This window comes from Kitasatospora sp. DSM 101779 (assembly GCF_025655475.1).
Taxonomy (GTDB): Bacteria; Actinomycetota; Actinomycetes; order Streptomycetales; family Streptomycetaceae; genus Kitasatospora.
This window is the reverse complement of the sequence record NZ_JAHTIK010000001.1, coordinates 2174309-2225422: the sequence shown is the minus strand read 5'-3', so window position 1 is coordinate 2225422 and position 51114 is coordinate 2174309. Positions and strand designations below refer to the sequence as shown.

Genomic DNA, 51114 nt, shown 5'->3' with positions numbered 1-51114 from the left:
GGCGCCTCGTCGCGCTGCCGCGCCGCCCCCCGCCCGGCCGCCAGGGCCCGCCGCAGGGCGCGGTCGGCGTGCACGGCCGCGTGCCCGAGTCCGTCCGGCCCGGTGGGGGCGCCGAAGCCGAGGGTCCAGCCGAGCCGGACGGCGGCGGCCGGATCGGGGGCGGCGGGCCCCGGGACGAGGGCCCTCAGCTCGTTGCCCGAGACGTCCAGGTAGGGCGTGCCGAGGGCGGTGCCGAGGGCGGCGACCTGGACGGGGTCGTCGCCGGGTCCCGGCCGGGTGCGCCGCCCCGCGACGACGATCCAGCGGCCGTCCGCGGCGCCGTCCGGCTGCAGCAGGGCGGCGACGTCGGCGGGTGCGGCACCGAGCAGCAGCCGGACGAGGGCGGCGGAGCCGCGGGTGTCGGCGCCGAGGGCGTGCCGGGGGCTGGTGAGCAGCGCGAGCAGGACGGCGGCCACGCCGGTGACCGAACGGTGGACGCTGCTCGGCGGAGTGTCGGCGGCGATGCCGAGGGCGAGGCCGCCCGGCAGGGTGTGGACGGTGAGGTGGCGTCCTTCGAGGTGCTCGGCGGCTGCCGTCGGCGGCGCGATCCGGCCGGGCCGCCCGGCGAGGCGGGCGGCGGTGCGGGCGGCGAGGTCCCGCAGCTGCCGGGGTGCCGGGGCGGCGGGGCGCTCCCCGGCGGCGAAGAGCTCCTGCCCGGAGGCGTCCAGCAGCACCGTCCAGGAGCCGGTGCGCACGGCCAGCTGGTGCAGCACGGCCTGCAGGGCGTCCGGCCGGGCCGCGGCCGAGGCGAGGGCGGACTGCGCCTCGGAGACCAGCCGCAGGTCGCGGCTGCGGGCCTCGGCCATGAACGCGTACGCGGCCCGGTTGACCGCGACGAACGGGGTCGCCGGCGGCACCCGGACCAGCGGCAGCGCATGCCGCTCGCAGGCCTCGACGAGCACGGCGGGCACCTCGTCGTGGACGGGCGCGATGCCGAAGCCGAGCGCCGCGATCCCGGCCGCGGCGACGCTGCGCACGTACGCGTCCACCGCCTCCGCGGTCGGCGGGAAGCGGACGCCCGCCGTCAGCAGCAGTTCGCCGCCCGACAGGTACGGCGCCGGCTCGGGCAGCTCGGTGGTGCCGATGGTGCCGATCAGCCGGTCGTCGCGGGGCCCGGCGATCTGCTCCAGGCCGAGGCCGGGTGCGCCGAGCAGCACCCGCAGCGGCAGGGCGGGCGTACCCGGCTCAGGGGCGCGCGGGGCCGCCGGTACGGGCGGTGCGGACATGCCCAGCCTCCCTCTGATGGACAGTTCCTCCACTCGAAGCATAGAGAATGGACGGATTCGACACTTCAACCGCCCCGGTGCTCCCCCTACCGTTTCAGCACGGGCCGAGGACGCCGCCCAGCGGCGGGCCCGTACCCGTCCCCCCTCCGGCGCCGCGGCCGGCCCCCGTCCGGCCGCGGCAGCCGTCCCCCACGAGCACCCCGGCCCCGCACCCGCAGCGCGGCGGCCGGATCGGAGGACCACATGGCCATCGACTACGTCGTGATGACCTGCTACCTGGCGGGCATCGTCGCCGTCGGCTGGTGGGGCAGGAGGCGCGCCCGCTCCAAGAGCGACTTCCTGGTCGCCGGACGCCGCCTCGGCCCGCTGATGTACACCGGGACGATGGCCGCCGTCGTGCTCGGCGGCGCCTCCACCATCGGCGGGGTGCGCCTCGGCTACACCTACGGCCTGTCCGGCGCCTGGATGGTCTTCGCGATCGGCCTCGGCCTGCTCGCCCTGAGCATCCTCTTCTCCGCCCGGATCGCCCGGCTGAAGGTCTACACCGTCGCCGAGATGCTGTCGCTGCGCTACGGCGACGCGGCCAGCGTCATCTCCGGCGTGGTGATGTGGGTGTACACCCTGATGCTGGCGGTCACCTCCACCATCGCCTACGCCACCGTCTTCGACGTGCTCTTCGACGTGCCGCGCTGGGCGGCCGTGGTGATCGGCGGCACCATCGTCGTCGGCTACTCCGCGCTCGGCGGCATGTGGTCGATCACCCTCACCGACATGGTGCAGTTCGTGGTGAAGTCGATCGGCGTGCTGGTCCTGCTGCTGCCGATCGCCGTCGTCAAGGCCGGCGGCTGGAGCGCCATGGCCGACAAGCTGCCCGACGGCTACCTCTCCTTCGGGTCCATCGGCGGCGAGTCGATCCTCACCTTCGTGCTGATCTACACCTTCGGCATGCTGATCGGCCAGGACATCTGGCAGCGCGTGTTCACCGCCCGCACCGACAAGGTCGCCTCGTACGGCGGCACCGTGGCCGGCGTCTACTGCCTGGTCTACGGCCTCGCCGGCGCCGTGATCGGCATGGCCACCAAGGCCCTGCACCCGCAGCTCGCCGGCGCCGACAGCGCCTTCGCGACCATCGTCAAGACCACCCTGCCGACCGGCGTGAAGGGCCTGGTGCTGGCCGCCGCGCTCTCCGCGATGATGTCCACCGCCAGCGGCGCACTGATCGCCTCCGCGACCGTCGCCAACAACGACATCTGGCAGTGGCTGCGCACCCGCGGCGGCAAGGTCCGCCCGCAGGGCGACGAGCACGACGAGGTCGGCTCCAACCGGCTGGCGATCATCGTCCTGGGCGCCGTCTCCATCGGCCTGGCCTGCCTGCTCGACGACGTCCTCGCGGCCCTCACCGTCGCCTACAACCTGCTGGTCGGCGGCCTGCTCGTGCCGATCCTCGGCGGCCTGGTCTGGCGCCGCGGCAACCTGCCGGGCGCACTCGCCGCGATGACCGCCGGCGGCGTCACGGTGATCACCCTCATGGTGGTCAAGGGCACCCTCGCCAACGAGCCCATCTACTACGGCCTCGGCGCCAGCCTGGTCGCCTACCTGGCCGTCAGCCTGGCCACCCGGCCCACCGACGCCCGCCTGCTGGAGCGCTGGCGCGACCGCCTCGACGGCCGCACCCCGGCCGAGCCCGAGGCCGTCCCCGCCGCCGCCTGACGGCACCCCGCCACCGCACCCACCGACCCTCCCGAGGAATCCATGAGCACCACCGAACCGCGCGGCCCGATCGACTCGTCCCGCGTCCCGCGCTACGCCGGCCCCGCCACCTTCGCCCGGCTGCCCCGCCTGGACGAGGTCGGCCGCGCCGACATCGCCGTGGTCGGCGTCCCGTTCGACACCGGGGTCTCCTACCGGCCGGGCGCGCGGTTCGGCGGAAACGCGATCCGCGAGGCCAGCCGCCTGCTGCGGCCCTACAACCCGGCGCAGGACGCCTCGCCGTTCGCCCTCGCCCAGGTCGCCGACGCCGGCGACGTCGCGGCCAACCCGTTCGACATCAACGAGGCCGTCGACACCGTCGAGGCCGCCGCCCGCGACCTGCTCGCCACCGGCGCCCGGCTGATGACCCTCGGCGGCGACCACACCATCGCCCTGCCGCTGCTGCGCGCCGTCGCCGCCGAGCACGGCCCGGTCGCCCTGCTCCACTTCGACGCCCACCTCGACACCTGGGACACCTACTTCGGCGCCGAGTACACCCACGGCACCCCGTTCCGCCGCGCCGTCGAGGAGGGCATCCTCGACACCTCCGCGCTCAGCCACGTCGGCACCCGCGGCCCGCTCTACGGCCGCCAGGACCTCACCGACGACGAGAAGCTCGGCTTCGGCATCGTCACCTCCGCCGACGTGATGCGTCGCGGCGTCGACGAGGTCGCCCAGCAGCTCCGCGAACGGATCGGCGACCGCCCGCTGTACGTCTCCATCGACATCGACGTCCTCGACCCCGCGCACGCCCCCGGCACCGGCACCCCCGAGGCCGGCGGCCTCACCTCCCGCGAACTCCTGGAGATCCTCCGCGGACTGGCCGGCTGCAACATCGTCTCCGCCGACCTCGTCGAGGTCGCCCCCGCCTACGACCACGCCGAGATCACCTCCGTGGCCGCCTCGCACACCGCCTACGAGCTGACCACCCTGATGGCCCGCCGGATCGCCGAGGAGCGCGCATGACCCACGTCCGCAACGGCGGCGACCTGGTCGTCGAGTCCCTCGCCAACCTCGGCGCCGAGACCGTCTTCGGCCTCCCCGGCCAGCACGCCCTCGGCCTGTTCGACGCCCTGCGCCGCTCCCGGCTGCGCTACGTCGGCCTGCGGGTGGAGAACAACGCCGGCTTCGCCGCCGACGGCTACGCCCGCACCGCCGGAACCGTCGCCCCGCTCCTCCTCTCCACCGGCCCCGGCGCCCTCACCTCGCTCGCCGCCCTCCAGGAGGCCGCCGCCGCCTCCGCACCCGTGCTCGCCGTCTCCTCGCAGATCCCGTCCGCCGGGCTCGGCGGCCGCCGCCGCGGCTACCTGCACGAACTCGTCGACCAGCAGGCCAGCTTCCGCGACGTGGTGAAGTCCGTGCACACCGCGCGCACCGCCTCGCAGATCCCCTCCGCACTCGCCGCCGCCTGGGAGTCCGCCCTCACGGCCCCGTACGGGCCGGTCTGGGTGGAGATCCCGCAGGACGTGCTGCTCGCACCCACCACCGTGCCCCGGGTCACCGGCCTGCGCGCCGAACCCCGCCCGCTCGTCCCACGGGCCGAACTCGTCGCCGAGGCCGCCGTGCTGCTCGCCGAGGCCGCCAACCCGGTGATCCTGGCCGGCGGCGGAGTCGTCCGGGCCGGCGCGACCGACGAACTGCTGCGCCTGGCTGAGCTGTTGCGCGCCCCGGTGGCCAGCACCTTCGGCGCCAAGGGCGCCTTCCCGTGGGAGCACCCGCTCTCCCTGCAGTCCTGGCTGGAGGACCGGCACACCACCGACCTGCTGGAGAACGCCGACGTGCTGTTGGTCGTCGGCTCCGGACTCGGTGAACTCTCCAGCAACTACCACACGTTCGCCCCGCGCGGTCAGCTGATCCAGGTCGAGGCCGACCTCGGCAAGCTGGAGTCCAACCACCCCGCCTTCGGCATCCACGCCGACGCCCGGCTCGCCCTCGCCGCGCTCGCCGACTCCGTCCCCGCACGGGAGCCGGACGGCCGCGCCGAGGCCGTCGCCACCGACCTGCTGAAGAAGGTCCGGGCCCGGATCGACGGCCAGGGGCTGGAGTTGGAGCAGCAGGTGCTGGCCGCCGCGCGGGCCGCACTGCCGGACGAGTCCCCGGCCTTCTTCGACATGACCATCCTCGGCTACTGGGCCTGGTCCGCCTGGGACGCCCGCCGGCCCGGCGCCATGCACTCCGCCCAGGGCGCCGGCGGCCTCGGTTACGGCTTCCCGGCGGCGCTCGGCGCAGCGGCGGCGCTGCCGGGCCGGCCCGTCCTCGCGGTCTCCGGGGACGGCGGCGCGATGTACTCGATCGCCGAACTGGCCACCGCCCGCCAGCACGACCTGGACGTCACCTGGCTGATCGTGGACGACGGCGGTTACGGCATCCTCCGCGAGTACATGAGCGACACCTTCGGCGAGGCCACCGCCACCGAACTCACCCGCCCCGACTTCCTCAAGCTCGCCGAGTCCTTCGGCGTCCCCGCCGTCCCGACCACCCCCGACACCCTCCGGGCCGACCTCACCCAGGCCCTCGCCACCCCCGGCCCCACCGTGGTGGTCCTGCCCGCCCTCCTCCGCATGTTCGCCCCCACCCACCTCTGAGAATCGACGAGGGGCCACATCAGGGGCAAGACCCCCGCGGGGACTGAGCGGGACCACCCCAGGGGCGCGGCCCTTCCCGGGGGTCTGGACGCATCCCGATTGCGCAGTCCCCGCGCCCCAGACGCGGCTCCACCTCATTTCGAATGCTGCCCCGCCCTCGTGAATCCTCCGGCGCCGCTGGGGGGTGTCGCCGTACTGTTCGGAGCATGACCGAATTCAGTGTTCCGATGACCGTCCGCGGCTACGAGACCGACTCCCAGGGCCACCTCAACCAGTCGGTCTACCTGCAGTACGCCGAGCACGCCCGCTGGTGCTACCTCGAGCACGCCGGTATCCGTCAGGCCGACCTGCTGGCGAAGGGCGTCGGTCCCGTCGTGCTGGAGACGACCGTCCGCTACCGGCGCGAGCTGCGGGCCGGCGACGAGGTGGCGGTCAGCTGCCGCTTCGTGTGGGGCGGCGGCAAGACCTTCGGTGTCGAGCAGGCCGTCGTGAAGGCGGACGGCACCCTCGCCGCCGAGGTCACCGGGGTGGGCGGCTTCCTCGACCTGACGGCCCGCCGGCTGGTCGAGGACCCGCGCGAGCCGATGCGGGCGCTGGCCTCCGATCCGGCAGCCCTGGGGCTCTGAGGGGTCACCAGGCCGGGGCCGCCGCCAGCAGCCGGGTACGGACCTGTGCGACGGCGGCCGGTTCCCCGGCCCCGGCCCGTCCGACCAGCCAGGCGGTGTTGATCGGCGGGTCCTCCGGCTCGTACAGCGCGACCAGGGCCCCCGAGGCGAGGTCGGCCGCGCACAGGTAGCGGGGCAGGACGGAGATCCCGGCGCCGCCGGCCACCGCGGCGGCCACCCCGCGCAGGTCGGGCACCACGGCCGCGGCCGGCCCGGCCAGCCGGGTGCCGAACACGTGCCGCCAGTAGCGCCGGGCGATCGGCAGGTCCTCGGCGTACGTGACCAGCGGCACGTCGCGCAGTGCGGCCGGGCCCTCCGCGGCGACCCGTCCGGGACCGATCCTGGCGGCCCAGTCGGGCCCGGCGACCAGGACGAACTCCTCGTCGGCGAGCGGCACGGCGTGCAGCGTCCGCCCGCGCGGCCGGGAGGTGGCGACGACCAGGTCGTAGCGGCCCGTCCGCAGTCCGGCGAGCAGGTCGTCGGTGAGTCCGGCGGTGACGCGCAGCCGCAGTCCGGCGCCGATCAGCGGGGCGAGCGCCGGCATGGCGCAGACGCCGAGGAACTCGGCCGGCCCGGCGAGGTGGACGGGTTCGGCCGGCGTGCCGACGCCCTCGCCGGCGCGGTCGGCCACCGCGGCGAGGGCGTCCAGCGGGGCGGCGACCTCAGCGGCGAGGGCGTCGGCCGCCGGGGTCGCGGCGACCCCGCGCGGCAGCCGTTCGAACAGCAGTCGGCCGAGCTGCTGCTCCAGGGTGCGGATCTGCGCGGTGACGGTCGGTTGCGAGAGCCGCAGCAGCCCGGCCGCGGCGGTGAAGGAGCCGGAGCGGTGCACGGCGAGAAAGGTCCGCAGCAGTCCGAGGTCGAGCGGTCCGGGGGCGTCACCTCTGGGCATGCCCGCAGCCTAGGGCCTGGCCCGGAGCACGGAGCGGCCGCGGCACCCGCCCGGGGTGCCGCGGCCGCTCCGCGAAGGAGCGCTCAGTCCTGCCGGTACACCGCCAGTGCCCAGATGACGAAGATGTCCAGGGCGATGATCACGATGCTCCACAGCGGGTAGTACGGCAGCCACAGGAAGCTCGAGATGAGGCTCAGCGAGGCGACCGCGATGCCCGTGTACCGGGCCCAGGCCATGCCGCGGAGCACGCAGAGCCCGACGAGGGCGACCACGAGGCCCAGGACGATGTGGATCCAGCCCCAGGAGGTCACGTCGAACTTGAACACGTAGTTCGGCGTGGTGACGATCAGCTCGTCCTGTGCGACGGCGACGATCCCCTGGAACAGGTCGAGGAGACCGGTGACCAGCATCACCACGCCGGCGAACAGCACCAGGCCGGTGACCCAGCCGCTGTTCTGACGCGGTGGCAGGCCCCCCGCGGCGGGGCCCGGAGGGACGGAGGTGGAGGCCATGGCGATCTCCCTTTCGGAGACGTGCGGATGTCCCGACCGTCCGTCCGGTTGCCGGGCCGGGCAATCGGGACTGGGCCGTCCGGGTACCGGGGTCGCCGCAGGTGGGGCGGCCCCCGCCCGGTATGGAGTACGCCCGCTGTCGGGCACCGGTGCACGCCCGTAGGGTCCGAGGGAAATGCTGTCGGACGACGCGAGGGGTGCCTCGGTGGCTCTGCACAATGCTCAGGAACCGGCGGCCGACCCGGCCGTCGACATCTTCGCCTCGCCGCTCAGCGAGCGGCCGCTGCCGAAGCGGGCGATGCCGGACTTCCCGGCGCCGCCGTCGGTGGTCTTCCAGCTGCTGCGCAACGAGCTGCTGCTGGACGGCAACGCCGCGCAGAACCTGGCGACCTTCTGCACGACGTGGGCGGACGACGAGGTCCGCCGGCTGATGGACCTGTGCCTGGACAAGAACATCGTCGACAAGGACGAGTACCCGCAGACCGCGGAGATCGAGTCGCGGTGCGTGAACATCCTCGCCGACCTGTGGCACGCGCCCGCCGGCGCCGACGGGGCCAACGCGGTCGGCTGTTCGACCACCGGCTCCAGCGAGGCCGCGATGCTGTGCGGGCTGGCGCTGAAGTGGCGGTGGCGGGAGAGGCGGCGTGCGGCCGGGCAGTCGACCGAGCGTCCGAACCTGGTGTGCGGGCCGGTGCAGGTGTGCTGGGAGAAGTTCGCCCGGTACTTCGACGTGGAGCTGCGGCAGGTGCCGGTGGAGCCGGGTGCGACCGGTCTGCAGCCGCACCAGCTGCGCGAGTACGTGGACGAGAACACCATCGGCGTCGTCGCGATCCTCGGCGTCACCTACACCTGCACCTACGAGCCGGTCGCGGAGATCGCCGCGGAGCTGGACCGGCTGCAGGTGGAGACCGGTCTCGACGTCCCGCTGCACGTGGACGCCGCCTCGGGCGGGTTCATCGCGCCGTTCCTGCACCGCGACCTGGTGTGGGACTTCCGCCTGCCGCGGGTGTGCTCGATCAACTCCTCCGGACACAAGTACGGCATGGCGCCGCTCGGTGTCGGCTGGGCGCTCTGGCGGGACCAGGACGCCCTGCCGGACGACCTGGTCTTCCACGTCGACTACCTCGGCGGCGACATGCCGACCCTGGCCCTGAACTTCTCCCGCCCGGGCGGACAGGTCGTCACCCAGTACTTCATGTTCCTGCGGCTCGGCCGCGAGGGGTACCGGCGGGTCTACCAGGCGTGCGCGGACACCGCGCAGCACCTCGGCCGGCAGGTCGCCGAGATGGGCCCCTTCACCCTGCTGTACGACGGTGTGGGTGCGCTGCCGGCGGTCTCCTGGACGCTCACCGACCCGGACTCGGTCAGCTGGAGCCTGTACGACCTCTCCGACCTGCTGCGGATGCGCGGCTGGCAGGTGCCCTCGTACCCGTTGCCGCCGGACCGCCAGGAGACGGTCATCCAGCGGGTCCTGGTCCGGCACGGCGTCGACCGCGACGAGATCGAGCTGCTCGCCGAGGACATGCGCCGGGCCATCAAGCGGCTCGAACAGGGACATCCGCACGAGGGTGAGCGCGTCGGTTTCCACCACTGAGTACGGTGGGGTCGGGGGTCGGGACGAGCGAACGGGAGGCCGATGGTGGCGGGCGACGACGGGTTCGACAGGTACCGGCCCAGTCCGGTCGGCGAGATGCTGCGGGACCGGCCGCCGATGGCCCGCGAACTGCCGCTCTTCGACCCCGACCTGGCACCGGCCGAGCCGGGACCGCTCTTCGTGGACTGGCTCGTGCAGGCCCTGGAAGCAGGGGTGCTCGATCCGCAGGTGATGACACTCTCGACGGTCGACGCGGACGGTGTGCCGGACGCCCGGGCACTGGTGCTGCGGGACGTGGACGCGGCCGAGGGCGCCTGGCTGTTCGCCGCCGAGGCGGACAGTCCGAAGGGCCGTCAGCTGGCGCTCAGCCCGATGGCCGCGCTCAGCGTGTACTGGCCGCTGGTCGGCCGCCAGGTCCGCGTCCGCGGCTCGGTCGAGGCCGCCCCGCCGGCCGTCTCGGCGGAGGAGTTCCGCGGGCGCTCGCCCGGTGCCCGGGTCGCCTCGCTGGTCGGGCGGCAGAGCGAGCCGCTCGGCTCGCTCGCCGCGTACGACCTGGCGGCCGACGAGGCCCAGCTACTGCTGGACACCGACCCGGAGCTGGTGGCCGCCGGGCACACCGTGTACATCCTGCGGGCCGCCGAGGTCGAGTTCTGGCAGGGCGACCCGAGCCGGCGGCACGTCCGGCTGCGGTACACCCGCACCGGCCTCGGCACCGGCAGGGTCGCCTGGACCAGCACCCTGCTCTGGCCGTGAGGCCTTCGGTGTCGCCGCCCCGTGTGCCGTTGACGAACGTCAGACCGCCCGGTGGACGATGCGGCCGGCGACGGTGGTCAGGAGGACCGGGGCTTCGGCCAGTTCGTCGGCGGGGGCGGTGACCGGGTCGACGGCGAAGGCGGTGAGGTCGGCGCGCAGGCCCGGGGCGATCCGGCCGGCGACGGACTGTGCGCCGACGGCCCGGGCCGCGTGGGTGGTGCAGCCCTCCAGGGCCATCAGGCCGGTGAGGGCCTGGTCGGGCCGGACGGGGGCGGTGTCCGGGGCGCCTGCGGGGCGGCGCAGCCGGGCCGCGGCGAGCACCCCGCGGGGGTCGTAGCCGGCGATGGGCCAGTCGGAGCCGAGCACCAGGACGGCGCCGGCCTCTCGCAGGTCGCGGCAGCGCCAGGCGCGGTCGGCCCGTTCGTCGCCGAGCCGCAGGGACCAGGCGTCGGTGTGGTCGGCCCGGGTGTAGCCGGTGTGGCCGGGCTGTATGGAGGCGGCGACGCCGAGCGCCGCGAAGCGCGGCAGCTGGCTGTCCGGGACGGTCTCGATGTGTTCGATCCGGTGCCGGCCCTGGGACACCGCGCTGACCGCCTGGGCCCGCTCCTACCGGGCGGCCTTCGCCGCGCACCCCCGCACCATCCCGCTGCTGACCCTGTCACCCGTCCGGGAACCGCGGGTGTTGACGTCCTACGAGCAGGCGGTCGGGCTCCTTGACGAGGCCGGCTTCGCGCGGCCGGACGTCATGCCGGTGCTCACCGCGCTGGAGAACCTCGTCCTCGGCTCCGCCCTCGACCTGGCCGCCCCCGAGACCATGTGGGAGGTCGGCGACGAGTCCGCCACCCCCCGGCTCGCCGCCGCCCTCGCGGCCAGCCCCGCCCCGCGCGCCGACGCGGCCTTCGAGTTCGCGCTGGCCGGCTTCGTCGAGCACTGCCGCCGGCTGCTGGGCGGCTGAGCCCGGACGTGCCGGGAGGGGTGCGGCGCGCTCCCGCGCACCGCACCCCTCCCGTTGCGGCGGACCGTCAGGCCGCCGTGCCGGCCAGCACCCGGTCGGCCGGGTCCGGCTCCGGCGCGGCCGCCGGGACGGGCCGCCGCAGGCCCTTCAGCAGGATCACCAGTCCCGCGGTGACCACCGTGCCCGCCGCGATCGCCACCAGGTACAGCACCGGGCTGCCGATCAGCGGCAGCACCCAGATGCCGCCGTGCGGCGCCCGCAGGGTCGAGCCGAAGGCCATCGTCAGACCGCCCGCGACCATGCTGCCCGCCATCGCCGAGGGGATGACCCGCAGCGGGTCGGCCGCCGCGAACGGGATCGCGCCCTCGGTGATGAACGAGGCCCCGAGCACCCAGGCCGCCTTGCCGTTCTCCCGCTCCTCGCGGGTGAACAGCCGCCGCCGCACCGTCGTCGCCAGGGCCAGGCCCAGCGGCGGGGTCATGCCGGCCGCCATCACCGCGGCCATCACCTTCAGGCTGCCAGCGTCCGGGACCGAACCCGCCGTGGTCAGCGCACCGGCCGCGAAGGTGTACGCCACCTTGTTGAGCGGGCCGCCCATGTCGAAGGCCATCATCGCGCCCAGCAGCAGGCCGAGCAGGATCGCGTTGGTGCCCGACAGGCTGTTCAGCCAGTCCGTCAGCCCCTTCATCGCGGAGGCGATCGGCGAGCCCAGCACCACGAACATCAGGAAGCCGACCGCGGCCACCGACAGCAGCGGGATCACCACCACCGGCATGATCCCGGCGATCGCCCGCGGCACCTTCCACCCCGTCATCCAGCGCACCAGCAGGCCCGCGATCAGGCCGGTGACGATGCCGCCGAGGAAGCCCGCGCCGACCGTCACCGAGACCGCGCCGCCGACGATGCCCGCGGCCAGCGCCGCCCGGTCCGCGATCGCGTACGCGATGAACCCGGAGAGGATCGGCACCAGGAAGGCGAAGGCCGCGGCGCCGGTCTGGAAGAGCAGCGCCGCCCAGCTCTGCTGGGACGTCCAGTCGAAGTGGCCGACCACCGAGGGTGCCGAGGAGATCCTGTACCCGCCGATCGCGAAGCCCAGCGCGATCAGCAGACCGCCCGCCGCGACGAACGGGATCATGTAGCTGACACCCGTCATCAGGTAGCCGCGCAGCCGCTTCGCCCAGTGCTCCCGGCGCTGCGCCGGCGCCGTGGCCGGGGCCGGCGCCACGGTACGGGCGGGCGCGGCGGCGGCGAGCGCGACCGCCTCAGCGACCAGCTCGTCCGCCCGGTTGACGCCGGCCTTCACCCCGGTGTCGACCATCGGCAGGCCGGCGAACCGGGCCCGGTCGCGGACCTCCACGTCGTGGGCCAGGATCACCGCGTCCGCCGCGGCGATCACCGCCGGGTCCAGCGGGGTCGAGCCCGCCGAGCCCTGGGTCTCCACGTGGATGGTGGCCCCGGCCCGGGCCGCCGCCTGCTCCAGCGCCCGGGCTGCCATGTAGGTGTGCGCGATGCCGGTCGGGCAGGAGGTCACGGCGACCAGCCGCGGGCCGCCCGCCGGCGGTGCCGGGGTGGGTGCGGGCGCCGGTGCGGCGGTCGCCGCGGGCTCCGGCGAGGGGGCCGGCTCCTCGTCGTTGACCAGGGCGGCGACCGCGCTCGGGTCGGTGGCCGAGCGCAGTGCCCCGGTGAACTCCGGGTCCATCAGCCGCCGGGCCAGCGAGGCCAGGATCTGCAGGTGGGCGTCGTCCGCGCCGTCCGGGGCGGCGATCATGAAGACCAGGTCGGCCGGGCGGCCGTCCGGGGCGGCGAAGTCCAGCCCGCGGGTGCTGCGCCCGAAGGCCAGGCTCGGCCGGGTGACGTGGGCCGAGCGGCAGTGCGGGATGCCGATCCCGTCGCCCAGGCCGGTCGGCGCCTGCGCCTCGCGGGCGGCCACGTCGGCGAGGAAGCCGTCGAGGTCGGTGACCCGGCCCTCGGCCGCCAGCCGCTGGGCCAGGGCGCGGAGGGCCTCCGCCTTGTCGTCGGGGGCGAGGTAGAGATCCACGAGCGCAGGTGTGATCAGTCTGCCGTTGTCGCTCATCGTGTCGGTCCTTCACCAGTCGTGCACAGGTGCGTGGTCGGTTCCTGTTGCCCCCAGGTCCTTCCGGTCGGCCGTCCGGGACGGCCGGTGCGCATCTGCGGCCCTCGCGGCCGCGCGTGGTTCAGCGGCCCAGCGGCAGCTCCCGCGGTACGTCGGCGGTCACCGTGACGGTGTCCGGTTCCAGGTCGGCCGGGATCGGCATGACGCTGCCCGGCAGCCGGACGGCCGCCGCGCCGTGCGCCAGCGCGGAGGCCAGCGCCTTCGGCCCGCTGCCGCCGGCACCGAGGAAGCCGGCCAGCGAGGCGTCGCCGGCGCCGACGTCGCTGCGGACCTCGCTCACCGGCGCCGTGCCGTACCAGGCACCCTCCTCGGCGACCAGCAGCATGCCGTCCGCACCCAGGCTGGCCAGCACCTGCTGGGCGCCGAGCTCGCGCAGCCGGTGGGCCGCGTCGAGGGCCGCGCCGAGGGTGGCGACCGGTCGGCCGACCGCCTCGGCGAGTTCCTCGAGGTTGGGCTTGACCACGTCGGGGCCGGCCGCCAGCGAGGCCAGCAGCGCGGGGCCCGAGGTGTCCACGGCGATCCGGGCGCCGCCGAGGTGGGCCTCGGCGACCAGGTCGGCGTACCACTCGGGCGCCAGGCCGCGGGGCAGGCTGCCGCAGCAGGCCAGCCAGTCCACGTCCGCTCCGGCGGCCTGCCGGCGGACCGCGGTGAGCAGGGCCGCGGACTCCTCCGCGGTCAGCTGCGGCCCCGGCGCGTTGATCTTGGTGAGCGGGCTGTTCCGCTCGACGATCGACACGTTGATCCGGGTGTCGCCGGCGACCGGGACGGCCGCCACGTCGATGTCCTGATGGTGCAGCAGCTCCGCCAGCAGCCGTCCGGGCGCGCCGCCGAGCGGCAGCACGGCGGCCGTGCGGTGGCCGGCGGCGGTGAGCGCGCGGGCCACGTTCACGCCCTTGCCACCCGGGTCCAGCCGGTCCCCGGTGGCCCGGTTGACCTCGCCGAGGGCGAGCTCGGGCAGCTCGTAGGTGCGGTCGAGGCTGGGATTGGGGGTGATGGTGACGATCATGCGCGGATCACTTCCGGTCCGAGTTCTTCGATCTCTGCGGCCTGCCGGTCGGTCAGTCCGGTGTCGGTGACCAGGACGTCGACCTGCTCCAGCGAGCCGAACCGGGCGAAGTGCCGGGTGCCGTACTTCGAGGAGTCCGCGACCAGCACGATCCGGCGCGCCCCGGCGACCATGGCCCGCTTCACCGCGGCCTCGGCGAGGTCCGGGGTGGAGAGGCCGCCCTCCGGCGAGAAGCCGTTGGTGGCGACCACGGCAACGTCGGCGTGGACGTCCGCCAGCGCGCGCAGCGCCCAGTCGTCGACCGCGGCGTGGGTGCGGTGCCGCAGCCGGCCGCCGACCAGGTGCAGCGAGAGCGAGGGGTGGTCGGCCAGGCGGGCCGCGACCGGCAACGCGTTGGTGACCACGGTCAGCGTGCTGTCCGCGGGCAGCAGCGCCGCGAGCCGGGAGACGGTGGTGCCGGCGTCCAGCAGCACGCTGCCCTCGGCGGGCAGCAGGGCCAGCGCGGCGCGGGCGATCCGCTCCTTCTCGTCGGCGGCCGTCGAGTCCCGTTCGGCGAGGCCGGGCTCCAGGTGCAGCGCCCCGGCGGGCAGGGCGCCGCCGTGTACGCGGCGCAGCAGTCCGGCCCGGTCGAGGGTGCTGAGGTCGCGCCGGATGGTCTCCTGCGTGACGTTGAACTCCTCGGCGAGCGAGGGGACGTCGACGCGGCCCCTGGTCTGGGCGAGCTGCAGGATCTGCTGCTGGCGCTCGGGAGCGTACATGTGGGATCGGGTCCGTTCATGTCTGTTTACGCCTGGTTGACTCCGACGATACGCCCCGGCCCCGGAAAAGCAAGAGTCCGAACATGTGGGATTTTCGCCCGATTGCGTTGACATGCCGAGTGAACCGGGCGTAAAACCAAATGAAACCCACCCGGTGACGGGTGCGTGACCACCCCGACCGCCCGGTACCCGCGGCCCGCCCCCACCGCCGGTACCGGGCCCGCGGCCCCGACCCGGACCATCCGATCGGGCAACCCGGACGCACCCCGTGAACCCGAAGGACACCCCCATGCCCCAGCTCCAGGTCACCGTCGGCTCGCAGAGCGGCCTGCACGCCCGACCCGCCTCCCTCTTCGTCCAGGCCGCCGCCCGGCACAGCGTCAGGGTCGGCGTCGGCCGCCCCGGCCAGACCCCGGTGGACGCCCGCAGCCTGCTCTCCGTCCTCGCGCTCGCCGCCGGCCACGGCGACACCCTGGAACTCACCGCCGACGGCGAGGAGACCGCCGCCCGCGCCGCCCTCGACGAACTCGCCGCCGTGCTCGCCGACGACCTGGACGCCGTCCGGTGACGGCCGCCCCGCTGCACGGCATCGGCGTCGGCCGCGGCAGCGCCGCCGGGCCGGTCGCCCGGGCCGCTCCGTCCCCCGCACTGCCGCCGGCCCGCCCGGTCACCGACCCGGCCGCCGAGGGCGCCGCCGTCCGGACCGCCCTCGGCGCCGTCGTCGCCGACCTGGAGGCCCGCGCCGCCCGGGCCGACGGCGCCGCCGCGGACGTGCTCACCGCCCAGGCGATGATCGCCGCCGACCCGGTGCTCGCCGACCGGGCCACCGAGCTCGTCGCCGCCGGCACCGACGGCCCGCACGCGGTCACCGCCGCCTATGACGGCTTCCGGGACGCCCTGCTCGCCGCGGGCGGCTACTTCGCCGAACGCGCCGCCGACCTCGACGACCTCCGCGACCGCGCGGTGGCCCGGCTGCTCGGACTGCCGATGCCCGGCCTGCCCGACCCCGGGCACCCGTACGTCCTGGTCGCCGACGACCTCGCGCCCGCCGACACCGCCGAACTCGACCCCGCGCAGGTCCTCGCGCTGGTCACTGTCCGCGGCGGCCCCACCAGCCACACCGCGATCCTCGCCAAGGCCCTCGGCCTGCCCGCCGTCGTCGGCTGCCCCGGCGCGGCCGGGCTGCGGGACGGGCAGAGCGTGCTCGTGCTCGCCGCCGACGGTGTCGTCCACCCCGACCCGGCGCCGCAGGCCCTCCGGTACGCGGCCGAGCAACAGCGGGCCCGCCGGGACCGCGCCGCCGGCAGCTCGGGGCCGGGCCGCACCGCGGACGGGCACCCGGTGGCCCTGCTGGTCAACCTCGGAGCCGCCCACGAACTCGCCGCCGCGGCCACCGCCGACTCCGAGGGCGTCGGCCTCTTCCGCACCGAGTTCCTCTACCTCGACCGGGCCGAGGCCCCCGGCGCCGCCGAGCAGACCGCCGCCTACCGCGCCGTCTTCGAGGCCTTCGCCGGGCGCCGCGTCACCGTCCGCACCCTCGACGCCGGCGCCGACAAACCGCTGCCCTTCGCCACCGCCGCCGACGAGGAGAACCCCGCCCTCGGCGTGCGCGGCCTGCGGACCGCGACCCGCGACCCGCAGCTGCTGGAGACCCAGCTCGCCGCGATCGCGGCGGCCGCCCGCGGCAGCGGCGCGGACGTGCGGGTGATGGCCCCCATGGTGTCGCTTCCCGCCGAGGCCGCGGCCTTCGCCGAACGGGTCCGCGCCCACGGCCTCGCCCACGCGGGCGCCATGGTCGAGGTGCCGGCCGCCGCGCTGCGCGCCGGACGGCTCGCCGAGGTCTGCGACTTCCTCAGCATCGGCACCAACGACCTCGCCCAGTACGCCTTCGCCGCCGACCGCACCCTCGGCGCCCTCGCCGACCTGCTCGACCCCTGGCAGCCGGCCCTGCTCGACCTGGTCGCGGCCACCGCGGAGGGCGCCGCCGACCACGCCGTCCCGGTCGGCGTCTGCGGGGAGGCCGCCGCCGACCCTGACCTCGCGCTCGTCCTCGTCGGCCTCGGCGTCACCGGGCTCTCCACCGCACCCGCCTGCCTCCCCGAGGTCCGCGCCGCGCTCGCCGCGCACACGCTCGCCGACTGCCGCCGCCTCGCCGGGCTCGCCCGCAGCGCCCCGGACGCGGCGACGGCGCAAGAACGCGTGCGCGGGGCCCTGCGGACGGCCGGAGGCTGACCCGGCCCGTCGACCGGGTACCGCGTCCCACCGGATTCCGCACGGATGTCCGGACGGGCTGGCAGACTGGCCGCTCCGACCGCGGGGGAGAGGAGCCGGCCCATGGTGGGGAGCGCTGCGGACGGTACCGGTGGGAGCCCGGCCCGCCGTCAACTGGCCTTCGTGGAGGAGGAGGTGCGCAGCCAGCTGCGGATCCGTACCCGGCGGCGGGACGCGGACCGCAGGCGCGCGTTCGGTCTGCAGATCTCCACGGTGAGCCTGTCGGCGGTGATCACCGTGCTGCTGGGCGTCCAGGTGGGCGAGCCCGCCCGGCAGTGGCTGTCGGACGTCGCTCTCGGCCTCGGCGCGGCGATCACCGTGCTCGCCGCCTGGCAGGCCTTCTTCTCGCACCGTGCGCTCTGGCTGCAGCGCTCCGACACCGTGCACCGGCTGACCGCGCTGGAGCGACGGCTCGTCTTCCACCGCGCCGGGCTGGCCGAGGCCGAGCCCGATCCGGCGCAGGTGGCGGAGTTCCTCGCCGCGTACGAGGAGATCGTCCAGGCCGACCACGACTCCTGGACACGGGTGCGCAGCGCCGCCGACCCGCAGGTCGCCCTGCCGCCCGGCCCGGTGCCGCCGCAGGGATCCGAGCTGCCGGCCGTCCGTCAGGAGCGCTCCGCCTGAGCGGCAGTGAGCCCGGGGCGGCGGTCGGCGCGGCTCAGCGGTCGGCGCCGATCCGGACGGCCAGGTGCTCGGGCAGCGGGTACGGGGGCTCGGCCGGGATCAGTGCGTCGGCGAGGTCGGCGCGGCCGTCGCGGACGAGTGCCCGGGCCTCGTGCGCCAGGGCGGTCGCATCGGTGATGCCGAGGATCCAGTCGTCGACGTAGCCGGCCACCGCCCGCCCGGACAGGCCGAGTTGCAGGGCGCGGTGCTCCAGGGCGCCGAGCCGGGTGGAACGTTCCGGGTCCCACTGCACCCGGACGGGGCTGGTCGCCAGGTCCGCACGCCACTCCTCCGCCGTGGCGTGGCAGCGCCGGTCGTGGTGGCTGGGGCAGGCCACGGCGAGGGCCTGCTCGAAACCGTCCCGGCTGATCCGGACGGCCAGCACCCGCTCCTGGCCCGGCTTGGACGCCCAGCCCGAGCGGTACATCATCCAGCGGAACGAGGGCTTGATCCAGGTCATCCGCTCCCGCTTGAACGGCGGCACGAAGGTGCCCGCCGCCAGAGCCGCCTCCGCGATCTCCACCGGGTAGGCCTGGTAGACGGTCAGGCTCCGCTCGTCGTGGTCGGCCCGGACGGCGCGGAACGGCTGATCGGTCACTCGGACTCCAGGGTGGTGCGCGGACATCCCGCGGAGCCTACGGGCGGAGCCCGCGCCGGTCACCCCGATTTCGGCCGGTCCGCGACAGCCGGCCGATCTCGGCGGCCGGGTGGCCGCCGCCGGCCGCGCACCACCAGACAGCGGCGCCGCAGTGCCGGACGGCGTGCAGCCCGAGTCCGTGGTCGGGGCAGAGCGGCTGGACCCGGCGGTCGCGCTCCAGCAGGCTCTCCTGGACGTGGGCGGCGACGGCCGCCGCCGCGGTGGCCGGATCGCTGCCGGCGGAGACGGGCAGGCCGCCGCCGTGCAGCCGGCCGCCCGCGAGGACGACGCCGGCGGAGGGCGGGTACCAGCCCTGCTGGACGACCAGCCGGGCCTCCGGGTCGGGGAGGTCGCGCAGGACGGTCTCCAGTGCCCGGCGGAGCGTCTCCAGGCGCTCGGGAAGCAGGTCGAAGCCGGGCTCGAACCCGGCCTCGGCGAGCAGCCGTGCGGCGAGGGCGGCGAGTTCGGACGGCAGCACGTCGGCCGGCCGGCGCTCCACCGCCTCGCGCACCGCCGGGCCCGCGTGGCCGAGGTCCAGCAGTGCGCAGCCGAGCGCGGCCGCGTCGGCCGCCGCCAGGGGCCCCTCGCCCCGCAGGCCGCGGTGCAGCCGGACGCAGAGCGCCTCGACGGGATCGGCGACCGCGCTCAGCGGGCCGACGCCCAGTGGGCCGGGCGGTCGAGGCCGGCCGGCAGGCGGGTCGCGGCGTTGCCGCGGGCGGCGTTGACCTGCGACTGGGTGAGGAAGACCGCGCCGGTGAGGTCGGCACCGCTCAGGTCGGCGTCCCGCAGGTCGGCCCCGATGAGGTCGGCGCTGCGCAGGTCGGCGCGGCTGAGGTCGGCGGCGATCAGCAGCGCGCCGCGGAGGTTGGCGCCGCGCAGGTTCGCGCCCCTCAGGCGGGCGCCCATCAGGTCGGCGCCGCGGTGGTTGCGGGTACGGCCGGGCACGCCGGCCCGGACGAGCTCGCCGACCCGCAGCAGCAGGGTGTTGACCTCCTGGCGGAGCGCCGGGACGTCCAGTGCGGTGATCTCCTCGGCGGTGCCGAGGGTGAGCCGCTCGGTGGCGTCGAAGGCGCGCTGCAGCTCGGGGTGGACGGGACGGGCGGCGGGCAGGGCGAGGCCCTCGGCGAGGTAGTGCAGCAGCTCCTGCAACTGCCGCAGCACCGGGAACACCGTGAACATCCGCCGGGCCGAGCGCGGGTCCTGCCGCCAGTCCTCGCCGCCGAAGGTGATCTGCGAGACCTTCTGGCCCGCGCCGAAGCACTCGAAGACGGTGCAGCCCCGGTAGCCCTGCTCCCGCAGCCGGGTGTGGATGCCGCAGCGGAAGTCGGCCTGCAGGTTGGTGCAGGGCGTGCCGGCGTCCTTGGTGGCGGCGAAGTCCGAGGAGGCGGCGAACGGCAGGGCCACGCAGCACAGGCCGAAGCAGCGCGAGCAGTCGGACCGCAGGTCGGGGCGGTCCGGGGCGGGCGCGGGGGAGGGCTGCCGGCTGGCCAACGTGCGTCGTCTCCTCGGTGCGGACGTGGTCGGTACCCGGCCATTCTCGCCGATCGGACCCGCAGCCTTGAACCGGTCACCCGAACACCCGGGCCGGTCACTCCTCGTCGAGGAAGACCTGGAGCTGCTTGAGCTTGCCGGTGGTGGAGACGACGGCGGTGACGGGCTGCTTGCCGCCCGCCCCCGCCCTGCGTGCGGCCTGGACGAACTTCTCCAGTTCGTCGAAGGTCAGGTTCTTCGAGGCCCCGCTGAACTTCAAGGGAACTGTCATACCGTCATTGTGCGCGGGGTCGGTCGCGGGCAGTCGGTGGCCGAGGCGCGTGTCGGGCACGTGTGTTGGGTGCGGATGCCGGCTTCACTCCCCGTACAGGGCCGCGAGCCGGGGAAGGCGCCGCACGGTCTCCTCCTCGTCGTCGAAGTCCCAGCCGAAGGCGATCTCCGGGTAGGCGATCGTGTAGCAGTCGCCGGACATCTGCTCGCCGGTGGCGGCGAGATGGGCGTCCCAGGCCAGGCCGAGCGTGTGCTCGCACTCCAAGTCCTCGTGCTTCGCGGCTGCTTCGCGGACGGACGGCAGCTCGGCGAGCGAGTCCGGCCCGGCGACGGCCCGCTCGAAGACCTCGCGTCCCTGGACGATCAGCCAGCCGCGGAAGTAGTCGAAACCGTCGTCCGAGCAACCGCCGTTGATCAGATACGCGGCACCCCACAGGTCGCCGCGGTACGACTCCGCCATCAGGTCCCACAGCAACTGCTGTGCGGCGAGGATCTCCTGCCGGGCCCGGGCGGCGAGCAGGGCGGTGGCCCGCCCGACGACGGCCTCGGCGTCGTCCGGGTCCGGCCGGCGGGCTGCTTCGATCAGGTCCCAGAACTGCTGCTTGTCCATGTCCCGGAGCATGCCGTACCGCTCTGACAGGCCCGCCCCGACGCGGTCAGCCGGCGGCCAGCGCCGCGCCGATCAGGGCGGCCGTCTCGCGGGCGTGCGCCTCGTCGCGGTAGCGCGTCCGGGGCCAGAAGAAGCCGCGCAGGCCGTCCTTGGGATTGCGCGGCACCACGTGGACGTGCAGGTGCGGCACCGACTGGCTGATCCGGTTGTTCTCGGCGACGAAGCTCCCCGCCGCCGCCATCGCCGACTCGACCGCCGCCGCGATCCGCTGCACGCGGGCGAAGTACGGCCCGATCTCCTCCGGCAGCAGGTCGGTCAGGGTCGGCACGTGCCGCCGCGGCACCACCAGCACGTGGCCGGGGAACAGCGGACGGTGGTCCAGGAAGGCGACCGCGGCCTCGTCCTCGAACACCCGGTGGGTGTCCGCCTCGCCGGCCACGACCGCGCAGAAGATGCAGCTCATGCCGGTGATTGAAGGGCATCCGACAGGCGGGCGGCGGCAGGGTCGACGGCGTGTCGCATCCGGTCGTACGCCGGGTCGACGGTGCCGAACAGCCGGTCCCACGCAGTGGTGTAGAAACCGAAGTTCACGCCCGGGTCGAGGTGGTGGCCGACGTGGAACATCGGCAGCGCCACCCAGCGGAACACCGGCCGGCGGCGGATCCGTGCGGGCAGCGGCTCCACCCCGAGGTGGCCGAGCAGGCCGAACACCAGGTTGAGCAGGACGAACCCGCCGACGGCGAGTGCCGACAGCTCCCACACCGTCATGATCGCCAGCCAGGCACCGCCGAACCCCATCGCCTCCAGCGGGTGCAGCACGAACAGCGTCGACGGCCGCGGATCCGGGTAGCGGTGGTGGAGCTCGTGGGCGAGCCGGTAGAGCCGGCGCCGGTGCGCGATCCAGTGCGCCGCGTACGCCAGCACGTCCATGACCAGGGTGAACGCCAGGAGTTCGAGCAGGACCCGCGGCCCCGTCGAGGCCGAGAGGGTGATCAGGCCCGCCTTCCACAGCACCCACCCGGCCACCCCCACACCGCTGTTGATCAGCAGGGCGACCACCGTCAGCGCGACCTCCGCACCGGTCACCGGGCCGGGCGCCGGGGCCACCCGGCGGTCCCCGTACCGCCGCACCAGTACCTGCCCGGCGGCCACCGCCGTGCCGAACAGCGCCATGTTGAGCAGCAGCGCCCCCGCCACCACCTCGCCCGTGCCCAGCCGGGCGGCCCACCCCAGGAATCCGTCCACCGCCCCAGCCTGCCACGGGGCGCCGACGCACGGGAGCCTGTGAGCGGCGGTCACAGGATGATCGCCTGTCTGGCTGCCCCCATCGGCACCGGCACACGATGGCCCGGCCGTTGTCCGTTCCGTGACGTTCCGAAAGGGCGTGAGAAGCCGTGACCAGTGTGTCCGCGTCGCCGCCGAGTGCCGAGCCGGCGGCGCAGCCGTTCGACCGGCTGCGCTATGCCGGGGTGTTCCTGCTGCTCTTCCTGTTCGGCACCGAGACCTTCCTGGTCTCGCCGCTGCTGCCGACGATCGCCGACTCGATCCGCGTCGGCGAGGCCGCCGCGGCCTCCAGCGTCACCGCGTACGTGCTGGTGTACGCGGTGGCCGCACCCTTCCTCGGGCTGCTCAGCGACCGGTTCGGACGGCGGCGCACGCTCGTCGTCGGGACCCTGCTGTTCGTCCTGTCCAACGCCGCGGCGGCGCTCTCCACCGGACTGACCCTGCTCGTCCTCTCCCGCGCGGTCGCCGGACTGGCGGCCGCCGCGGCCGGACCGGCGATCTGGGCGCACATCGCGGAGACCGCGCCGGACGCCGTCCGTGGCCGCGCACTCGGCCTCGGCATGGCGCTGTTCTCGGCCGGCCAGGTCGTCGGCGTGCCGCTCGGCGGGTTCCTGGCCGGCCTGGCCGGGTGGCGCTCGGCGTTCTGGGCGCTCGCGGTCGGGACGGCCGCCGCCGTGCCGCTGCTGCTGAAGCAGGTCGCGGCGGGGGAGAGTAAGGCGCCGGCGGGCGGGCGTGCCAGTGCGGTACGGGCCGTGCTCGCCGGCTGGGCCGATCCCGCGCTGCGGCGGGCGCTGCTGGTCAACACCGTCTTCCACGCGGCGAACCTCGGTGCGTACACCTTCCTCGGGGCGGTGCTGGTGCAGCGGTTCGACCTGTCGGTGGAGGCGCTGGGACTGGTCGGTGTGCTGGTCGGCGCCGGCAGCGTCGTCGGGTCGCTGCTCGGCGGGCGGCTCGGGGACCGGGCACGGGCCGCAGGGCGGGACGGCCTGCCGCTGCTGCCGCTGTGGGGGCTGCTGCTGGCGGCCGGCATCGGGCTGGCGGTCGGCGGGCCGGGGATCGTCCTCGCGCTCGTCGGGGTGGCGGTGTGGTTCCTCGCCTCCGGCGGCTTCGTGACCGACCAGCAGACGCTGGCCGGGACGGTCGCCCCGGAGCTGCGGGCCACCTCCAGTGCCTGGCTGACCTCGACGATGTACGCGGGCACGGGGGTCGGGGCCTGGGCGGTGGGGGTCTTCGTGGACGTCTCGGTGGGGGCGGCCGTGGTGGGGATCGGGCTGGCACTGCTGGCAGCGGCGGGGGGATGGGCGGTGCGGCGGCAGCGGTAGCGGTGGGGGCGCTGAGGCGCGCCTTGCTCCGTCGGTGCCGTGTCCGGCCGTGCTCGGCAGGGTCACCCGTCCCGGACCTCGCAGTTCTCCCCCACTCGTCGGGTCAGCCCGCGCGGCGGAGGGGGCGGTCGGTGAGGGTCGTCATGCGGGTGCGGGCGGCGGGGTCGGCGGGGGTGAAGAGGAGGACGAGGGCGGTCGGGTCGTCGACCGGGTGGAAGGACGAGAGGGTGAGTCGGATCGGGCCGATGCCGGCCGGTTCGACGGTGACCGTGCGGGCCGTGAGCTCCGCCACGGAGTGGCATCCCCACCAGTGGCGGAGCTCCGGTGCGTCGGCGTCCAGGTGGCGGTAGACCTCGTCGGTGCGGGGGTCGGAGAGGGCGGGGCCGGCCTGGGCGCGGAAGTGCTGGAAGACGTTCATGGCGAGCGGTTCCCAGTCGTGCAGGACGCCGCGGAGCCGGCCGTCGGCCGCCATCAGCCACATGAGGTTGCGGCGGTCGGCGGGGACGGCCTCGGGCGGGCCCCAGAGCGCGGACCAGGCGGCGTTCCAGCCGAGCAGGTCGAAGTGGCGGTCGAGCAGGGCGGCCGGGCTGGCCGGCCAGGAGTCGAGGACGGGTCGGACGGCCGCGGCGAGCCCCTCGCGGTCGGCGGCGTCCGCCGGCCCGGGCGACTCGTGGTAGCCGGCGAGGCGCAAGGCGTGGCGCAGTCCGGCGGCGTCGAGACGCAGCGCGCGGGCGACCGCCTCCAGCACCTGCCGGGAGGCGGTGACCCGGCCCTGTTCCAGCCAGGTGTACCAGGCGAGGCCGACGCCGGAGAGCGAGGCGACCTCCTCGCGGCGCAGCCCGGGGGTGCGGCGGCGGGCGGTGGCGGTGAGGCCGACGTCGACGGGCTTGAGGAGCTCGCGGTGGGCGCGGAGGAAGGCGCCGAGTTCCTGGCTCGCGGCGGGAGTTGACACGTGGGGCTCCTCGGGCGGAGACGGTGCGGTCGGGAACAGCGTAGGTGCCGCCGGCCGGCCGCCGCGGGAGGTGCGGCGGCCGGCCGGCGGCATGGTGACGGCCGGTCAGTGCGTGGTGAGTTCCCAGAGCCGGACGGGCATGCGGCTGACGTGGCCGCGGTCGGCCTGCCGCTGCCGGGCGGCCTCGCCGACGGCCCGGAAGAAGTCGGCGCGCCGTTCGGCGGGGACGAGGCGGCTGTAGTAGTCGCCGAAGGTGGCGGCGTGGAAGTGCGCGTACTGCTCGGCGCTCTCCACCGTGACCACGGCGTCCCGCTCCTGGTGATCGGCGACGGCGAGGTGCGGTCGCAGGACGCCGGCCAGGTCGTCGACGGTACGGGTGCGGGTGGCGATCGGCAGCACGCCCTCGCGGGCGAACAGCGCCGGCACGTCGGCACGGGGTGTGCCGAGGGCGGCGAGCGCCTCGCGGACGATCTCGTCCTCGCCGCCGAAGCCGTGCTCGTCCCGGGCGGGGTGGTAGGTGGTGAGCAGGAAACGCCCGCCCGGGGCGAGACGGCCCGCCACCCAGGCGAAGATCCGCTCCTCGTACGGGAAGAGCCAGTGCAGGACGGACGTCATGGTGACGGCGTCCGGGTGCAGCGGCAGGGGTTCGGGGTCGGTGAGGTCGGCCCGGTGCAGGACGACCCGGGCGCCGTGGGCGCGGAGGCGGTCGGCGGCCTCGGCGATCCGGTGCTCGGAGCGCTCCAGGCCGGCGGCGAGGCGTATCGACGGGAAGCGTTCGAGGGCGGCCTGCAGCAACTGGCCGATGCCACTGCCGAGGTCGACCAGGATCTGCGGCTCCCCGGGGAGCCGGTCCAGGACCCAGTCGCGGTCGTGCACCTGACGGAGCCGGCTGGCGTCGGCGTACCCGGCGAGGGTGCGGGACTGGATCTCGGTGGCGGACGCGGTCACGGGCGGGCCTCCTGGGGCTGGTCGACGAGCTGCAGCAGCCGCGCGCGGGCGGCGCTCTGGTCGTAGCGCTTGAACAGGTTGATCCGGTTGCGGGCGAGGTCGCCGCGGTGCACGTACTCGTAGAGGTCCTGGCGCTGGCCGAAGCCGTCGCCGGTGAGTTCCCAGGCGAGCCGGAACAGGCGGGACTTGCGGTCGGCGTCGATGCCGCGGCCGCGCATGTAGCGGTCGAGGTGCGGGCGCAGCCGGGGGTTGGCGAGATCGCCGGCGGTGGGCTGCATCAGCAGGCCGGAGGCGCCGATCCTGCGGACGATCGCGACCGCGTCGGCGGCGACCTCGGCCGACCACACCCGGGAGGCGGCGGTGTCGCCCGGTGCGAACAGGCCGCCGTCGGTGACGCCGCCGCGGGCCTCGGCGGCGTCCAGGAAGTACTCGGTGAGCTCGGCGTACCCGGCGAGCCGGCCGAGGTCCTCCTGGACGTTGCGGAAGCCGTCCACACCGATCGACTCGGCGACCAGGGTCGCGGTGGCGAGCAGGGCGCGCAGCCGCTCCCGGTAGCGGACGTGGCCGATGTACGCGCTCCAGGCGTTGATCCGGCCGAGTCCGACCCGGGCGAGGTCGGCGTCGCGGAGCAGCAGCACGCGGTCCCAGGGGACGAGCACGTCGTCGAAGAAGAGCATGGCGTCCTGCTCGTCGTACCGGGCGCCGAGCGGGTGGGCGTGCCCCCAGGGGGCGCTGCCGAGCGGCTCGCGGGCCAGGGTGACCAGGCCCGGCGTGTTGAGCGGCAGGGCGAACCAGACCACGAACTGCTCGCCGCGGCGCTGCGCGAACGAGGCCGACAGGTAGACCAGCACCTCGTGGGCGAGCGGCGCCAGGGTGGTGAGCTGCTTGGCGCCGCGCACCACGATGCCGCGCTCGTTCTCCTCCAGGACGCGCAGCGCGAGGTCGGGCTCGTCCACCGGGTCGGCGGAGCGGTCGATCTGCGGGTCGCCGAGGGCGTGCGAGAGGACGAGGTCGTTGGTGGCGCAGTGCCGGTACCACGCCTCGGCGTTGGCGCCGAACCGCGGGTCGTTGCCGGCCAGCCGGTGCCGGAAGTCGTACACACCGACGGCGATCGAGGCCATGAAGGCGGGGGAGCGGCCCTGCTGGCCGAGCGCCTCCGCGTGCCAGAACTCGGCGCTGCGCCGCTGCACGCGCAACTCGTCCAGGGTGCGGGGCGGTTGGTAGGCGCGGGCGAGCCGCAGCCCGGTCTCCGGGTCCTTCCAGGTCAGCAGCTCGCGGTGCTCGGGGTCGTGCTGCAGGTCGATCAGGCGGGCGAGTTCGTCGGCCGCGGGGCCGAAGGCGGGATGCTCGGCGGGGTTGCCGATCCGCTTGCCGTCCAGGTAGAGCTCGCGCCCGTCGTCGAGCTCCGCCCGGTACCGGTCGCCGGTGAGCAGGCCCCGCGCGGCGGCGGGGGTGTCGAGCAGGGTCATGCGCCAACTCCAGGTGAGCGATGGGCGAGTGAGCGGTACTGGCCGTCGTGGTAGAGCAGCGGCTCGCCGGGCGAGGCGTCCGCGGCGGCGACCCGGCCGACCAGGACGGCGTGGTCGCCGCCGGGCAGGACGCCGTGCAGCCGGCAGTCGAACCAGGCGAGCGCGGCCTCCAGCACCGGCGCGCCGGTGGCCTCGGCGCGCATCGGCACGGCGGTGAAGGAACCGAGTGCGCGGCCCGCGCCGGGCGTGGCGAACCGCCGGGCCACGCGGTGCTGGCGGGCCGTCAGGACCGAGACGGCGAACCGGCCGCTGCCGCGCACCGCGGCCACCAGCGGGCTGTGCCGGGCGACAGCCACGCTGACCAGCAGCGGGTCCAGTGAGAGGGTGCAGAACGAGGAGACCGTCTTGGCGAACACCTCCTCGCCGGTGTGAGTGGTGAGTACCGCGACGCCGGTCGTCCAGTGCCGGGCGGCGGCCCGGAAGGCCTCCTCCGGAGCAGGTGCGGGGCGGGCGGGGGCGCTCATCGCAGCCCCACCCGGTAGGCGCGCAGCCACTCGTCGACCTGGACGAGGTGGTCCAGGCCGCCGACGGGGTTGGGCGCCGTTCGCGGGCTCGGCAGCGGCCGTCCCTCGGCGAGGTGCCGGCGGACGGCCTGCCGGTCGACCAGGTCGAAGACCGGGGCGTTCGGGTCGGCGAGCAGTTCCCGCGCCCGGTCGGTGAGCACCTCGGTGTAGCGGACGGCCGGGGTGGACGGGTAGCCGCTCTTCGGCCGCTCGGCGACCTGCGGCGGCAGCAGGTCGCGGACGGCGTCGCGCAGCAGCCCCTTGGACCGGCCGCCGGAGGCCTTGAGCGCCCAGGGCACGTTCCACAGGTACTCGACCAGGCGGTGGTCGCAGAACGGCACCCGTACCTCCAGCCCGACGGACATCGACACCCGGTCGACCCGGTCCAGCAGCGGCGGCAGCCAGCGGGTCAGCGCCAGGTGGAACACCTCGCGCACCCGCGCGTCCGCCGCCGGTTCGCCGTCCAGCCTCGGCACTTCGGCGAGCGAACGGCGGTACGCCTCCGCGGTGTACTCCTCGGGCCGGACGGCGGCGCGCACCTCGGGGCGAAGCAGCGCGGCCGGGGTGGTGCGGCCGTGCAGCCAGGGGAAGGTACCGGAGGCGAGCGCACCCGGATCGTGGAAGTACGGGTAGCCGCCGAAGATCTCGTCCGCGGCCTCGCCGGAGAGCGCCACCGTGGAGCGCCGGCGCACCTCGCGGAAGAGCAGGTGCAGCGAGGCGTCCATCTCGCCCCAGCCGGGTCTGTCACGGGCGCGGAGCACGGCGTCCCGGGCGTCGAGCAGGTCGTCGTCGGGGACGAGGACGGCGGTGTGCAGAGTGCCGATGTGCTCGGCCGCGGCCTGCACGTACGGGGCGTCCAGGGTGGTCCGCCAGGCGTCGGGCGTCCGGTCGGCGCTGCCGGGGAAGTCCACCGAGAAGCTGGTGATCTTGCCCTGGCCGGACCGCTCCCGAGCGGCCGCGGCGAGCGCCGTGATGGCGCTGGAGTCGACACCGCCGGAGAGCAGCGTGCACAGCGGGACGTCACTGATCAGCTGGCGTTCCACCGCGTCGGCGAGCAGCGACCGGACCCGCTCCCGGGTGGCCACCCCGCCGTCCGGGTGCGGCCGGGACTCCAGCGCCCACCAGCGCAGTTCACGGGTGGCGTGCCGGGTGACCGCGACCAGGTGACCGGGCCGGACCTCGCGCAGACCGCGGAACAGTCCGTGACCCGGCGTCGGCGCGGCCGGCAGCGCGAACAGTTCGGCGATGCCCTCGGCGTCCAGTTCGGCGGGCAGCAGCGGGTTGGCGAGCAGCGCCTTCGGCTCGGAGCCGAACAGAACCCCGCTGCGGTGCGCGTGCCAGTACAGCGGCTTGACGCCCAGGTGGTCGCGGACGAGCAGCAGCTCCTCGGTACGGGCGTCCCACAGGGCGTACGCGAAGATCCCGTTGAAGCGGCGCGGCGCCTCTCGGCCCCACTGCAGATGGGCGCGGAGCACCACCTCGGTGTCCGACCGGGTACGGAACACCTGCCCCAGAGACTCGAGTTCGCGACGGAGCTCGCGGTGGTTGTACAGCTCGCCGTTGTAGCCGAGCACCACGCCGGGCGGTTCGGCGTCGGCCTGCGGCTGGGCGCCGCCGTCCAGGTCGATCACCGACAGCCGGCGGTGGCCGATCGCGGCGTGCCGGGTCAGCCGGACGCCGTCCGCGTCCGGGCCGCGGCAGGCCAGGGTGGCGGTCATCTCCCGCAGCAGGTGCCCCTGGTGGCGCAGGTCGGTCTCCCAGTCGACCCAGCCGGTGACTCCGCACATCAGGACTCCCGGGATTCGTCGTCGCTCTGTCGGTCGAGGAGTTCGGCCCGGTCAGGCCGGGTTGCCTCCCAGCGGCAGCCGTGGCCGGTCGGGCCGCTGCGCAGCCGGTGCGAGGGCCGGAAGCCCTTGGCGCGGATGTTCGCGGACAGCGCCTCGGTGCAGTACGTGCACGGGGACGCCAGGGTCAGCCGGACACCGGTGCGGCGGGCCTTCTCCCGGTAGTCCCAGATCGCGCAGTGCGTGATGGTGAGCACCGCACGGTCCGCGGAGGGCGACTGCTCGTCGTCGAACTCGTAGTCGGAGCCGTAGAGTTCGGCCTGCCTGGCGATCCGGTGGATCGGGTCGGCGGCGCCCCGGCCGAGGTCCGGCTCGACCTCGCGGTGCACCTCGGCGTTGGACCGCGCCCACTCCGCCAGCACCGGCTCGCCGTACCGGGCGACCAGGAAGCGCTCCATCAGTGCCTGGCCGCGGAAGAACACCCGTTGCCACTCGGCCGCAGGCGCGGTCGCCGGATCCGGCAGGTCGGCGAAGATCTCCGCCTGCAGGGCGAACCAGTCGGCCAGTTGCACCTCGTCGCCGCGCGAGACCAGGTAGCGGGTGAGGCCGGCCTCGGCCTCGTGCAGACGCCGCCGCCACAGGGCCGAGCGTTCGGCGTCCGGCATCGACCGGTACGGGGAACGCTGCGGTTCGGGGCGGTCGCCGCCGCGGTCGTCGGCGGGCAGCACGGCGATGGTGGCGGGCAGGTGCGGGGGGACCGGGCCGGCCCGGTCGCCGGTGTGTGCGATGGTGCCGTCGGACGCGTCACCCATCGGGCTCTCCCTTCGGCTGGACGTGGTGCGGCCACGCTACGAATCACCGAAGCACCGTCAGAAGCCCCGAACGGAGCCTCCCCGGGCGACGATCGGCGCCACCGATTGCTCCGAAGGTCGCCCCCTGCGGGCAGGGGCGCCACGTAGGGGCACGTGGGGGTGCCTCCCGGCTGAAGGCTGGGGAGAGCTGCGCAATATGGGATGCGGGTCGCCTGGCGAACTCTGGTTGGCCGAAGCCGTCAGGTTGCCCGCTCGCTGATTGCGCAGTTCCCCCCGCCCCCTGTGGCTTGCCGTCTGGACCGGTGCTGTTTCAGCCTGGTCCGAAGGTTGCCTTCTGTGCAGTGGGGCAGCAACAGCGGGGGCGCGTGGGGGTGCCTCCCGGCTGAAAGCTGGGGAGAGCTGCGCAATTTGGGATGCGGGTCGCCTGGCGACCTCTGGTTGGCCGTAGTTGCCAGGTTGCCCGCTCGCTGATTGCGCAGTCCCCCCCCCGCCCCCTGTGGCTTGCCGTCTGGATCGGTGCTGTTTCAGCCGGGTCCGAAGGTTGCCTTCTGTGCAGGGGGGCGCGCCCCTGGGTTGCTGCCCGTCGGCGCTTGCCCTCCGGGTCAGCCCGTGAGGCCGTGGCGGTGGGCGTAGAGGGCGGCGCGCAGGCGGTCCGAGTGGCCCGTCTTGCGCATGGCCTGGGTGAGGTGCTTCTTCACGGTGGCTTCGGCGAGGGCGAGTTCGCGGCCTATCTCGGCGTTGCTGAGGCCGAGGGCGAGCTTGGCGAGCACCTCGCGTTCGCGTGCGGTCAGCCCGACCTGCTGCGGCGGCGGTTCGGCGGCGTGGCCCGGCGGCTGGGCCGGGTGGGTGCGTGCCGCGGGCGGCGCCGGGAGGAACACCGATCCTCCGGCGGCGGCGAGTTGGACGGCCGCGATGATCCGTTCCTCCGGCAGGTCGAGCGGGAAGCAGCCGCTGGCGCCGGCCAGCAGGATCCGGCTGGCCTCGGCGGTGGACTCGGCGCGGCGCAGCAGCAGCACCCGGGCGTCCGGGGCGCCGTCCGGTCCGCGCAGTGCCGCCACCGCGGCCAGGTCCTCGCCGAGGCTGTTGCCGCGGCCGAGCAGGACGACGTCGGGGTGCACCCGCCGGACCGCCGGTACGGCGCGCAGCGGGTCTGCGGCGGAGCCGGCCACCGTCAGGCCGGGCACGGTGGAGAGCACGGAGCGCAGTCCGGCCGCCGCCACCGGGTGCCGTTCGACGAGGAACACCCGTACGGCGTCGGCCTGGTGGCCGTTGCCCGGGCAGACCGGGTGGCCGCAGCCGCAGTCGGTGGCCGCGGCGCCCGGTCTGCCCGGCGGCGCGGCGGCCGGTTCGGCGAGCAGTTGGTGGCCAGCCAGCAGGTCGAGCGGGTTGTCGATCTCGGTGTGCAGGGCCTCCGCCGGTGCGGCGGTGGTGCTGCGCGGGGTGCGGCGGATCGGGTGCCGGCAGTTGCGCGGACCGGTCGGCGCGGTCAGCTGGGTCAGTGCTGCCACGGCGAACCCCCCTGGGCGGAGGGCGAGTCGGTGCGGTACGGCATGGCGGTGCGGTCCCCTCGGAGGTGGCGGGCCGGCCGGACGGGCGCGGCGCAACGGCAGGGAGCCGCCGACGGGCGGGCCGGGCTCCGGACACGGAGACGGCGGGCCGGGGCGGTCCCGGAAGGAGGAGGGGCGCTGAACGGGCAGCGGACGTGAGCCGGGCGGTCAGCGCGGGGAGCGCAGCGGACACAGCTCGTCGAAGCACCTGCGGTGCCACGAGCCGCCGATCCCGACCAGGGTGAAGTCGGTCCGCCGATATGCCATACGAGAACCCTAGGTCCGGCTCTCGCAGCAGGTCAAGGACGGGACAGACCTCCGGCGGCCGGGGCATCCGCACAGGGGGTCCCCGCTCTCCCGGTACCTGCTCCTATGACCGCCGGTATCAGCATGAACTCCTGACTGGCTGTCCGCGCCGCCGGTCCGCAACCTTCCTCACAGTGAACGCCGCAGGCCCGTGCCCCGCCGCCGCCGCCCGCCCCCGCATCCCGCACCGCCCGGAAGGACACCCCGCCATGCCCACCCCGCCCGCCGTCCGCCCCGGCGCCCCGCCCCGGAGGGCCGGCGGGTGACCGGATTTCTGCTCCGCCGACTGCTGTTGGCCGTGCCGACCCTGCTCGGCGTCACCGTGGTGGTCTTCGCGACCGTTGCGCTCGTCCCCGGCGACCCGGTCGCCGCCTTCCTCGGCCCCGGCGCACCGCCGGAGGCCCGCGCCGAACTCTCCGCCCGGCTCGGCCTGGACCGCCCGCTGCCGCTGCGCTACCTCTCCTGGCTGCGGCACGCCCTGGGCGGCGACCTCGGCACCTCGATCGCCGACCAGCGGCCGGTCGGCGGGCTGCTGCTCCCGGCGATCGGCCAGACCCTGGTCCTCACCGCCGCCGCCTTCCTGCTGGTGCTGGTGGGCGGTGTGCTGCTCGGCGCCGTCGGCGCGCTGCGCCCGCCCGGCCCGCTCGGCCGGCTGTCCGGCGCGGCGACGACGCTCGCCGTCTCCGCCCCGCAGTACTCGGTGGCGCTGGTGCTGATCGCGGTGGTCGCGGTACGGCTGCGCTGGCTGCCCGCGGGCGGCACCCACGACGTCTTCGGTGACGGCGGCTTCGCGGACCTCGCCCGGCACCTGGTGCTGCCCGCCGTGGCGGCCGCGCTCGTCCCGCTCGGCCTCACGGCCCGGGTCTTCCGCGCCGCGCTCGGCTCGGTGCTCGCCGGGGACCTCGCCGACGGGCTGCGCGCCCGCGGCCTCTCCCGGGCCGCCGTCCTGCGGCACTGCGCGCACAACGCCTCGCCCGCCCTGCTCGCCATCGGCGGCCTGCAACTCGCCTACCTGCTGGAGGGGGTGGTCTTCGTGGAGACCCTGTTCGCCCGGCCCGGTCTCGGCCGTCTGCTGTACGACGCGCTCGCCGCCCGGGACCTGCCGCTCGTCCAGGGCGGGGTGCTGGTCGTCGCGGCGGCGTTCGTCGGCGTCAACCTGCTCGTCGACACCGCGCACGCCGCCGTCGACCCGCGGACGAGGAGCTGAGGTGGCCCGCAGCCCGCTCCGCGACCCGGCGGTCGCCGTCCCCGCCGCCCTCGCCCTGCTGATCGTCCTGGTCGCCGCCGCCGCACCGCTGCTCGCCCCGTACGACCCGGCCGCCGGCCGGCTGCAGGACCGCCTCCTCGACCCCGGTGCCCCCGGGCACCTCCTCGGCACCGACGGCCAGGGCCGCGACCTGCTCAGCCGGCTGATCTGGGCCGGCCGGGCCTCGCTCACCGGCGGCCTCATCCCGGTCGCCGCCGCGACCGCCGCCGGCACCCTGATCGGCACCACTGCCGGCCTCGGCGGGCGCGTCCTCGAACAGGCCCTGCTGCGCACCCTCGACGTGCTCTACGCCTTCCCCGGGGTGCTGCTCGCCATCGCCGTCGCCACCCTGCTGAGGCCCGGCCTCGGCGCCACCGTGCTCGCGCTCTCCGTGGTGCTCACCCCGGCGGTCGCGCGGGTCGCCTTCACCGAGGTCCGGCGGATCCGTACCGCCGAGTACCTGGAGGCCGCCCGGGTCTCCGGTGCCGGCCCGCTCGCCCTGGTGCTCCGCCAGGTCGTCCCGGTGGTCGCCCCGGTGGTCCTGGTCTACGCCTCCTCCCTGGTCGGACTCGCCGTGGCGTACGCGGCCGGGCTCGCCTTCCTCGGCCTCGGCGTCGCCCCGCCCACCCCCGAGTGGGGCGCCATGCTCGACGAGCTGCGGCCCGCGCTCTTCACCCACCCGTGGCCCGCGGTCCTGCCCGGTCTGGCCGTCCTCGCCGTCTCGGTGGTGTTCACCACCCTCGGCGAGGGGCTGCGGCAGCGGATCGGCGACCGCGGCGCTCTGTTGCCGGAGGCCGTCCGATGAGCCTGCTCCGCGTCGACGACCTGACCGTCATCCACCCGGGCGGCGTCCGCGCCGCCGACAGGGTCTCGCTCGACCTCGCGGCGGGCGAAGCCCTGGTGCTGCTCGGTGAGTCCGGCAGCGGCAAGACCACCGTCGCCCGCACCGTTCTCGGACTGCCCGGCCGCGGCGCCGCCGTCACCGGCCGCATCCGGCTGGCCGGCACCGACCTGCTCGGCCTGGACGAGCGCGCCCTCGGCAAGGTCCGGGGCCGCCGCATCGGCTACGTCCCGCAGGACCCCGCCGCCGTGCTCGACCCGCTCCGCCGGATCGGCCCGCAGATCACCGAGGTGCTGCGCCGCCACCGGGTCGCGGACTCCCGCCGGGCCGCCCGTGCGGACGCCCTGCGGCTGCTCGCCACCGCCGGCGTCCCCGACCCGGAGCGGGTCGCCCGTGCCCACCCGCACGAGCTGTCCGGCGGACTCCGTCAGCGGGCCGCCGTCGCCATCGCGGTCTCCTGCGGCCCCGAACTCCTCGTCGCCGACGAGCCGACCACCGCCCTGGACGCCTTGGTCCGCGGCCGGATCCTCGACCTGTTCGGCACCCTGCGCGACGACTGCGGGATCGCCCTGCTGCTCGTCACCCACGACCTGGCGGCCGCCCGCCGGATCGGCGGTGAGATCGCCGTCATGCGCACCGGCCGCATCGTCGAACGCGGCCCCGCCACCCGCATCCTCGCCGACCCCGAACACCCCTTCACCACCGCCCTGGTGGCCGCCGAGCCCGGAGCCGACCGATGACCGCAGCGAGCAGGACCGAGGGGCGCGTCCCAGCGGCGCAGGCACATGCGCGGCTCGGAAGGGCGGTCACCGTACCGAGGGCCGTCCGATGACCCCGGCCGGTACCGCCCCCGCGAGCGCCCCGCTCCTCCAAGTCGACAAGGTGACAAAACACTTCGCGGGCCGCCCGGCCGTGCAGCAGGTCTCCCTCTCCGTCGCCGCCGGCGAGACGCTCGGGCTGGTCGGCGAGTCCGGCTCCGGCAAGTCGACGCTCGCCCGGCTCGCGCTGGGCCTTCTCGCCCCCGACGCCGGCACCGTCCGCTTCGCCGGCCAGGACCCGTACCGCCTCCGCGGGCGCACCGGCCGGTCCCTCCGCGCCCGCCTGCAGTTCGTCCCGCAGCACCCCCGAGGTTCGCTCAACCCGGCCCTGCGGGTCGGCGAGGCCGTCGCGTTCGCGCTGCGCCTGCACGGCACTGCGCGCCGCGAGCGCCCCGAGGCGGTCGCCGCGCTGTTCCGCCAGGTCGGCCTGGAACCGGGCCTCGCCCGCCGCTTCCCGCGGGAGCTGTCCGGCGGCCAGCTGCAGCGGGTGGCGGTGGCCCGCGCCCTCGCCACCGGCCCCGACCTGGTGGTCTGCGACGAGCCGACCTCGGCCCTGGACCGCAGTGTGCAGGCCCGGCTGCTGGACCTGCTGACCGGCCTGCAGGAGAGCAACGGCCTGGCCTACCTGTTCATCTCCCACGACCTTGCGGTCGTCCGGCACCTCGCCCACCGGGTGCTCGTGCTGCGGCAGGGCCGGGTGCTGGAGGAAGGCCCGGCCGCCGAGCTCTGGGACGCACCCGCCCACCCGTACACCCGGGCCCTGCTGGAGGCCGCCACCGGCCGTCCCGCCACCACCTGACCACCCGCGCACCCTCCGTACCACGGCACCGCCGAACCGAACGAACAGGAAAACACCATGACGTACCGTCACTCCAGCTCCGCCCGCTCCAGAGCGGGCGCACTGTCGGCCGCCGCCGTCCTGATCGCGGCCGCGGGCTGCGCCGCCGACCCCGCCGCCGGCGCGGGCGACGCGGCCGGCGGCCCGGGCCGCGGCGGCACCCTGGTCATCGGTGCGACCGGCAAGCTGCCCAACCCGGACACCGTCATCGGCGGTGCGGGCTTCGAGGGCAAGCGCCTCGTCAGCTTCCAGATCTACGAGGGACTCACCCGCTACGAGCTGCTCAAGGACACCGACCGGCCGCCGGTCGTCACCGGCGCCCTGGCGGAGTCCTGGCAGGTCGCCGCCGACGCGAAGACCTGGACCTTCACCCTGCGCAAGGGCGTCACCTTCCAGGACGGCACCCCGTTCGACGCCGACGCCGTGATCTTCAACCTGGACCGCTACCTCAACAAGAAGAGCCCCGAGTACACCGATGCGCTGGGCGCCGCCGCGAAGGAGTACGCCGGCGACATCATCTCGTACCGGAAGACCGACGCCGACCACGTCGAACTCGTCACCAAGGAGCCCAACGGGCACTTCCCGGAGGACCTGGCGCACGTGCTGATCGCCAGCCCCACCGGCGTCCGGAAGACCGGTTCCGCGAACTTCTCCCAGCACCCGGTCGGGACCGGCCCGTTCGCCTTCGCCTCGCAGACCGAGGGGAAGGAGATCGACCTGGTCGCCAACACGTCCTACTGGCGGGGCGCTCCGAAGCTCGACCGGCTGGTCGTGAAGTCGCTGCCGGACGCCGCGGCCCGCACCGCCGCACTGCGCTCCGGCGGCGTCAACTGGATCGAGTACCCGAACCCGGACGACATCGACAGCCTCAAGGCCGACGGCGTGCGGATCGCCACCAACAGTTACGACCACCTCTGGTACTGGATCCTGGACACCGCCAAGGCGCCCTGGAACGACCCCCGGGTGCGCCGCGCCGCCAACTACGCGATCGACCGGAAGGCCATCGCCGAGAAGCTGCTGCACGGCACCGCCGACCCGGCCCAGCAGGCCGCCCCGCGGGCCACCTTCGCCTACGACCCGGCCGGCGACACCTACGGCCACGACCCGGCGAAGGCCAGGCAGCTGCTCGCCGAGGCCGGCCTCGCCGGCGGCTTCTCCACCTCCGTCACCGTGCCCACCGGCGGCTCCGGCAACCTGCTGCCGGTGCCGATCGCCGAAGCGATCCAGCGCGACCTCGCCGCCGTCGGCATCAAGGTCGAACTGCGCACCACCGACTGGTCCACCCTGATCGGCGCCGAGGCCAAGGGCCAGGTCGCGCTGGGCTCGGACGCCATCGCCCAGTCCACGACCCTCTTCCAGTCCGAGGCGCTGCTGCCGCTGTTCATCGGCTCCAAGAGCCCGTTCTGGACGGGCCACTACGCCAACCCCCAGGTCGACGCCTTGCTGGCGAGCGCCTCCGCCTCGCCCGACCGGCAGAAGCGGCAGGTCGACTACCGCAAGGCCCTGTCGCTGGTCACCCAGGACGCGCCGTGGCTGTTCGTCGTCAACGACCGCAACCCGCGGGCGCTCTCGCCGAAGGTCGAGGGGCTCGTCCAGCCGCAGTCCTGGTTCCTCGACCTGACCACCGTCCGGGTCCGCCCGTAACCCCGGCGCCCCTCCGCCCACCGAACCGTCCAGGGAAGGACGCCCGCCGCCATGACCGCCCCGTACCCACCGCACGGCCGCACCCCGGCCGAACCGCCGAAGTGGGGCATCACCCTGCCGCTGCCGGGCCTCACCATCGACCGGCACCGCTTCCTCGTCGAACGGCTCCCCGACCTCGGCTACACCGACGTCTGGAGCGCGGAGGGCGGCGGCACGGACGCCTTCACCCCGCTGGCCGCCACCGCCGCCTGGTCCCCGGGCCTGCGGATCGCCACCGGCATCGTCCCGGTGCACACCCGGGGGCCGGCGGTGCTCGCCCAGACCGCCGCCACCCTCGCCCAACTCGCGCCCGGGCGCGTCCTGCTGGGCATCGGGGCGTCCGTCCCCGCACACGTCACCGACATCAACGGCATCCCCTTCGACGAGCCCTTCAAGCGCACCCGGGACGTGCTCCGCTTCGTCACCCGCGCGCTGCGCGGCGAGCACGTCGCCGGAGACTTCGACACCTTCTCCATCACCGGCTACCGGCTGCCGCACCCGCCCGCCGAGCCGGTCAAGGTCATCCTCGGCGCCCTGCGCCCCGGCATGCTCCGGCTCGGCTTCACCGAGGGGGACGGCGCCATCACCAACCTGCTCTTCCCCAAGGACCTGCCCACCGTGCTGGACGCCGTCGGCCCGCAGCCGCCGGGCAAGGAACTCGTCGTCAAGGTGTTCGTCTGCCCCACCGAGGACACCGACTACGCCCACCGGGCCAGCCGCCCCTTCCTCGCCTGGATCCTCAACCGCGAGCCCTACCGGAAGTTCCACGAGTGGCTCGGCAACGGCGACCTGCTCGCCGAGACCCACGAACGCTGGGCGGCCGGCGACCACGAGGGCGCCCAGAAGGCGCTGCCCGACGAGGCCGTCGACGGACTGTTCATCAGCGGCTCGCCCGAGGAGTGCCGCGAGCGGATCCTGCAGTACCACCTGCCCGGCGTCACCACCATCCAGCTGTACGTGTCGCTGCCGCCGGAGGTCTTCGTCAGCCGGGCCCGTCTGCTCGACACCCTCGCCCGGCTCGGCCCCGCCGCGGGCTAGCGCGTGCTTCCAGGTCACGCGCCCCTTTATGGCGCACCCTTGCCCGACCCGAGGAGGTCCCACCGATGGAACTCGAGATCCGCGGCGGCGTCCGGGCCGCCCCCGTCACCGGCCGCACCCCGCAGGAACGGCAGGCGCTGCGCCACGCCCCAGATCCGCGGGACCGCACCGCGGACCCCGGGCACGTCGCCCGCACCGCGAGGGAACTGGAGGAGGACGGCTTCGACTCCGCCCTCGTGGTGCAGTCCAGCTCCTGGCCCGACCCGTGGCTGGTCGCCGGCTGGGCGCTCGCCGCCACCGACCGGCTCCGGCTCGCCGTCGCACACCGCGTGGGCGCCGCCGCCCCCACCGCCGCGGCCCGCGCCCTCGCCACCCTGGACCGGCTCTCGGGCGGCCGGGCGGCCGCCCATGTGATCGTCGGCTCCAGCGACCTGGACGTCGCCCGCGACGGCGACCTGCTCGGCAAGGCCGACCGCTACCGCCGGGCCGGTGAGTACCTGCAGGTGTTCCGGCGCTACCTCGCGGCGGACGAGGACATCGACCACGACGGCGAGTTCTACCGGGTGCACGGCGCCAGGCCGGGGCTGCGCCCCGACCCGGGCGGCGAACTGCTCTCCTTCGGCGGCTCCTCCCCGCAGGGCGTCGCCCTCGCCGCCCGGTACGCCGACGTGTACGCGGTGAGCCCGCTGCCGCTGCCCGACACCCGCCGCAGGATCGCCGAGGTGCGGGCCGCCGCGGCCGGGCACGGCCGCACGCTGCGGATCTGGCGGCATGTCACCGTCGTCCTCGACGACACCGACGAGGCCGCCCGGGAGCGCGTCCGCCGGCTGCGGCGCGACGCCCTGCGGCTCACCGCAGGCCCCGGCGCCCACCGCTTCGCCGAGGCCGTCCAGCTCGACCGGGACCGCGAACGCGGCCGCGCCGAGCCGTGGCGCGACGGCACCGGCGGTGCCGATCAGGTCGCCGCCTTCGTGCGCCGTTCGCTCGCCGCCGCGCACGCCGGCTCGCCCGACACCGTCGCCGACCGCATCGGCCTGCTCCGCTCCGCCGGCGTGGACATCGTCCAGCTCGACCTGCCCGCCGAGACCGACCACGACCGCGAGCTGCGCCGGGCCCTGGTCGCCCGCCTCCGCCACGGCACCCGGATCCCGGCCGCCCGCCGCGGCTGGTGACCGGCCCGCCGCCGAAAGGACGTCCCCGTGACCACCACCGCACACGACCCCGCCGGGCGGATCGTCGTCAGCGGCTCCATCGCCACCGACCACCTGATGGAGTTCCCCGGGTCGATCGCCGAGCAGCTGCTGCCCGACCGGCTGGACCGGGTCTCGCTGTCGTTCCTGGTCGGCGGGCTGGAGGTGCGGCGCGGCGGTGTCGGCGCCAACATCGCCGTCGGCCTCGGCCGGCTCGGGCTCGCCCCGGTGCTGGTCGGCGCCGCCGGTGCCGACCACGCCGAGTACGACGCCTGGCTGCGCGCCAACGGCGTCGACACCACCGGGGTGCTGACCGTGCCGGACCTGTTCACCGCGCGCTTCCTGTGCACCACCGACCGGGAGCAGAACCAGATCGCCTCCTTCTACCCGGGCGCGATGGTCCGCGCCGCGGAGATCGACCTCCCGGGGGTGCTCGCCCGCACCGGGCCCGCCCGGCTGGTCCTGGTCGGCCCGGACGATCCGGCGGCCATGCGCCGCCGTACCGAGGAGTGCCGCCGGGCCGGGATCCCGTTCGCCGCCGACCCGTCCCAGCAGCTCGCCCGGCTCGACGGCGAGGAGATCGCGCAGCTCGTCGAGGGTGCCGAGCTGCTGTTCACCAACGCGTACGAGCGGGAACTGCTACTGCGCAAGACCGGGCTGACGGCGGAGCAGGTGCTCCGGCTGGTCGGCAGCTGGATCACCACGCTCGGCGCCGACGGCGTCCGGATCGAGTGCCGGGGCGGGCCGCCCGTGCACACCGCCCCGCCGCCCGAGCGGGCCGCGGCCGACCCGACCGGCGTCGGCGACGCCTTCCGGGCCGGCTTCCTGGCCGGGACGGTCTGGCGACTGCCCGTGCTCGCCGCCGCCCGGGTCGGGTGCCTGCTCGCCACCCTGGCCCTGGAGGCGGTCGGCACCCAGGAGTACCGCTTCGACCCGGCCGACTTCCTGCACCGGCTGACCGAGGCCTACGGCCCGCAGACCGCCGGGGCCGTCCGGCCGCACCTGCCGACCCCTTCTGCGATACGCTCGGAAGGTAATCCAGCGCCCGCCGGTCCCTCCTCGAACAGCTCGACCGCAGCGGCCGGAACATGACTCTGTCGCTCGAGGTTGTGCCGCTCCCGGCGCCTGTCGCGACCCGTCGGATTCGACGGGTTCAGTGAGCCGAGATCGATTCCCATGGACCTCAACACCATTACCGAAGTCGTGCGGCTGCCGGCCGACCACCCGGGTGCGGACTGGCGTGAGGGCGACGCCTGGCTCGCCGGCGGAACATGGCTGTACTCCGTGGAGCAGCCGCACCTCAGGCGCCTGATCGACCTGACGTCGTTACGGTGGGACCCGCTCGTCCCCAGCGACACGGGCCTCACCATCGGTGCCACGTGCACCGTCCGTGACCTCTACGCCTTCGAGCCGCCCGACGACTGGACGGCCGGCCCCCTGCTGGCGACGGCCTGCGAGGCGTTCCTGTCCTCGTTCAAGGTCTGGAACTCGGCGACCGTCGGCGGCAACATCTGCATGTCGCTGCCGGCCGGCCCGATGATCACGCTGACGGTCGCGCTCGATGCGCGGTACGAACTGTGGGCCCGCGACGGGTCGGTGCGCACCGTCGACGCCCAGGACTTCGTCACCGGGAACAACCGGAACGTCCTCGCGCCCGGGGAGATCCTGCGGCGCATCGACATCCCCGCGCGCGCCCTGCGGAAGCGCACCGCGCACCGCCGCTTCTCGCTGACCCGCCTCGGCCGTTCGACGGTCTTCCTCATCGGCACCCGGACGCCGGGAACGGGCGACCTGCTGCTCACCGTCACCGCCGGCACCACCCGGCCGGTGCGCCTGGCCTTCGACAGCGTGCCCGACGCCGAGACCCTGCGGCGCAGCGTCGACGCGATCCCCGACGGACTCTGGTTCGCGGACCCCAACGGGACCCCGGACCACCGCCGCCACCTCACACAGCACTTCGCCGAAGAGATTCGCCGCGAACTCACGGCCGGGGGCCCGGCATGACCTACATCGTGAACGGCAGGCGCTTCGACGAGGAACCGGCCCCCGGCCAGTGCCTGCGCACCTTCCTCCGGCAACTCGGCCACCACGGCGTCAAGAAGGGCTGTGACGCGGGCGACTGCGGCGCCTGCACGGTGTGGCTGGACGGGAGCCCGGTGCACAGCTGCATCACCCCCGCCTTCCGCGCGGAGGGCCGTGCGGTGACGACGATCGAGGGGCTCGGATCACCGGGGAACCTGCACCCGATGCAGCGCCGCTTCCGTGACGCCCCGGGTTTCCAGTGCGGCTTCTGCACCGCAGGGATGATCATGACGTCGGCCACCTTCACCGAGGCCCAGAAGAACGACCTGCCACGGGCGTTGAAGGGCAACCTCTGCCGGTGCACGGGCTACCGGGCGATCGAGGACGCGGTGCGGGGCGTCGCCGGTGTGGAGACGGCCGCGCCCGGGAAGGCCGTCGGGACGAGCGTCAGTGCGCCGGCGGCCGACGACGTGGTGACCGGCCGCGCCGAGTTCACGATGGACACCCACATCGACGGCATGCTGCACCTCAAGGTCCTGCACTCGCCGCACGCGCACGCCCGGATCGTGTCGATCGACAAGAGCGCCGCGCTCGCCGTCCCCGGCGTGCAGCGGGTCTACACCTGGGAGGACGTGCCGCGCAAACGCTTCACCACGGCGATCCACACCGACCACCTCGTCGATCCGGACGACACCTTCGTCCTCGACGACACGGTGCGCTTCGTCGGCCAGCGCGTCGTCGCCGTCCTGGCCGACACGGTGGCCGCGGCGGAGGAGGGCTGTCGGCGGGTCGTCGTCGACTACGAGCCGCTGCCGGCGGTGTTCGACCCGGAGGAGGCCATGGCCGAGGGGGCGCCCCAGCTGCACGGCTCGGCGGATCCCTTCGTCCGCGATCCCGTCCACAACATCCTGCTCGAACTCCACTCGCACATCGGTGACGTGGACGCGGGGTTCGCCGAGGCCGATGTGATCCACGAGGGCACGTACTCCTCGCCGCGGGTGCAGCACGCGCACCTCGAGACCCACGGATCGATCGCCTGGATGGAGGACGGCCGGCTGAACGTCCGCACCAGTTCGCAGTCGCCGTCCATCGCGAAGGTCAAACTCGCCTACCTCTTCGCGTTGCGCCCGGACCAGCTCCGGGTGTTCTGCAAACGCGTCGGCGGCGGCTTCGGCGGCAAGCAGGAGGTGATCTCGGAGGACCTGGTCGCGCTCGCCACCCTCGATACCGGCCGGCCGGTCTGCTTCGAGTACACCCGCGAGGAGGAGTTCACCACCGCCTCGCCCAGGCACCCGATGACGCTGACCGTCCGGCTCGGGGCGAAGGCGGACGGCACGCTCACGGCCTTCCAGGTCCGCAACGTGTCGAACACGGGCGCCTACGGCAACCACGGCGGCGAGACGCTGTTCGCGGGCGGCGCGGCCGTCATGATCTACCGCTGCCCCAACAAGAGGTACGACGCCTTCTCCGTCTACACGAACACCGTTCCGAGCGGGGCCCTGCGCGGCTACGGGATGACGCAGCCGGCGTTCGCCGTGGAGTCGGCGATGGACGAGCTGGCCCGCGCGTTGCACATCGACCCGCTCGAACTGCGGCGGCGCAACATCGTGCGCCCGGGCGATCCGCTCGTCGCCCTGCACGACGGCCCCGACGACGTGCTGTTCACCGAGGACGGACTCGGGAAGTGCATCGACCTGGTGGACGAGGCCCTGGCCCGTTCGGCGGACGAGCCGCCGCCCGGTCCGGAGTGGCTCGTCGGGACGGGCGTGGCGAGTTCGCTGCACGAGACCGCGCCGCCGACCGACCACACCTCGGAGGCCTGGGTCACGCTCGGCGACGACCTCGTCTACGAACTGTCGGTCGGGACGGTCGAGTTCGGCGAGGGCACTTCGACCGCCCATGTGCAGATCGCGGCCAACCAATTGGGCACGACGCCGTCGCGGATCCGCCTGGTCCAGTCCGACACCGACCGCACGGGCTTCGACACCGGCGCCTTCGCGAGCGCCGGCCTCTTCGTGGCCGGCAACGCGGTGCTGCGGGCGGCCAACGCCGTGCGCGACCGCATCCTGGAGTTCGCCGCCGCACATACGGGCGTCCACGTCGTCCTGTGCTCGATGGACGACGACGGCGTCCTCTGCGGCGACCGGCGGGTGTCCCTGGCCGAGCTCGTCGCACTGGCCCGGGCCCGCGGGATCCGCTTCACCGCCGCCCGCAGGGCCTACGGGTCGCCGCGGAGCGTCACCTCCAACACGCAGGGGTTCCGGATCGCCGTTCACCGGGTGACGGGCGAGATCCGGGTCCTCCGCAGCGTCCAGGCGACCGATGCCGCGGTGGTGATCAACCCCGCACAGGTCCGCGGACAGGTCGAGGGCGGTGTCGCCCAGGGGATCGGCTTCGCGCTGACCGAGAACCACCACGTCGATGCCGACGGGGTCATGGTCAACCCGAACTTCCGCAACTACCGCATCCCCACCTTCGCCGACGTCCCCCGCACCGAGGTCCTCCTCGTGGAGTCGTCGGACTCCTTCGGGCCGATGAGGTCGAAGGGGATGGCGGAGTGCTGCATCAACCCGGTGGCCCCGGCGCTGGCGAACGCGCTGCACGACGCCACGGGCGTCCGGCACCGTGCGCTGCCGCTGACCCCGGAACGGATCTACAGCCGGCTCGCAGGGAGCCGGTCGGCGCCGACCGGGCGGGCGACATGAGCACCGAGGAGCGCAACGGCGCCACGGCGACGGCCATCATCGGCCAGAAGGTCCGGCCCGGTCTGGACCGGGAGTACGCGACGTGGCAGCTGGACGTCAACAGCGCCGCCGCCGACTACGCCGGATACCTCGGCGCCGAGATCTCCCCGCCGACGCCCCTGCAGCCCGACTGGGTCGTGGTGTACCGGTTCGACTCGATCGCCCACCTGCAGGCGTGGATCAACAGCGCCACCCGGCAGACCCTGCTCGACGTCGGCCGCGGCTACTTCGACGGCCCGGCCACCCAGCAGGTGGTCAGCGGCGGGGCCAGGCCGCCGGACCCGCTGGTGACCATGGTGGTCACCCACCGCGTCCACCCGAACCACGTCGACGACTTCCTCGCCTGGCAGCACCGCATGAGCCAGGAGGAGAGCACCTTCGAGGGCTACCGCGGCACCGAGCTCTTCCGCCCGATCGAGGGTCTGCAGGAGGAGTGGACCACGCTGTACCGGTTCGACAACGCCGAGCACCTCGACGCCTGGCTGACCTCGGCCGAACGCCGGAAGATGCTCGCCGAGGGCAGGAAGTTCAACGAGTTCAAGCTGCACACGATCGACAACTCGTTCGGCAGCTGGTTCGCCTTCGAGGAGAGCGGCAGGGAGGCGCCGCCGCCCTCGGAGGCCAAGACCGCCCTCGCGGTCTGGGTCGGCCTCTACCCGACCGTGGTGCTGCTGACGCTCGCCCTGTCGCCGGCGCACATGCCGCTCTGGCTCGGGCTGCTCGTGGGCAACCTGCTGTCGAGCTTCATCATGACCTTCTTCACGATGCCGTACTACGTGAACCGGCTGCTCAAGCGGTGGCTGCGGCCGAGGCCCGACGAGCCGGCGGCGAGGACCAACCGCATCGGCCTCGGCATCGTGGCCGCGGCGACCGCGTTCTGGGTCGTGGTTTTCTACCTGGTCACGACGCAGTTCTGGACGCTGCCCTGACCGGCTCGGTGCCGGTCCGCGGCGCCTGCGCGTGCACCTGCCCCGGCGCGGGAAGGACCCGCCGGGGCCCACGCGTGCCGAGCCCGCGGCCGGCCAGGCGGCAGCCGAGGCAGCCGGGGTGGCCGTGCCTGGCGGCAGGGTCGCGCAGGCGCCAGTCGCGGCGGCCGAGTGGTCGCGGGCCGGTGGCCTTGCCCCAGCCGGCGAGGTGCAGCAGCCAGGTGGTGAGGGCGGCGGCGGGCAGCAGCGCCAGGCCCGGCCACAGGACGGCGGTGGAGCCCGCCGCGAACGCCGTCCCGGCCACCGCGGTGCCGGCGACGGCGAGCAGCGAGCCCGTCCAGCCGGCGACGGTGTGCCCCATGTCGTGGTCGCCGTGTGCGCTCATGTCTCCTCGTACGGTGTGATGGTGCCGTCGGCGCAGGCCCGCGCCCGGCGAACTTTTATCTCACGAGCTAAGTAACTTAGATGCTAAGGAGACTGTCCGTGGAAGGCAAGCCGCGCCCGGCTGCGACCCCCGAGCAGGCCCTGCAGGCGATGGACCGGATGATCGCCCTCGCCCACTTCGGGCAGCAGGACATCGCGGCGCGACTCGGCCTCAACACCACCGACCTGACCTGCATCGGCTTCCTCATCGAGGCCGAGCTGGCCGGCGAGTCGCTGGCCGCCGGCGACCTCGCCGAGCGGGCGAACCTCACCACCGGCGCCGTCACCGGGGTCCTCAACCGCCTGGAGAAGGCGGGCTACGCGCGCCGCGTGCCCGACCCGGGCGACCGCCGCAAGGTCAGGATCGCGATGGACCCCTCGGCCCAGCAACGGATCATGGAGGCCTACGGGCCGTTCTACCTGCGCCTCGGCGCGCTCTTCGCCGACTACGGCCCGGACGAGGTCGCCGTGCTCGCCGACTGGTTCACCCGGGCCCGGGCGCTGATGCAGGAGTCGCTGGACGAGATCCGCGCCGGCCTCTGAGGCCCTGTCGGGCGGCCGGACGCTTCACCGCAAACCGGTGGCGCGTCGCACGGACTTTCTTCTACGGTGTACAAGTCTTGTACGCCGTAGAAGAAGAGCGGAGCCGGCTGTGACCGATCCCCAGCGCCGTCCGGACCGATGGGTGATCCTCGCGGTCATCTGTCTGGCACAACTCGTCGTGATCCTCGACAACACCATCCTCAACGTCGCCGTGCCCTCCCTCACCGAGGAACTCGGCGCCACCACCTCGCAGACCCAGTGGGTCATCGGCGCCTACTCGCTCGCCCAGGCGGGCCTGCTGATCGCCGCCGGCGGCCTCGCCGACCGCTATGGACGCAAGAAGGTCCAGATGATCGGCCTCGCCCTGTTCGGCGCCGGATCGCTCGCCGCGGCCCTCGCCGAAGACCCCGGCCAACTGATCGCGGCCCGCGCCGGCATGGGTGTCGGCGGCAGCCTGCTGCTCGCCACCAGCCTCGCCATCGTCGTCCGCACCTTCGACGCCGACGAGCAGTCCAAGGCCATCGCGGCCTGGACGGCCGTCGCCTCGCTCGGCGTCGCCCTCGGCCCCGTCATCGGCGGCCTGCTGCTGAACCACTTCTGGTGGGGCTCCACCTTCCTGGTCAACCTGCCGGTCGCCGCCCTCGGCCTGATCGCCGTCGGCCGACTGGTGCCCGAGTCCAGGGACCCGCGCGGCGACCGCCCCGACCTGCTCGGCGCGGTGCTCTCCACGGCAGGCCTCACCGGCCTCGTCTACGCCGTCATCCAGGGCCCCGGCTACGGCTGGACGGCGCCCCGCACCCTGCTCGCCGGCGGCCTCGGCCTGCTCTTCCTGCTGGGCTTCGGCCTCTGGGAGCGCCGGATCGAACACCCGCTGCTCGACCTCGCGTTCTTCCGCAACGCCCGCTTCCGCGGCGCCGTCTCCGGCGGCGTCCTGGTCAGCTTCGGCATGGGCGGCTCGCTCTTCCTGCTCACCCAGCACCTGCAGTTCGTGCTCCACTACGGGCCGCTCGCGGCCGGCCTGCGCACCGCCCCGATGGCCCTCACCGTCGTCGCGCTCAACCTCACCGGCACCGGCATGCGGCTCACCGCCCGGCTCTCGCCGCCCGCCGCCATCGCCACCGGCCTCTCGCTGCTGGCCGGCGGGCTCGCCGCGATCGCCCTCTTCGGCCACGGCGGCTCCTACCCGGGCATCCTGCTCGGCCTGGTGATGATGGGCGCCGGCGTCGCCTGCGCCCAGCCCGCCATGGCCGGCGCCGTGATGACCTCCATTCCGCCGGAGAAGGCCGGCGTCGGCTCCGGACTGATGGGCACCCTCGGCGAACTCGGCAACTCGCTCGGCGTGGCCGTCCTCGGCGCCGTGCTCACCGCGAACTTCGCCGCCGCCCTGCCCGCCGGCCTGCCCGATTCCGCCGCCCGCTCGCTGCCCGACGCCCTCGCCGCCGGCGGCGCCTCCGCCACCGGGGCGATCCGCTCGGCCTTCGCCGACAGCCTCACCGCCGGGCAGCTGATCGGCGCCGCCGCGGTGCTGGCCGGCGGCTTGGTCGCCGCCTGGCTGCTCGGCCGGGCCGCCGGCGCGCCGCCCGTGACCTCCGCCCCCGCCGAGCCGGTGGCCCAGGCGGGCTGATCCGGCCCTACGATCGCTGCACGGCCGCCGTTCCGACGGCCGTGCAGCGAGCACGAAGGACGAGCATGGCGGACAAGCCCCGCGACCCGGCCGTCAGCATCTGGGTGGCGCCGCCCCGCGAGCGGCGCCGCGGCAGCGCGCCCGCCGGCCTCAGCCGCGAGCGGATCGTGCGCGCCGCCGTCGGACTGCTCGACGCCGACGGCGTCCAGGCCTTCAGCATGCGCAAACTGGCCGCCGCCCTCGACGTCACCCCGATGTCGGTCTACTGGTACGTCGACAACAAGGACGAACTCCTCGAACTCGCCCTCGACGAAGCCTTCGGCGACATGCGGATCCCGCCGCTCGGCGACGGCGACGACTGGCGGGCCCACCTGCGGCTGCTCGCCCACGAGTACCGCCGCTGCCTGCACGAGCACCCCTGGGCCGCTCAACTCGCCGGCCAGTTCCTGGCCCTGGGCCCCAATTCGCTCTTCTTCTCGACCAGCGCGATCGGGGCGATCCGCCGCACCGGCCTCACCGGCGAGCAACTCGGCGGCGCCCTCGGCCTGGTCCTGCAGTTCGTCTACGGCTTCGCGCTCGCCGAGTCGCAGTGGCTGCAGCGGGTCCGGGCCTCCGGCCTCCACGAGGACGAGCTCAACCGCGTCGTCCGCGGCGTCGCGGAGCGGGCCGACGCCCGCTTCCTCGACAACGCCGACCTGCTGCCGCCCACCGAGGAGGGCGGTCTGCGCGCCTCCCGAGACAGCCAGTTCGAGGCCGGGCTCGCCATCGCCCTCGCCGGCATCGACGCCACCGTCGCCGCCGGGCGCTGAGCGCCGCCGACGGCACCCCGGCGGGCCGCCCCGCGCCTGGCGGCGATCAGCTGGGCGGGGCCGGATGCGGTTCGGGGCGGACGGTGCCGGACAGCAGCGGAGCCTCGTGCCGCTCCGGGCGGTGGCTCTCGCGGTCCTCGACGAGATGACGCGGCGCGGACCCGCGGGAACCGGCCAGCGGCACCAGCCGCCGGGCGACGAGGTGGCCCACCCAGTGCCGCCCGCACTGCGGACAGGGAACCCCGCCGTCCGGGGTGTACGGGGAGGCAGCGCCGATGCCGTCGCGGGAGAAGTACTCCCAGTCGGTGCCGTCGTCGTCGCGGTAGTGCTGGACGTCGTAGTCCACGGACCAGTGGTGCCAACACTGGCCACAGGTGAATTCGACCCGCTCCACGGCCAGTTCGGTGATCATCGCGTCTACCTCCCTGCCTCGGCCCTTGACAAGCCCTTTATCCAGAATTATCCCGGTTTCAGGGGCTGCGGATACCGTCCGGAAGGAGTCCGTCCATGGCGCACTCGGCAGGCGACGGAGAAGGCCCGCACGCGGGGCCCGACGAGGACCTGCGCCGCCTCAAGGCCGAGTACGACAACTACCGCCGCCGCGTCCACCGCGACCGGCTCGCCGTCCGCGAGATCGCCGTCTCCAACGTGCTCGGCCGGCTACTGCCCGTGCTCGACGCCCTCGACCAGGCCCGGATCGCCGGCGAGGTGGTCGACGGCTTCGGCGCCGTCGCCGACCTCCTGGAGACCGAGCTCGGCGCCCTCGGACTGCAGTCCTTCGGCGAACCCGGCGAACCCTTCGACCCCGTGCTGCACCTCGCCGTCGGCTACACCCGGTCCGCCGTGGTCACCGGCCCGGTCTGCATCGAGGTCGTCCGCACCGGCTACCGCGTCGGCGACCAGCTGCTGCGCCCCGCCGAGGTCGTCGTCGCCGAACCGCCGCCCGGCCCGGTCTGAGCACGGGCGGGCGGGGCGCCCCGGCGCTCAGGGCAGCCCGAGCTCCCCGCGCATCGGCTGCGGGACGCTCCGGAGGACCGACTCCGGTACGTCCCCGTACTCCGTCGCCGAGACCGTGCGCGCGGACCAGGCGCCGCCGGCCCCCTCCGCGGCCACACGGAACGCCACCGACGGGTACGGCACCCCGCCGGGGGTGAGGACGATCCAGACACGGTCCCCGGCGTCCTCCCACCGGAAGGCCGGGCTGTCGGCGAAAGTGCCGTACGCGGTGGTGTCGCGCCACACCACCGCTCCGAGCGTCCCCTCGCCGGTCGCCGACGACGACGGCGCGTAGGACCTGATCAGGGCACGGCGGCGAGTGCCGCCGGGGTCGCTCCTCGATCCGGTCTCCTCCACCAGGAGGGCGAAACGGTCCGTCGGGGACCGCACCCAGTACGAGGGGCTCGCCTCGCTGCCCGTGTGGATCCGGTTGTGGTGGGTCGGCCCGCCCCCGGACGGCGCGGGCGCCGCGGTGTGCTGCACCCCGGGCGTGCAGCCGGCCAGGAGCAGCGCCGCGGCGAGGGCCAGTGCGGCCCGGGTCCGTGGCTGCACGGTGATCCCTCCCTGAGCGCGGCCCGGCCGGCCGGGGCGGGTCGCCGCGCCCGGAGCGGTCGGTCGGTCCGGCCTTCTGACGGTCGGTCCGGGACAGCCTCCGGCAGCGGCGGCGCGCTCGTCAACGGCGATTCCGGGGCCCGGTGGGGCTCAGCCCCGAGCCAGTGCCGCCAGCGGGTCGCCGGTGAGGCCGAACCGCTGCTTCAGGGCGCGGCGGGCGGCGTGCAGGCCGGCCATGCCGTGGACGCCGGGGCCCGGCGGGGTGGAGGCGGAGCAGAGGTAGACGCCGTCGAGCGGGGTGGCGTACGGGTCGAGGGCGGGGACGGGGCGGAAGACGGTCTGCCGCAGGGACATCGCACCGCCGCCGATGTCGCCGCCGACGTAGTTGGCGTTGTGCACCTGCTGGTCGGCGGCGGTGGTGGCGGACCGGGCGAGGACGAGGTCGCGGAAGCCGGGGGCGAAGCGCTCGACCTGCCGCTCCACGGCCTCGCCGACGTCCACCGTCGAGCCGTGCGGCACGTGGGCGTAGCTGTACAGGGTGTGCATCCCGGCGGGGGCCCGGCCGGGGTCGACGACCCCGGGCTGCACCGCGAGCACGTACGGCCGGGCCGGGTGGCGGCCTGCGGCGACCTCGCGTTCGACGGCGACGGTCTCCTCGCGGGTGCCGGACAGGTGCAGGGTGCCCGCCTCGGCGCAGGCCGGGTCGGCCCAGGGCACCGGGCCGGCCAGTGCGAAGTCGACCTTGCAGACGGCCGAGCCGTACCGGAAGGAACGCAGCCGCCGGGCGTAGCCCTCGGGAAGTGCGCGGCCGGCCAGGTGGAGCAGCCCGGCGGGCGTGAGGTCGAGCAGGACGGCGCGGGCGGGCGGGAGTTCGGCGAGCGACCCGACCCGGTGACCGGTGACGATCCGGCCGCCGCGGCGGACCAGCTCGGCGGCCATGGCGTCGGCGATCGTCCGGCTGCCGCCGCGGGGGACGGGCCAGCCCACGGCGTGCCCCAGGGCGGCCAGCAGCAGGCCGGCGCCGGCC

At 74.8% G+C, this 51114-nt stretch carries 49 protein-coding genes and 2 pseudogenes; 26 read left to right on the top strand and 25 right to left on the bottom strand.

The genetic code is table 11. From position 1 onward, the window contains the following. The coding region (locus KSNIM_RS10355) for a PucR family transcriptional regulator ligand-binding domain-containing protein (protein ID WP_263102940.1) at nt 1–1265 on the bottom strand (1265 nt) is incomplete at its 3' end. A gap of 243 nt (nt 1266–1508) precedes the next feature. Between KSNIM_RS10355 and KSNIM_RS10350 the strand changes: the two genes are divergently transcribed. The 4 genes from KSNIM_RS10350 to KSNIM_RS10335 all read left to right on the top strand — a co-directional run bounded on the left by KSNIM_RS10350 (nt 1509) and on the right by KSNIM_RS10335 (nt 6225). Beyond that, nucleotides 1509–2975, top strand: coding sequence for a sodium:solute symporter (locus tag KSNIM_RS10350; RefSeq protein ID WP_263102939.1), 1467 nt, complete (start codon nt 1509–1511; stop codon nt 2973–2975). Between the two features lie 42 nt (nt 2976–3017). Continuing rightward, nucleotides 3018–3980, top strand: coding sequence for an agmatinase (speB, locus tag KSNIM_RS10345; protein WP_263102938.1), 963 nt, complete (start codon nt 3018–3020; stop codon nt 3978–3980). Beyond that, nucleotides 3977–5599 (top strand): thiamine pyrophosphate-binding protein, encoded by a 1623-nt coding sequence (locus tag KSNIM_RS10340; protein WP_263102937.1) that lies wholly within the window; start codon nt 3977–3979, stop codon nt 5597–5599. The genes speB and KSNIM_RS10340 overlap by 4 nt, the downstream gene beginning before the upstream one ends. Before the next feature lie 206 nt (nt 5600–5805). Then, entirely contained in the window at nt 5806–6225 is a 420-nt protein-coding gene (locus tag KSNIM_RS10335) for an acyl-CoA thioesterase (RefSeq protein ID WP_263102936.1), read from the top strand. Between the two features lie 4 nt (nt 6226–6229). On the opposite strand, the gene KSNIM_RS10330 is transcribed toward KSNIM_RS10335, so the two are convergent. After that, complete coding sequence (locus KSNIM_RS10330) at nt 6230–7153, bottom strand: LysR family transcriptional regulator (protein WP_263102935.1); 924 nt, start codon at nt 7151–7153, stop codon at nt 6230–6232. An 83-nt stretch (nt 7154–7236) separates the two neighbouring features. Further along, nucleotides 7237–7665, bottom strand: a complete 429-nt coding sequence (locus tag KSNIM_RS10325) for a hypothetical protein (protein WP_263102934.1) — start codon at nt 7663–7665, stop codon at nt 7237–7239. A 205-nt stretch (nt 7666–7870) separates the two neighbouring features. Between KSNIM_RS10325 and KSNIM_RS10320 the strand changes: the two genes are divergently transcribed. Further along, complete coding sequence (locus KSNIM_RS10320; RefSeq protein WP_411543687.1) at nt 7871–9259, top strand: glutamate decarboxylase; 1389 nt, start codon at nt 7871–7873, stop codon at nt 9257–9259. A 42-nt stretch (nt 9260–9301) separates the two neighbouring features. Then, a complete protein-coding gene (locus KSNIM_RS10315) occupies nt 9302–10012 on the top strand; it encodes a pyridoxal 5'-phosphate synthase (protein WP_263102933.1) in 711 nt (236 codons plus the stop codon). 39 nt (nt 10013–10051) lie between these two features. Here KSNIM_RS10315 and KSNIM_RS10310 read toward each other — a convergent pair. Further along, nucleotides 10052–10588 (bottom strand): annotated as a pseudogene (locus KSNIM_RS10310) (amidohydrolase family protein); the annotation flags it as partial. Between KSNIM_RS10310 and KSNIM_RS10305 the strand changes: the two are divergent. Beyond that, nucleotides 10578–10967: pseudogene (locus KSNIM_RS10305) on the top strand (TetR/AcrR family transcriptional regulator C-terminal domain-containing protein); the annotation flags it as partial. The pseudogenes KSNIM_RS10310 and KSNIM_RS10305 overlap by 11 nt on opposite strands. Nucleotides 10968–11034: 67 nt before the next feature. On the opposite strand, the gene KSNIM_RS10300 reads toward KSNIM_RS10305, so the two are convergent. The 3 genes from KSNIM_RS10300 to KSNIM_RS10290 form a co-directional block, all read right to left on the bottom strand. Then, complete coding sequence (locus KSNIM_RS10300; RefSeq protein WP_263102932.1) at nt 11035–13041, bottom strand: fructose-specific PTS transporter subunit EIIC; 2007 nt, start codon at nt 13039–13041, stop codon at nt 11035–11037. Nucleotides 13042–13162: 121 nt separating this feature from the next. After that, complete coding sequence (gene pfkB / locus KSNIM_RS10295; RefSeq protein ID WP_263102931.1) at nt 13163–14107, bottom strand: 1-phosphofructokinase; 945 nt, start codon at nt 14105–14107, stop codon at nt 13163–13165. Then, entirely contained in the window at nt 14104–14865 is a 762-nt protein-coding gene (locus tag KSNIM_RS10290) for a DeoR/GlpR family DNA-binding transcription regulator (RefSeq protein ID WP_263102930.1), read from the bottom strand. The genes pfkB and KSNIM_RS10290 overlap by 4 nt, the downstream gene beginning before the upstream one ends. Nucleotides 14866–15154: 289 nt before the next feature. Here KSNIM_RS10290 and KSNIM_RS10285 point away from each other — a divergent pair, with 289 nt between their 5' ends. The 3 genes from KSNIM_RS10285 to KSNIM_RS10275 all read left to right on the top strand — a co-directional run bounded on the left by KSNIM_RS10285 (nt 15155) and on the right by KSNIM_RS10275 (nt 17760). After that, a complete protein-coding gene (locus KSNIM_RS10285; RefSeq protein ID WP_263102929.1) occupies nt 15155–15433 on the top strand; it encodes an HPr family phosphocarrier protein in 279 nt (92 codons plus the stop codon). Then, entirely contained in the window at nt 15430–17097 is a 1668-nt protein-coding gene (locus KSNIM_RS10280) for a phosphoenolpyruvate--protein phosphotransferase (RefSeq protein WP_263102928.1), read from the top strand. The genes KSNIM_RS10285 and KSNIM_RS10280 overlap by 4 nt, the downstream gene beginning before the upstream one ends. A gap of 102 nt (nt 17098–17199) precedes the next feature. Next, entirely contained in the window at nt 17200–17760 is a 561-nt protein-coding gene (locus KSNIM_RS10275) for an SLATT domain-containing protein (RefSeq protein ID WP_263102927.1), read from the top strand. 34 nt (nt 17761–17794) lie between these two features. Here the strand turns inward: KSNIM_RS10275 and KSNIM_RS10270 are convergent, their stop codons facing one another. The 7 genes from KSNIM_RS10270 to KSNIM_RS10240 form a co-directional block, all read right to left on the bottom strand. Continuing rightward, nucleotides 17795–18397 (bottom strand): DUF4291 domain-containing protein, encoded by a 603-nt coding sequence (locus tag KSNIM_RS10270; RefSeq protein WP_263102926.1) that lies wholly within the window; start codon nt 18395–18397, stop codon nt 17795–17797. 37 nt (nt 18398–18434) lie between these two features. Continuing rightward, nucleotides 18435–18935, bottom strand: coding sequence for a hypothetical protein (locus KSNIM_RS10265; RefSeq protein WP_263102925.1), 501 nt, complete (start codon nt 18933–18935; stop codon nt 18435–18437). A gap of 146 nt (nt 18936–19081) precedes the next feature. Continuing rightward, nucleotides 19082–19927, bottom strand: a complete 846-nt coding sequence (locus KSNIM_RS10260; RefSeq protein ID WP_263102924.1) for a pentapeptide repeat-containing protein — start codon at nt 19925–19927, stop codon at nt 19082–19084. A 97-nt stretch (nt 19928–20024) separates the two neighbouring features. Further along, complete coding sequence (locus tag KSNIM_RS10255; RefSeq protein WP_263102923.1) at nt 20025–20198, bottom strand: hypothetical protein; 174 nt, start codon at nt 20196–20198, stop codon at nt 20025–20027. Nucleotides 20199–20282: 84 nt separating this feature from the next. Next, nucleotides 20283–20807, bottom strand: coding sequence for a DUF4240 domain-containing protein (locus KSNIM_RS10250; RefSeq protein WP_263102922.1), 525 nt, complete (start codon nt 20805–20807; stop codon nt 20283–20285). A gap of 46 nt (nt 20808–20853) precedes the next feature. Then, on the bottom strand, nt 20854–21270 hold the full coding sequence (locus KSNIM_RS10245; RefSeq protein ID WP_263102921.1) for an HIT family protein: 417 nt from the start codon (nt 21268–21270) through the stop codon (nt 20854–20856). Next, on the bottom strand, nt 21267–22052 hold the full coding sequence (locus tag KSNIM_RS10240) for a sterol desaturase family protein (protein ID WP_263102920.1): 786 nt from the start codon (nt 22050–22052) through the stop codon (nt 21267–21269). The genes KSNIM_RS10245 and KSNIM_RS10240 overlap by 4 nt, the downstream gene beginning before the upstream one ends. Nucleotides 22053–22201: 149 nt before the next feature. Between KSNIM_RS10240 and KSNIM_RS10235 the strand changes: the two genes are divergently transcribed. Beyond that, nucleotides 22202–23413 carry an MFS transporter gene (locus KSNIM_RS10235; RefSeq protein ID WP_263102919.1) on the top strand — a complete coding sequence of 404 codons (1212 nt, stop codon included), beginning with the start codon at nt 22202–22204 and terminating at the stop codon, nt 23411–23413. Nucleotides 23414–23516: 103 nt separating this feature from the next. Here the strand turns inward: KSNIM_RS10235 and KSNIM_RS10230 are convergent, their stop codons facing one another. The 7 genes from KSNIM_RS10230 to KSNIM_RS10200 form a co-directional block, all read right to left on the bottom strand. Continuing rightward, nucleotides 23517–24365, bottom strand: a complete 849-nt coding sequence (locus KSNIM_RS10230; protein ID WP_263102918.1) for a helix-turn-helix domain-containing protein — start codon at nt 24363–24365, stop codon at nt 23517–23519. 105 nt (nt 24366–24470) lie between these two features. Continuing rightward, nucleotides 24471–25313, bottom strand: a complete 843-nt coding sequence (locus tag KSNIM_RS10225) for a class I SAM-dependent methyltransferase (protein WP_263102917.1) — start codon at nt 25311–25313, stop codon at nt 24471–24473. Then, nucleotides 25310–26782, bottom strand: a complete 1473-nt coding sequence (locus KSNIM_RS10220) for a 4-hydroxyphenylacetate 3-hydroxylase family protein (RefSeq protein WP_263102916.1) — start codon at nt 26780–26782, stop codon at nt 25310–25312. Before KSNIM_RS10220 ends, KSNIM_RS10225 begins: the two co-directional genes overlap by 4 nt. Beyond that, nucleotides 26779–27306, bottom strand: coding sequence for a flavin reductase family protein (locus tag KSNIM_RS10215; RefSeq protein WP_263102914.1), 528 nt, complete (start codon nt 27304–27306; stop codon nt 26779–26781). Before KSNIM_RS10215 ends, KSNIM_RS10220 begins: the two co-directional genes overlap by 4 nt. Beyond that, the gene (asnB, locus tag KSNIM_RS10210) at nt 27303–29132 is read right to left on the bottom strand and encodes an asparagine synthase (glutamine-hydrolyzing) (RefSeq protein ID WP_263102913.1); all 1830 of its coding nucleotides are present in this window, start codon (nt 29130–29132) and stop codon (nt 27303–27305) included. Before asnB ends, KSNIM_RS10215 begins: the two co-directional genes overlap by 4 nt. After that, the gene (locus KSNIM_RS10205) at nt 29132–29941 is read right to left on the bottom strand and encodes a hypothetical protein (protein ID WP_263102912.1); all 810 of its coding nucleotides are present in this window, start codon (nt 29939–29941) and stop codon (nt 29132–29134) included. The genes asnB and KSNIM_RS10205 overlap by 1 nt, the downstream gene beginning before the upstream one ends. Before the next feature lie 602 nt (nt 29942–30543). Then, entirely contained in the window at nt 30544–31449 is a 906-nt protein-coding gene (locus tag KSNIM_RS10200) for a LuxR C-terminal-related transcriptional regulator (protein ID WP_263102911.1), read from the bottom strand. Nucleotides 31450–32056: 607 nt separating this feature from the next. Between KSNIM_RS10200 and KSNIM_RS10195 the strand changes: the two genes are divergently transcribed. The 11 genes from KSNIM_RS10195 (at nt 32057) to KSNIM_RS10145 (ending at nt 45143) form a co-directional block, all read left to right on the top strand. Then, on the top strand, nt 32057–33001 hold the full coding sequence (locus tag KSNIM_RS10195) for an ABC transporter permease (RefSeq protein ID WP_263102910.1): 945 nt from the start codon (nt 32057–32059) through the stop codon (nt 32999–33001). A gap of 1 nt (nt 33002) precedes the next feature. Continuing rightward, nucleotides 33003–33845 carry an ABC transporter permease gene (locus KSNIM_RS10190; protein ID WP_263102909.1) on the top strand — a complete coding sequence of 281 codons (843 nt, stop codon included), beginning with the start codon at nt 33003–33005 and terminating at the stop codon, nt 33843–33845. Further along, a complete protein-coding gene (locus tag KSNIM_RS10185; protein WP_263102908.1) occupies nt 33842–34621 on the top strand; it encodes an ABC transporter ATP-binding protein in 780 nt (259 codons plus the stop codon). The genes KSNIM_RS10190 and KSNIM_RS10185 overlap by 4 nt, the downstream gene beginning before the upstream one ends. An 88-nt stretch (nt 34622–34709) precedes the next feature. Further along, the gene (locus tag KSNIM_RS10180) at nt 34710–35498 is read left to right on the top strand and encodes an ABC transporter ATP-binding protein (RefSeq protein ID WP_263102907.1); all 789 of its coding nucleotides are present in this window, start codon (nt 34710–34712) and stop codon (nt 35496–35498) included. Between the two features lie 57 nt (nt 35499–35555). Next, nucleotides 35556–37181 (top strand): ABC transporter substrate-binding protein, encoded by a 1626-nt coding sequence (locus KSNIM_RS10175; RefSeq protein WP_263102906.1) that lies wholly within the window; start codon nt 35556–35558, stop codon nt 37179–37181. A 51-nt stretch (nt 37182–37232) separates the two neighbouring features. After that, complete coding sequence (locus KSNIM_RS10170; RefSeq protein ID WP_263102905.1) at nt 37233–38258, top strand: LLM class F420-dependent oxidoreductase; 1026 nt, start codon at nt 37233–37235, stop codon at nt 38256–38258. Nucleotides 38259–38323: 65 nt separating this feature from the next. Further along, nucleotides 38324–39430, top strand: a complete 1107-nt coding sequence (locus KSNIM_RS10165; RefSeq protein WP_263102904.1) for an LLM class flavin-dependent oxidoreductase — start codon at nt 38324–38326, stop codon at nt 39428–39430. A 96-nt stretch (nt 39431–39526) separates the two neighbouring features. Further along, on the top strand, nt 39527–40540 hold the full coding sequence (locus tag KSNIM_RS10160; RefSeq protein WP_263107892.1) for a carbohydrate kinase family protein: 1014 nt from the start codon (nt 39527–39529) through the stop codon (nt 40538–40540). An 84-nt stretch (nt 40541–40624) separates the two neighbouring features. Then, complete coding sequence (locus KSNIM_RS10155) at nt 40625–41452, top strand: FAD binding domain-containing protein (protein WP_263102903.1); 828 nt, start codon at nt 40625–40627, stop codon at nt 41450–41452. Next, entirely contained in the window at nt 41449–44175 is a 2727-nt protein-coding gene (locus KSNIM_RS10150) for a molybdopterin-dependent oxidoreductase (protein WP_263102902.1), read from the top strand. The genes KSNIM_RS10155 and KSNIM_RS10150 overlap by 4 nt, the downstream gene beginning before the upstream one ends. Then, on the top strand, nt 44172–45143 hold the full coding sequence (locus KSNIM_RS10145) for an antibiotic biosynthesis monooxygenase (protein WP_263102901.1): 972 nt from the start codon (nt 44172–44174) through the stop codon (nt 45141–45143). Before KSNIM_RS10150 ends, KSNIM_RS10145 begins: the two co-directional genes overlap by 4 nt. Here KSNIM_RS10145 and KSNIM_RS10140 read toward each other — a convergent pair. After that, the gene (locus KSNIM_RS10140) at nt 45115–45525 is read right to left on the bottom strand and encodes an HGxxPAAW family protein (protein ID WP_263102900.1); all 411 of its coding nucleotides are present in this window, start codon (nt 45523–45525) and stop codon (nt 45115–45117) included. The two genes, KSNIM_RS10145 and KSNIM_RS10140, sit on opposite strands and share 29 nt — an antisense overlap. A 98-nt stretch (nt 45526–45623) precedes the next feature. Between KSNIM_RS10140 and KSNIM_RS10135 the strand changes: the two genes are divergently transcribed. The 3 genes from KSNIM_RS10135 to KSNIM_RS10125 all read left to right on the top strand — a co-directional run bounded on the left by KSNIM_RS10135 (nt 45624) and on the right by KSNIM_RS10125 (nt 48539). Then, nucleotides 45624–46106, top strand: a complete 483-nt coding sequence (locus KSNIM_RS10135; protein ID WP_263102899.1) for a MarR family transcriptional regulator — start codon at nt 45624–45626, stop codon at nt 46104–46106. A 109-nt stretch (nt 46107–46215) separates the two neighbouring features. Next, entirely contained in the window at nt 46216–47730 is a 1515-nt protein-coding gene (locus KSNIM_RS10130; RefSeq protein WP_263102898.1) for an MFS transporter, read from the top strand. 65 nt (nt 47731–47795) lie between these two features. Continuing rightward, on the top strand, nt 47796–48539 hold the full coding sequence (locus KSNIM_RS10125) for a TetR/AcrR family transcriptional regulator (protein WP_263102897.1): 744 nt from the start codon (nt 47796–47798) through the stop codon (nt 48537–48539). A gap of 46 nt (nt 48540–48585) precedes the next feature. Here KSNIM_RS10125 and KSNIM_RS10120 read toward each other — a convergent pair whose 3' ends face one another. Further along, complete coding sequence (locus KSNIM_RS10120; protein ID WP_263102896.1) at nt 48586–48951, bottom strand: hypothetical protein; 366 nt, start codon at nt 48949–48951, stop codon at nt 48586–48588. Nucleotides 48952–49046: 95 nt separating this feature from the next. Here KSNIM_RS10120 and grpE point away from each other — a divergent pair, with 95 nt between their 5' ends. Further along, on the top strand, nt 49047–49496 hold the full coding sequence (gene grpE, locus KSNIM_RS10115; RefSeq protein ID WP_263102895.1) for a nucleotide exchange factor GrpE: 450 nt from the start codon (nt 49047–49049) through the stop codon (nt 49494–49496). A 27-nt stretch (nt 49497–49523) separates the two neighbouring features. Here grpE and KSNIM_RS10110 read toward each other — a convergent pair whose 3' ends face one another. Both KSNIM_RS10110 and KSNIM_RS10105 read right to left on the bottom strand, forming a co-directional pair. Beyond that, nucleotides 49524–50087: a hypothetical protein gene (locus tag KSNIM_RS10110; RefSeq protein ID WP_263102894.1), complete on the bottom strand. Its 564-nt coding sequence runs from the start codon at nt 50085–50087 to the stop codon at nt 49524–49526. A 150-nt stretch (nt 50088–50237) separates the two neighbouring features. Beyond that, nucleotides 50238–51114, bottom strand: an 877-nt coding sequence (locus tag KSNIM_RS10105) for a phytoene desaturase family protein (RefSeq protein ID WP_263102893.1), incomplete at its 5' end; no start/stop codon positions are given.

What these genes read in the sequence shown, in the direction of transcription:
- KSNIM_RS10140 (WP_263102900.1), bottom strand. Translation starts at nt 45,525, where the DNA reads ATGAGCGCACACGGCGACCACGACATGGGGCACACCGTCGCCGGCTGG.
- KSNIM_RS10275 (WP_263102927.1), top strand. Translation starts at nt 17,200, where the DNA reads ATGGTGGGGAGCGCTGCGGACGGTACCGGTGGGAGCCCGGCCCGCCGT.
- KSNIM_RS10340 (WP_263102937.1), top strand. Translation starts at nt 3,977, where the DNA reads ATGACCCACGTCCGCAACGGCGGCGACCTGGTCGTCGAGTCCCTCGCC.
- KSNIM_RS10255 (WP_263102923.1), bottom strand. Translation starts at nt 20,198, where the DNA reads ATGACAGTTCCCTTGAAGTTCAGCGGGGCCTCGAAGAACCTGACCTTC.
- KSNIM_RS10170 (WP_263102905.1), top strand. Translation starts at nt 37,233, where the DNA reads ATGACCGCCCCGTACCCACCGCACGGCCGCACCCCGGCCGAACCGCCG.
- KSNIM_RS10185 (WP_263102908.1), top strand. Translation starts at nt 33,842, where the DNA reads ATGAGCCTGCTCCGCGTCGACGACCTGACCGTCATCCACCCGGGCGGC.
- KSNIM_RS10250 (WP_263102922.1), bottom strand. Translation starts at nt 20,807, where the DNA reads ATGGACAAGCAGCAGTTCTGGGACCTGATCGAAGCAGCCCGCCGGCCG.
- grpE (WP_263102895.1), top strand. Translation starts at nt 49,047, where the DNA reads ATGGCGCACTCGGCAGGCGACGGAGAAGGCCCGCACGCGGGGCCCGAC.
- KSNIM_RS10290 (WP_263102930.1), bottom strand. Translation starts at nt 14,865, where the DNA reads ATGTACGCTCCCGAGCGCCAGCAGCAGATCCTGCAGCTCGCCCAGACC.
- KSNIM_RS10145 (WP_263102901.1), top strand. Translation starts at nt 44,172, where the DNA reads ATGAGCACCGAGGAGCGCAACGGCGCCACGGCGACGGCCATCATCGGC.
- KSNIM_RS10330 (WP_263102935.1), bottom strand. Translation starts at nt 7,153, where the DNA reads ATGCCCAGAGGTGACGCCCCCGGACCGCTCGACCTCGGACTGCTGCGG.
- KSNIM_RS10160 (WP_263107892.1), top strand. Translation starts at nt 39,527, where the DNA reads ATGGAGTTCCCCGGGTCGATCGCCGAGCAGCTGCTGCCCGACCGGCTG.
- KSNIM_RS10120 (WP_263102896.1), bottom strand. Translation starts at nt 48,951, where the DNA reads ATGATCACCGAACTGGCCGTGGAGCGGGTCGAATTCACCTGTGGCCAG.
- pfkB (WP_263102931.1), bottom strand. Translation starts at nt 14,107, where the DNA reads ATGATCGTCACCATCACCCCCAATCCCAGCCTCGACCGCACCTACGAG.
- KSNIM_RS10350 (WP_263102939.1), top strand. Translation starts at nt 1,509, where the DNA reads ATGGCCATCGACTACGTCGTGATGACCTGCTACCTGGCGGGCATCGTC.
- KSNIM_RS10165 (WP_263102904.1), top strand. Translation starts at nt 38,324, where the DNA reads ATGGAACTCGAGATCCGCGGCGGCGTCCGGGCCGCCCCCGTCACCGGC.
- speB (WP_263102938.1), top strand. Translation starts at nt 3,018, where the DNA reads ATGAGCACCACCGAACCGCGCGGCCCGATCGACTCGTCCCGCGTCCCG.
- KSNIM_RS10125 (WP_263102897.1), top strand. Translation starts at nt 47,796, where the DNA reads ATGGCGGACAAGCCCCGCGACCCGGCCGTCAGCATCTGGGTGGCGCCG.
- KSNIM_RS10300 (WP_263102932.1), bottom strand. Translation starts at nt 13,041, where the DNA reads ATGAGCGACAACGGCAGACTGATCACACCTGCGCTCGTGGATCTCTAC.
- KSNIM_RS10245 (WP_263102921.1), bottom strand. Translation starts at nt 21,270, where the DNA reads ATGAGCTGCATCTTCTGCGCGGTCGTGGCCGGCGAGGCGGACACCCAC.
- asnB (WP_263102913.1), bottom strand. Translation starts at nt 29,132, where the DNA reads ATGTGCGGAGTCACCGGCTGGGTCGACTGGGAGACCGACCTGCGCCAC.
- KSNIM_RS10205 (WP_263102912.1), bottom strand. Translation starts at nt 29,941, where the DNA reads ATGGGTGACGCGTCCGACGGCACCATCGCACACACCGGCGACCGGGCC.
- KSNIM_RS10335 (WP_263102936.1), top strand. Translation starts at nt 5,806, where the DNA reads ATGACCGAATTCAGTGTTCCGATGACCGTCCGCGGCTACGAGACCGAC.
- KSNIM_RS10175 (WP_263102906.1), top strand. Translation starts at nt 35,556, where the DNA reads ATGACGTACCGTCACTCCAGCTCCGCCCGCTCCAGAGCGGGCGCACTG.
- KSNIM_RS10220 (WP_263102916.1), bottom strand. Translation starts at nt 26,782, where the DNA reads ATGACCCTGCTCGACACCCCCGCCGCCGCGCGGGGCCTGCTCACCGGC.
- KSNIM_RS10155 (WP_263102903.1), top strand. Translation starts at nt 40,625, where the DNA reads ATGGACCTCAACACCATTACCGAAGTCGTGCGGCTGCCGGCCGACCAC.
- KSNIM_RS10180 (WP_263102907.1), top strand. Translation starts at nt 34,710, where the DNA reads ATGACCCCGGCCGGTACCGCCCCCGCGAGCGCCCCGCTCCTCCAAGTC.
- KSNIM_RS10315 (WP_263102933.1), top strand. Translation starts at nt 9,302, where the DNA reads ATGGTGGCGGGCGACGACGGGTTCGACAGGTACCGGCCCAGTCCGGTC.
- KSNIM_RS10325 (WP_263102934.1), bottom strand. Translation starts at nt 7,665, where the DNA reads ATGGCCTCCACCTCCGTCCCTCCGGGCCCCGCCGCGGGGGGCCTGCCA.
- KSNIM_RS10150 (WP_263102902.1), top strand. Translation starts at nt 41,449, where the DNA reads ATGACCTACATCGTGAACGGCAGGCGCTTCGACGAGGAACCGGCCCCC.
- KSNIM_RS10215 (WP_263102914.1), bottom strand. Translation starts at nt 27,306, where the DNA reads ATGAGCGCCCCCGCCCGCCCCGCACCTGCTCCGGAGGAGGCCTTCCGG.
- KSNIM_RS10285 (WP_263102929.1), top strand. Translation starts at nt 15,155, where the DNA reads ATGCCCCAGCTCCAGGTCACCGTCGGCTCGCAGAGCGGCCTGCACGCC.